The organism is Archangium lipolyticum (assembly GCF_024623785.1).
Classification (GTDB): Bacteria; Myxococcota; Myxococcia; order Myxococcales; family Myxococcaceae; genus Archangium; species Archangium lipolyticum.
Genome location: NZ_JANKBZ010000003.1, coordinates 1 through 55367, shown reverse-complemented (window position 1 = coordinate 55367; position 55367 = coordinate 1). Strand labels below are relative to the sequence as shown.

Sequence of the window (55367 nt, the reverse complement as noted above, 5' to 3'; positions counted from 1 at the left end):
GGAGAGGACGCGATTGCGGGCCTGGATGGACTCCACGTCCTGGCGCAGGCGCAGGTAGCGGCGGAAGCCCTTCGCGTCCACGACCGAAACCAGCGTCAGGACCGCGGCCACGCACGCCGCCACACCGAGGAGCTTTCGCCGCACCGTCATGAGTGGCCGGAAGGTACCAGCGGCGACACCCCCGGCAAGAAATCCGCTCCAGGCATGTAGCGGGCTCCCGGCCCTCGCTCCTACACGCGCCGCGGGGACTCGGACATCGGATGAGGAACAGCACACGGGAGGCGCGCTTCAGCGCCGCAACAGTTCTTCCACCGCGCGCGAGATGTCCCTGTGGCCGGCCACGCCCTGCCACGCACCGGCCACCTGGCCTCCCTTGTCCAGGAGGAAGGTGGAGGGCAGCGCGGGAATGAGCCCGAAGGCGCTGCGCCCCTGCTGCATGCCCTGGTCGGACACCAGCACCGGGAAGTTCAGCGCGTACTGGTTGGCGAAGGGCTCCAGCACGAGCGTGCCCTCCAGATCCATGCCCACCAGCACCACCTGGAAGCCCTGGGGGCCGTACTCCTTCTGGAGCGCCTCCAGCGTGGGCAGCTCCGCCAGGCACGGGAAGCACCAGGTGGCGAAGAAGGCCACCATCACCACGCGCCCGGGCAGCCGGTTCCACTCATACGGCGTGGGTCCCACCGAGGGCAGCATCAGCGCCCCGAGGTACGGAGAGGGCCCCGAGCCCGCCGCCGGCCCTTCGGGGACGGTGCGGCACCCCGCCAGGGCCAGCGCCAGCGCGCACCCGAGGGCCAGGGCCGCGCGCCTCATGCCTCGCTCTTGGGGGCGGAGCGCCGCTGACAGTTCTTGCACAGCCCGTACAGCTCCATCTTGTGCGATGTCACCGTGAAGCCGTGCTTGCGTGCCACCGCGTCCTGCATCTCCTCGATGCGGTCGTCCTCGAACTCGACGATGGTGCCGCAGTGCGTGCAGATGAGGTGATCGTGGTGCTCTCTCCCCGCCGCGGCCTCGTAGCGCGTCTGTCCGTCCCCGAAGTTGCGCGCGTGGGCCAGGCCGCACTCGTTGAGCAACTTCATCGTCCGGTACACCGTCGCCACCGACACCTTGGTGTCCTGTTCGCGCACCTTGTTCCACAGCTCCTCGACGGAGAGGTGGCCCCCGACGGAGAAGAAGGTGTCGATGATGAGACTGCGCTGGCGCGTGCTCTTCAGCCCGTGCTGCGCCATGTAACGCTGGAGGACTTCGTCCATGTTCTGATTCAAGGCTCGCCTGCCCTCCGAGCCACCGCGATGGCCCCTCGTTCCACGGATTGTCTACCCGCCGGACATAAGGAGTACACGCACCCCTGCCCGGGTGCGATACCAACTTGCACCTTCCGCTGGCTGTTTAGATTGGAGCCGGTCGGATTCATTGACACCCGTCTGCCAGCGAAGATAGAGGCACCCGGCCTCGTAAACGAGCATTTTTCCGCAACTTTCATGAACAGTCACTGGCAGAGACAGCGGCAACCCGATGACGTGCCCACCCCCGTGGCGGTGGCCGTCTCCGACTACTGCCGGCGAGCCAAATCGCCTGCAACCCCCACTGAGGTTCGCGAGGCACTCGCCCTGCTCGCCGAATCGGAGGACTTCCGGGTTCGTACCTTGACCGACACCGAGCCGGAAGCCACGCCGCTCGGGCCCTTCGCCGTCGTGGACGTGCTCAAGGGCACGGCGCCCGCGCTCGCCGCGGTGCGGCAAGGCTCCGGCTATTATGAGGTGGTGCAGGAGCTGGCCCGTGTCCGGGAGGAGAAGCGCCCGCCCGCGCCGCCGCCCGCCCCGGAGGTGCCCTCCTTCGCCACCCCCGCCGTCCCCGCCCCCGTGCCCGCCCGGCGGGAGGCCTCCGAGAAGTCCCGCGGAGAGACGGTCCAGGCGCGGATCGCCCCTCGCAAGCGCACCACCCCGGAGCCGCTGCCGCCCGAGCTCGACGAGGCCGGGGAGGCGCCCAGCTTCCTCAAGCGCGATCTGCCCAAGCCCCGCGGGCGCTTCACCCGCCTGGATGCTCCCAAGACGAGCTTCCAGGAGCTGACACGCGCCTCGGGCCGGGAGACGCTGGAGGCCTCGATCGAGGCGCACGAGCACCGCTTCGCGCTGCTCAAGTCCCTGGAGGGCCAGTACAACGGCGCCCGGGGAGACCTGACGCTCTCGGAGCTGGAAGGAGCGCTGAGGGCTCAGGGGTTGATGGAGGCCATGGAAACCCGCGAGCGCACGGCCATCCTCGCCGCCTTCACCGAGCACCGCGGCGCCTCCGGCCGGGTGGGCTGGGCGCTGGGGCTCAGCCCGTCCGAGCTCAAGCAGCTCGAGGCCAAGGCGGGCATCTCCCAGGAGGTCGAGGAGCTGCGCGAGCGCTTCCGCCGCGAGGCCCTCACCACGCGCCACCTGACCCAGCGGTTGGATCTGCTCGGGCGGGACAAGTACCTGGCGGATCTGGGAATCAAGAAGCGGTTCACGGATCTGCTGCGCCGCGAGCTCGAGGTGCTGGTGCGCGACGAGCTGCCGGCGGCCACGACGCTGTCGGAGCTCGCCGAAGCCGTGGCCCGCAAGCACAGGGCCCCGAGCGAGCTCGTGCTCCGCGCGCTCGAACGACTGGGAGTGGCCGAGGAGCTGCGCAAGCGGACCCCGGACGGCTCCCGCCACTCCACGCCTTAGAAGAACAAGAGGTCAAGCCATGCCCATCTACGAGTACTCCTGCAAGTCCTGTGAAAAGACGATCGATGTCCTGCAGAAGGTGAGCGATCCGACGCCCGAGACCTGCACCGCGTGCGGTGCCCAGGGCTCGCTGAGCAAGGTCGTGAGCCGCTCCAGCTTCGTCCTCAAGGGTGGCGGCTGGTATTCGGATCTCTACAGCTCCACCAAGAAGGACGGGAGCACCAGCAGCTCGTCCTCTTCGTCCAGCGCCAGCAGCTCGTCGTCCACCCCGAGCTCGTCGGACTCGGGGTCGAGCAGCTCCTCGAGCAGCAGCACCAGCGCGTCGAGCACCCCGGCGGCGGCTGCTGGCGGCAAGAGCTGAGTGGCGGAAAATTCGCGCGTGCGTTGGAGGGGAGGGAGACTGGCCGCGTGCCATTTCCTCCCTCCAAGCGCCCACCCCGCCGTTGCGTGCTCTGTGGCCATCCGGAGCTGATCGATGCTCGCGGACTGGGCCGATTCCTGCTCGTGCCGGATCCCGATGGCCGCGGACCCATCTGCCCACCGGTGAAAGGCTGTGGAGTGCAGCGGCGCGCGGGCGACAATGCGTCGCTGACGCCGAGCCCCCGCTGAGCTAAGGAAGGGCCCCTCCCGCGTCGTCTACGCCGAGGTGCGCCCGATGGTCGTTCCCCTGCTGCTCGCGTCGTTCCTGGCCGTCACCCCCACCGCCGAGTCGGCCGTCCCTGGTGCCGATCCGACGGTGTCCTTCGCCGCTTCCCTGGAAGGCCGCCACGCGCGGCTCCTGGAGGGGTTGGAGCTGGCGGCCACCTTCAAGCCCTCCGAGACTCCGCCGCTGCGCATCACGGACGCGATGCGGTTCGGCCTCGCGAACGCGCCCCTGCCCCTGGACACGGGAGGCGGAGTGGACGCGGAGACGCGGCAGATCCTCGCGCTGGTGCTGGGGCTGATCATCGGCTTCGGCACGGGCCACCTGGTGGCGAGGGATCGGGACGGCTTCATCCTGTTCCTGGTGGTGGATCTGGCGATCATCGTGGTGAGCAGCGTGTTCAGGTTCGTCCTGGGCGGCTGGTTCTGGGGGCTGGGAGGGCTCGCGCTGCTCATCTCGCACGTCATCCAGGGAGTGGACGCCCTGGGCAAGGCGGGCGGCCCGCGAATCGTCGAGGAGACACGCCAGAAGGCGGTGCTCGTCTCGGACGTCACGGGCGGACGGGACGCGCCCACCATCACCACCCGCGCCTTCGCCTTCACCTTCTGATCGAGGCCCCACCGTGAGAAGACTCCTCGCCCTGCTCGTCCTCTTCCCCCTGGCACTGCTCACCGGCTGCGCGAGCCAGACCCAGCTCAGCGCGGAGGATCGGACGAGGGTGCAGCAAGACCTGTCCACCGGCCCGGGAGCGGTGCGCTACCTGAAGGCCTCCAGCTACATCACGCCGTTCTTCGGGGATGCGTCCAAGCGGCTGCTGACGCCCTACCCGCCCGAGGAGGTGCGGCTGCTCAACGACACCAAGGGCAACCCGATCAACCCCGGCCCGGTGCAGCACCTGGCGCCCGCGGGCACGAAGGTGCGGGTGCTGAAGGTGGAGTTCCCGACGGCCTGGGTGATGGCCGAGCGGGTGCTGTACTCGCCGCGTACACAGCCCTGGGTGTACCTGGAGGTGGAGGGAGCGCCGCAGGGACCGCCGGTCATCCTGGTGCTGCCGCCGATGATCAAGACGAAGGAGGACTTCCTGGCGGAGGTGGACCGGCACCTGCTGAATCACGATCCGGCGCCGAGGCTGACGAAGTTCCAGCCGCGCTTCCAGGAGGCGATCAAGCAGAAGAAGGTCATCGAGTACATGCCGGAGGCGGCGGTGGAGATGTCCTGGGGAAGACCGGAGAGCATCCGCCGGACGCTGGACGGCCAGCAGGTGAAGCAGGAGTGGTCGTACCCGGGAGGAAAGCGCCGGGTATTCATCACGGACGGTCTGGTGACCCGAGTCGAGGAAGGCTCACCCACCGCGACCAGGTGAGCTCACCCCTCACCCCTCTCCCTCTGGGAGAGGGACGGGGTGAGGGTATAGACCCCCGGGTTACCCACCGTGGAAAGACCCTCACCCTAGCCCTCTCCCAGAGGGAGAGGGGATTCGCACGGTGAACTGGATGGCGCCCGGGGGACGGCAGGTAGCGCAGTAGACGTCGCCCTCATACGCGAAGGCGTCCCTCGGCTGTAGCCCCTTCCTGCACGCCGAGCACCTCAGGGCCGCCACTGGTGGGGTTTCGCCCGCCGGCCTCGCCTGGGGATTGGTGACTCCCTCCAACAGCTCGAACTCACCCGCGTCCAGCCAGACTCCCTCGCATCGCGGGCACACGTCGATGGCACAGGCGCTCGTCACCACCAGCGCCAGCCTCGAGCCGCAGGATGGGCAGGACACCGGCTCGCTCCGGCACGTGGTGCACGCGTCCTGCTCGCGCGGCACCAGGTGGCCCCGCTTCCGGCACCGCGAGGGCGCCCGCCGCGCCGCTTCCAGGAACGTGCGCGTCGCGGGCCTGTCCGGAAAGCGGTTCAGCTCCCCCGCGTCGAACCACAGCCCGTGACAGCGGGGACAGGTGTCCACTTCCACGTCCGAGACGCGCAGGGGCCGCAGCAGCTCGTTCTCGCAGAGGGGACAGGGGCGCGCCATTCAGGGCCGAGGTTACTCGAAACGCTCCCCTTCCCCGAAGCCCTGGAGATCCCACGCCGTCGGGCAGAAGGCATACACGCCCGTCTGGGCTCCTCCCATCAACAGTTTCAACAGTGACAAGCGCCGATCCCCTCCCCCGAAGAGCCGCAGGTCGAAGCGCTCCGCCGGCACCTTCGCCAGATCCATCGCGTACCGGCACGCCTCCTCGAAGCCCCCCGTCTTGTCCACCAGCCCCACCCCCAGCGCCCGCGTGCCGCTGTACACCCGCCCCTCCGCCAGCTGGTGGATCTCCTCCTTCGTCCGGCCTCGCGCCTTCGCCACGTGCTCGAGGAACGCCTGGTAGATCTCCTCCACCTCCGCCTCCATCGAGGCCCGCTCGTGCTCGGTGAAGCCCCGCGTGGGAGAGAAGATGCCCGCGTTCTCCCCTCGGGTGATGAGCGTGCGGCGCACCCCCAGCAGCTCCAGCAGCCCCGAGACATCGAACTTCCCCGCGAACACGCCGATGGAGCCCACCACCGCGTGCGGCGTGGCCCAGATCTCCTTCGCGCCGAGCGCCGCCATGTAGCCGCCGCTCGCCGCCACCCGGTCCACGAAGGCGATGACGGGCTTCTTCTTCGCCACCCGCTGCACCGCCTCCAGGATGATCTCCGAGGCCACCGCCGAGCCTCCCGGGCTCGCCACGTACAGCACCACGGCCTTCACCCGGCGGTTCCTCCCCGCCGCGCGCACCGCCTTCACCACCGCGTCCGAGCCCACCCGCTGAGGACCCGGTCCCGCCCCACCCTTCCCCGGGACGATCATCCCCGTCAGTGGAACCACCCCCAGCAGGGGCCTCAACCTCAACGGGCGCCAGCGCACCCGCGGCCAGACCAGCCCGGCCCGGTACACCGGCATCGGCTCCAGCCCCTCGTCCTCCTCCTCCTCGCCGTCCTTCTCGCGCTTCTTCCCCAACCGCTCGGGCAGGTCCGCCTCGCTGCACAGCCCGTCGATGAGCCCCTGCGCCGCCGCGCGCTTCGCGCTGTAGGGACCCGCGTCGATCCACGCCCGGACCTCCTCCGGCGTGCGCTTGCGCCCCTTCGCCACGGTGTCCACCAGCTCCGTGTAGCGCTCGTCCAGGAAGGCTTCCATCGTCTGCCGCTGGATGTCCGACACGCGCGGGTGCGTGAAGAGCTCCGGTGCCGTCTTGTAATCGCCCCGCCGGAAGAAGTGCGCCTTGACGCCGATCCGCTCCAGGCCCTCGCCCAGCGCGGTGGCCTCCGCGGCGTAGCCCACCAGCTCCAACCGCCCCGCCGGAGACAGGAGCGCCTCGTCCGCCGCGCACATCACCTGGTACTCCAGGCTGTTCACGCTCACCCCCCACGCCACCACCCGCTTGCCCGCCGCCCGGAAGCCCTCCAGCAGCTTCACCAGCACCTCCCGCTTCGCCGGAGGCACCTCCAACCCCTCCAGCTCCACCAGGATGCCCTTCACCTTCGGGTCCTTCGCCAGGAGCTCCAGCGCTTCCCGGAAGCCCTCCAGCGAGGTCACCGTGGCCGGCTCCGGACGGCCCTGCCCTCCGAGCCCCAGGGGCAGGCGCGGCCGGCGGGTCGGCTCGCGGTAGGGGGGGTCCCCCGCCAGCCGGAAGCGGATGTACGCGGGCCGGCTCCGGGATGCCAGGAAGCGGAAGGGCAATCCCAGGAGGGTCCGCAACAGCAACAACAGATTGATCAAGGGGATCAGGAGGAGGCGCACGGGTCCGCGCCTAATGGACCGGCGCGGGCGGCGCAAGCCCTGTTCTGCACACCTGTACGGTCGTGGTAGGCTGCGCGGCCATGCGTCTCCCCCCCTTCTCGCGTCTGCTGGCCGTCCTCGTGCTCGTGACTGGCGGTGCCGCCCTCGCCCAGCGGCGGCAGCTCCAGGATTTCCAGGGCGATGGGATGGAATCCCAGCAGGAGCGCGATGCCGCTCGCTCCCGTCCGAAGTACAACATCACCTCCTACGGCAGGGATGTGAAGATCAAGGAAGAGCCCATCCCCTGGATGGCCATCGGCTTCGTCGGCATCATCTTCGCGGGTGTGGCGCCCTTCGCCTGGCGCGCGTACAGGAACACCACCAAGGAGATGGCCGAGGCCAACGTGTTCGGCGTCTCCAGCTCCCGCGAGGGCGAGGAAGAGCAGCAGTAGTCGCTCCCCGTGGGACACGGGGGGCTCATCGGGCTTGCAGCCTACTGGCTTGACCGGAGCAGCTTGCCCCGAAGGTCCTGCGCCTCGCGCCAGTCGGGCCGGAGTTTCAATATCTGGTCGGCCAGCTCGAGCCCGCGCTTCAATACCGGGCCGTACTCCCCTCCCGCCTTCTTCTGCCAGGTGGCCCACCTGTAGCAGTGCTGGCCGAGCCGCAGGAGATATTCCAGCTCGCCTGGTGCCAGCTCGAGCGCCTGTTCATAGGACTTCGTCGCCTCCTCGAAGTCCTCGGCCCGAGCCTTTCCACTGCGCGCTTGCCACGTGGCGCTGAGCGACTGTGCCTCGCCGAGCTGAAGCCACGCTTCCGCGTTGGCGGGCTCCTTCGCCAGCGCCTGGCGGAGCTCCTCCTCGGCGCGTGCGAGGTCCGGTCCGGGAGCGCGTCCGCGGTCGACGTTGAAGCCTGCTCGGATGACGAGGACCGAGCCCAGGATCAACGAGGCGCGATGATAGTCCGGCCACCGTTCGAGGCCACGTTTCACGACTTCCTCGGCCTCGCGCACACTCGGGCCCGGATCTTCACCGCGAGCGCGCAGATAACGGGCGCGCTGAGCGAGCAGCATTCCGCGGCCGAGGGGGGCGTCATCATCCCTCGGCGAGTTGCTGATGGCTTGTTCGACGGACGCTCGGGCCTCGTCCAGCAGAGGAAAGGGATTTCCGCCCCGCGCCCAGGCATCTCTCGCCTGTTCCAGGAACACCTCCCCCATGGAGTAGTGCAGCCATGACGCTTTGGGCTCCAGGGTGAGTGCTTGCCGGAACTGATCCCGGGCGCTCACCAGGTCTGGCACGGGATCCCCACCACGATTGCTCAGCCGCCGGGCCCGGAACACGTAGGTCGTACCCGCGCTCACATATGACGAAATGCGCTTGGGGTCGATGCTCCGAGCCTTGTCACACGCGAGCAGGGCCTGCGCCAGATCGCGATCCGGCTCGGGATTGTAGCGGTCGTACGCTCGGGAGAGGTACGCCCAGCCGAGGTTTGCCCAGGCATCGTAATCGCGAGCATCGGTGGCAAGGACCGCCTGCATCTCCTGGATGGCCCGGTCCAGGTGTCCCAGCGAGTTTTCACCGATTTGATTCTCGTACCTGGCCAGGCCATCGAAGAGCCCGAAGCGCTCCTTGTGAAACCCAGGACCCCGGTCCTCCGGGCGAATGCTCTCCAGCAAGTCGGCGGCCTTGCGGAATTGCTCGCGAGGATCCGTTCCAAGGATCTGGCGGTGGCGCGCCAGCTCTTTGAAGCTGCTCGCCAGGACCATCCGGGCCTCGCTCCGCGCGGGGGCAAGAGCCAGGGCGTGCTCGGCGGCCTTCATGGCCTTCGCGATGACCTCCTCCGTCTCCTGCTTTCTTCTATGGGCCAGGCGGACGTGCAGGCGTGCCAGATCCACCCAGCACATGTAGTCATCGGGTGCGACCGCGAGACACCGCATGAGCGCGTCCTGGGCCCGGGTATAGAAGGGCATCATGTCGCCATCGAGCTCGTATTGCATGAGCATCTCGGTGAACTCGAGTTGCGCCAGGCCCTTGTGCACGGCAGGGGCGCTCTCGGCGATGGTGGCGGCGGCGACGTAGGCCTTCCTGCCAGCCTCCAGGTCGGCCTTGGCCCTGTCGAAGTTGTTCTCGCGCCAATGCCTGTAGACCCGGGCCACGAAGATGTCCCCGCGCAACTTGGGGGCCTCATAGAACCAGGGCAGTCTGCCGCTCACTGCGTCCAGTCGGGCCAGGGCGTCGTCGAGGCGGCCCTCGTAGAAGGCGATGAGTGCCGCGACGTACTCGACCGAGGGCACCTCGGCTCCCTGGCTCAGCTCGAGGTACGCGAGCGCTGGGTCGCGATAGCGGCTCTCGATGTCTCTCAACAGAGACTCCCGGGACTCCCGCCCGTCGGTGTCCCCGAAGCGCTTCTCCACCTCCAGGAGTTTCTCCTGATAGGACTGCCCCAGAGCGAGGGCAAGCGCATAGGCGACCCGTGGCTCACGAAAACCGTGCTGCCACGCGGACTCGAGGTGCTCACGGGCCTTCTCGGGGTCTCCGAGAGCGAGGGCGCCACGTCCCAGCGCGTAGTGCCCCGGTCCCAGCGCCTGCTCGCCGCCCTGGCGCATCTCCGCCTCCAACTCCTCCATCCGTGCCTGGATGTCCTGGATGGCCTGACGCTCCTCCCGCGCATCGTGGAGACGGGAGAGCGCGGAGAAGCGGACCCTGGACTCGATGCGCTCCACCAGCTCGGTGAAGTGGCGAGCGAGGCGCTCGCGCTCGGAGGCTTCGCGGCGGGCCAGGGCGCCCCAGCCCACGGCCAGGGCCAGGGCGAGGAGCGCGGCGGTGGCCGCGGAGAGCAGGAGCCTGTGCTTGTGCAACCGCTTGCGCAGCCGGTACCCGGGGCCCGTTCTCGCCAGCACGGGCTCGCCCGCGAGGAAACGGTCGAGGTCTTCGGCCAGGGCACGCGCCGAGTCGTAGCGGGCGGAGGGCTCCTTCTCCAGGCACTTGAGGGTGATGGCCTCCAACTCTGGCGGGATGTTCCGGTCCAGCGCACGCGGTGGGCGCGGCTCGACGGTCGCGAGGTTGTTGAGCACCTCCAGGCCGTTGTCGCCCTGGATGGGAGGCTGTCCGGTGAGAAGGGCGTAGAGGGTGGCACCCAGGCTATAGACATCCGCCCGGAGATCCAGCCGGGCGACTTCTCCGCGCGCCTGCTCGGGGGCCATGTAGTGGGGAGTTCCCAGCACGGTGCCGGTAACGGTCTCGCTCTCCTTCCAGTCGCTCGCCAGTCCGAAGTCCATGACGTAGGGCCTGAGGACACCGTCCTCTCCGCTCTCCACCATGATGTTGGAGGGCTTGACATCGCGGTGGATGAGGCCGGCGCGGTGGGCTTCGTGCACTCCCAGGGCCGCGTCCCGGAGCACCCGGGCCTTCTGCTCGACGGTGAGCTCGTGCACGAGAGCGCCCAGTGGCCGGCCCTTCACGTACTGCATGGCGATGAAGACCTTCCCGTCGACCTGACCGACCTCATACACCTTGCAGACGCGCTCGTGATCCACCCTGGCCTGGGCGCGAGCTTCGGCGAGGAAACGCCGGGTGAGATCGGGGTGGTCGTCGCGGACGAACTTGAGTGCCACCTGGCGGCGCAGCCCGGGGTCATAGGCGAGGAACACCCGTCCCATGCCCCCCTGCCCGAGGAACCCCATGGGCTGGTAACGGTCCCATCCTGGGACCGGGAAGGACAGGTCCTCCGCCCCGTCCCTCCGTGGTGGAGACGTGAGGGTTGTGTCGGCCATCATGGAGGCCGTCTCGTCGTCACCGTGCATGGGGACAGGTTCTCATCGGAACGCCGCGGGTGGGTAGCCCCCCCCGGGTAAACTTGCCGCCGGCACTCGGGCTACTGTCCCATCTCGTGACCGGCCCTCGATCGAAGACATGTGCCACGTGCGGGCGGATCATCGCCGCGAGCGAGGTGTATTACCGCTTCACCCTCGTCCTCCAGGGTGAGCAGGACGTGCTCGACACGCCCGGCGGAGGCTCGGCGGACGAGCTCTCCTCGCTCCTGAAGCAGCTCGAGGAGAGCCCGGAGTCCCCCCAGGAATTGGAGGAACAGGTGCACTGGGAGCGCGCGGGCGTGGTGTGCTCGGCATGCCGCTCGCTGGTGGTGCGCACGCTGTCCTCGCCGCCTCCGGGCCCGGTCGGGCCCCACTGAGCTCAAGAGCTCGTCTCGGGCCCCTCGCGCGATACGTCGAGCCGATCGAAGGCGTGACCCAACCCCATCACGCCCAGCGCCACCTCGCCCACGAGCACCGCCGCCGCGACGAACCCCGCGAAGGGCAGCGCCCACGCCCCGAAGCCCAGGAACCGGTCCAGGACGAGCGCCACCAGCCCCGCCACGATCGCCGCGGGCAGCATCCCCACCAGCAGCACCACCAGCGTGCCCGCCAGCGTCAGCAACCGCTGGCCGAGCGCCTCGATGCCGCGCACCCGCTCACCTTCCGGCGGCAGCCAGGCCGGAAACAGCACCACGGCCGCGTTCTGCACGAAGAGCCCACCGAGGCTCACCGCCGGCAGCACCCAGATGGCACCCAGCCCACCCGCCGCCCACAGCACGGCGTACGCGCCTCCCTGCCACACCGAGAGCACCATCGCCGCCAGCACGAGCACCACCTGCGTCCCCCCGAGCAGCAGCGCGGGCGCGGCGATCTCCGCCGCCACCACCTGCCGCCCGGTGAGCGGCAGCGCCCGCAGCTGCTCCATCCGGGGCAGATCCATGCGCAGATCCACGCGCAGGGCGGACGGCCCGAAGAAGCTCAACATCACCGCGATGCCCGCGCACACCGGGGCCATGAACATGCGCACGTTGGCCACCATCTCCGCCGCGCCCCGGCTCGACATCATCGCGGCCACCAGCCCTCCCACCAGCCCCGCCACGAGCAGCCGCCCCGCCCCGCCCAGCCGCCGCGCCGCGATGAGGTTCTTCCAGACGAGCGCCACCTCCGGTCGGCCCGTGGACGCCAGCCGGAAGGGCGTCGCACCCGCGCGGATGAGCGTGGGACGGCCTCCCTGCCGCGAGAGCTGCTCCCGGAGGCGCGCGCGCTCCTCGGCCCTGAGCACCGCGGACTCCTCGAAGGACACCGAGGCCCTCATCACCCACACGTAATGCACGGCGAACAGCCCGAGCCCGAGCGGCAGGGCCTTCAAGAACCCCCACGCATCCGCCGCGAGCGGCAGGGCCACCAGCAACCGTCCCGGCCAGAGGGCCGGCAGGGCCAGCACCGTGGCGATCCAGCCCTCGAATTGCCGCGAGCCCCTCAGCTGCGCCGGATCGAACGAGGGCAGCTCCCGCAGCGCGGACAGCCCCGAGACGAGCATCCCGGCGAGCACGGCCGCGATCGCACCCCAGCGCAAGGCCGTCCCCACCCCGCCGCGCCGGGCGAGCCGCGTGCGCACGAAGGAGGCCCCCATCACGTGCAGGCTCACCGTGGCGAGCGTCACGCTGGTGCCCAGGAAGAAGAGCACGGGGTGCTTCGTCACCACGCGGCCCACGAAGAGCGTGGCGAAGAAGGCCGCCATCACCGCGCCGAACAGGCCTCGCACGAGCTTGTAGTGCAGCAGCCCCCGCCGGGACACGGGCGCGGGGAAGAGCTGCTGCACCTCCGTCTCGGAGAAGGTCAGCGCCGGCCGGTCCGGCCCCAGGGTCCAGGCGGAGAGGAGCGTCCCCAGCATCGCGGCCGTGAACAGGAAGTGGCTGAGGAGCTGGGGCACCTGGGGCATGCCCTCGTCACCCGCGGCGTGCAGCCGCCGCAGGAAGACGGAGTACACGTACATCCCTCCCACCAGCGCGCCCACGAGGTACTTCGGCTGCCGCAGCCGCCGCAGCTGGTGCAGCACCCGGTTGCGCGCCGTCGCCAGCCAGAGGAACACCACCGCGCGAGCGAAGCTCACGGCCTCCCCCGCTCCGGCCCCGCCTCGGGCGCCGCGCTGGTGATGCGGATGAAGAGCTCCTCCAGCGACGCCTCCGCTCCCTCGGGCCCGCTGAGGTGCTCGCGGATCTCCGAGAGTGTCCCGAGCGCCACCACCCGCCCTCCGGCGATGATGAGCAACCGGTGGCACAGCTCTTCCACCAGCGGCAGCAGGTGCGAGGAGAGCACCAGCGCCGTCCCCGCCTCCGCGCGCTGGCGCAGCGAGCCCTTCATGCGCCGGATGGCCAGCGGATCCAACCCCGTGAGCGGCTCGTCCAGGATGATGAGCCGGGGCGAGTGCAGGAAGCCGCACGCGATGGACAGCTTCTGCTTCATCCCGCGCGACAGCTCTCCGGGCAGCGCCTTCTCCTTGCCGGAGAGCTCCATCTCGTCCAACAGCGCCCGGGCCCGCTCCTCCCAGCCCTCCACCCCATACAGCCGCGCCACGAAGTTCAGGTGCTCCCAGACGGTGAGGTACTCGAAGAGACGCGGCTCGTCCGGCAGGAACGCCAGGGCCCGCTTGGCCTCCACGGACGAGGTCCCCAGGTCATGTCCAGCCACCGACACCCGCCCGGCCGAGGGTGGCAGGATGCCCGCCAGGCAGCGCAGCGTGGACGTCTTCCCCGCCCCGTTGGGCCCCACCAGCCCGAGCACCTCTCCCGGGGCGACCTGGAACGTCAGCCCCTGAACGGCCCGCACCTCTCCGTAGGTCTTCTCCAGCCCCTCCACCTGCAACACGGGCGTCGTCATTCGCTCCTCGGGCAGAACATCTGGAGCAAAATACGCGGTCGCCGGAGTGGATTCCAATGATGGCCACCTGGAGGGTGCATGCGGTTCATCGATGACCAGAAGCCTCCCTACGATCTCACGTACAACGACATCTTCATGGTGCCGGGCCGCTCGGAGGTGGGCTCCCGTCTCGACGTGGACCTGACGCCGGTCGACCGCCTGGGCACCACCATCCCCGTCGTCGTCTCCAACATGACGGCCGTGTCCGGCAAGCGCATGGCCGAGACGGTGGCGCGCCGCGGGGCCATCGCCGTGCTGCCGCAGGACATCCCGCTCGACATCGTCGAGAGCAACATCGCCTTCGTGAAGTCGCGTCACCCCATCTACGAGACGCCCATCACCCTGCGGCCCGGCGACACCATCCAGGAGGCGCTCAACCTCATCCACAAGCGCGCCCATGGCGCCGTCATCGTCGTCAACGAGCAGCAGGAGCCCGTCGGAGTCTTCACCGAGAACGATGCCGCCGGCTTCGATCGCTTCACCCAGCTCCACCGGGTGATGTCCCCCGAGCCCGTCTCCTTCGAGGACGGCACGCCGCTCGAGGCCATCTTCGAGAGCCTGGCCAGCAAGCGGCTCAGCTGCGCTCCCGTGGTGCGCGGGCGCCGGCTCATCGGCGTGGTGACGCGCAAGGGTGCCCTGCGCTCGACCCTCTACAAGCCCGCCCTGGATGCGAAGGGCCACCTGCTCATCGGCACGGCCATCGGCATCAACGGCGACGTGAAGGGCAAGGCCGAGGCCCTGCTGCGCGCGGGGACGGATCTGCTCGTCATCGACGTGGCGCACGGCCACCAGCGCAAGATGCTCGAGGTGGTGGAGACCATCCGCGGCCTCTCCCCCACCGTCCCCCTCATGGCCGGCAACGTCGTCACCCGCGAGGGCACGCGCGATCTCATCTCGGCCGGCGCGGACCTGGTGAAGGTGGGCGTGGGCCCCGGCGCCATGTGCACCACGCGCATGATGACCGGCGTGGGCCGGCCCCAGTTCTCCGCCGTGCTGGACTGCGCCGAGGCGGCGCGCAAGCTCGGCCGGTACATCTGCGCCGATGGGGGCATCCGCCACCCGCGCGACGTGGCGCTCGCGCTCGCCGCCGGCGCCGCCAACGTGATGATCGGCTCCTGGTTCGCCGGCACCTACGAGAGCCCCGCCGACACCCAGCGCGACAGCGACGGCCGCCTCTACAAGGAGAACTTCGGCATGGCCTCCCAGCGTGCCGTCAAGGCCCGCACCCGCACCGAGTCCCTCTTCGAGCGCGCCCGCAAGGAGCTCTTCGAGGAGGGCATCAGCACCTCGCGCATGTACCTGGATCCCGACCGCCCCGGCGTCGAGGACATCCTCGACCACATCATCGCGGGCGTGCGCAGCGCCTGCACCTACGCAGGTGCACGTACACTGGAAGAGTTCCACCACAACGCAGTGGTGGGAGTCCAGAGCCAGGCGGGCTATGAGGAAGGCCGCCCGGTGCGCACGAGTTGGTGAGTGGACCCCACACTTCTTCCTCGATTTCCGATACTTTACCCCCCGGAGCGGTTGACTGGCCGTGCGGGATGGGCGTGGACCGCGGCCACTTTGCGTATTTACGGGCAGTAGGGCCTCGGCCACATTGCCCACATATGCGTGCAATGGGAGACAAGCCACGCTCTGCGCGTGAGTCGGGACAGGCCGCCGTGGAATCGGCCTTCGTCCTACCGCTGTTCGTGTTCCTCATTCTCGGCATCCTGCAACTGGGGCTGATGCACCAGGCGCGGTTGATGACGAAGTACGCCGCCTACAAGGCCGTGCGCGCGGGAGCACTGCACAACGCCAACGAGGAGAAGATGGAGCGCGCGGCGGTGGCCGTGCTGCTTCCGATGGTGAGCCAGGATCGCGGCGGTGGCGAGTACATCAAGTCCATCAACAGCGCCTCCGACTTCAAGGCCAAGTGGTCCTGGAACGGGGTGCTGACGAACAAGATGCCGGACGCGAACCTGAAGTTCGCCAAGGTGACCGTCTGCGGCCCCCTGAAGAAAGAGTTCAGCGGCTCCGCGAAGGAAGTGGACTTCGACGACCCGGAGTTCTCCACCGGCGGCTACGAGGAGTGGCAGAAGGGCCAGCGCACCAAGCTGCGCATCCAGGTGACGTTCAACTACCGGATGCCCATCCCCTTCGCCAACTGGGTCATCCACGCCACGGCCCGCAACCGGGAAGTGCCCGAGCTGCTGCGCATGGGCAAGCCGGAGGGCGCCGAGCGCTCGCTGGCGCGCAAAGCCGGACTCTCGGGCGATCCCTATGCCGATGCGGCCCGGAAGGGTCTCTACATCATGCCCATCCGCGCCACCTACACCATGCGGATGCAGTCCAACCTCTACCTCACCAAGAACGGCCTGCCCGAGGAGAACAAATGCATCTTCACGTTCGTCAAAGGGAGCGAATCATGAAGAGAAGCTCCCGGCGCAGTGCGCGTGGTCAGGCGCTCGTACTCGGAGCCCTGTCCTTCCTGGTGCTGGCGCTGATGATGACGCTCAGCTTCAACCTCAGCCACGCGCTGCGCGAGAAGATGAGCCTGCAGCAGCACAGCGACTCGCTGGCCTACTCCATGGCCGTGGTCGAGGCGCGCGCCCTCAACTACTACGCCATCAGCAACCGGTCCATCGCCGCCACCTACGTGGCGTCCAACAGCATGCACGGGTACATGGCCGCGGCCAGCGTGACCGGTGACATCATGCGGGCCGGGCGCAACAACTTCTACGTGATCATGGCCCAGGAGTTCGCGCAGTGCGGCTGCTGGAGCTGCTTCATGCACTGCGTCCACGGACTGCAGGCCCTGAAGATCGCCGGCAAGTACAGCAAGGCCGCCTCCGACTACGACAACAAGGCCAAGAACCTGGACAGCAAGTTCACCCAGACCGTGAAGGGCCTGGACCGGATGGTGGACTTCATCCACGGCTCGCAGTCCATGGTGCACAAGAACACCATGCAGGCGCTCAAGGACGGCCAGTCCTACGGGCTGAGCGGGCTCAAGGACTACAACGCGCCCGGGGCGAGCACGCTGGTGTCCGCGGTGGGCGCCCTCAACGCCAATGAGTTCAACTGCGCGGTGGACGGCATGCCCTGCCCCGGCGGCGTGGCCAGCTCGGACACGAAGACGCGCGCGAAGGTGATGACCGAGGTGGCCAACGCCACCCGCTCCACCTGGCCCGCCAACCGCGGCCTCACCGGCAATCTGCCCACCCACCTCCACCCCAGCTTCCTCAACGAGGTGCGCAACATCCCCGGCGAGGGCACCAACTTCCCCCTCCCCGTGCACAAGGGCACCGCCAAGACGGTGCAGTCCTCCGGTGGCCTGAGCGGCGGCTCGGGCGGCGGCAACGAGGGCAAGATGATCGCCGCCGAGGAGTCGGGCATCATGGCCAACCAGTGGAAGCACGGCGCCATGGTCTGGCCCTACGAGGCGAGCGTGTCGAGCGACAGCGGCAGCGGCAACCACAAGCCGGGCGGCGCCCACTCCGGCAGCCACCAGTTCGAGGGCGTCAACACCAAGGGGCTCACCACCTGCATCATGTCCGGCAACTGCTTCATGAAGTTCCGCGCCGACGAGCAGAAGGACAACGACTTCGGCCAGCCGAGCGCCTACAGCTACGTCACCGACGACCTCCGGGTGGGTGACGCGGTCAAGGCCCCCTGGGAGCTCAACAGCTCCGCCACCGTCAACTTCGAGAACGGCGACTCCTCCGCCAGCATTACCCTCGCCGCGGGCCAGGCGGCGGCCCTCTCCAGGGCGCTCGTCTACTACCACCGCCTCGGGCAGAACGGCTGGAACGAGCCTCCCAACCTCTTCAACCCGTACTGGCGCGCCAAGTTGCACCCCTTCACCCAGGCCGAGGCACGCAAGGTGCTCACCGCCGCCAACAACACGGATGCCGCACAGCTGGTCCAGTCCGCCGGAGGGTTGTCGCTATGAGACAGGTTCTTGCTTCCCGGCGCGGGCCCTCCGCCCGCGGTGCCGCCTCGGTGGAGATGGCCCTGTGCATGCTGGTCATCATCCCCGTCTTCCTCTACTCCATCTTCCTGGATGACCTGCTGCGCTACTCCCTGGACCAGCAGGAGGCCGCCCTCTCCACGGTGTGGGATCTCACCGTGCAGGACTACGTCAAGCAGGGCGACCCCACCACCGTCCAGCACCATGCCCGCCTGATGTACTGCGATCACGAGTCCGGCAGGGATCGCTACGACGCGAGGGCTTCGGGCACGGACGCGAATGGCAATGCCTTCAACTCGTACGCCGACTGCGAGGGAGAGGATCACCACGACTCGCTGGCGGCGCACCAGTGCTGGATCAACCCCAACGCCAAGCAGGTGACGTGCACGGGCCCGGAGAAGGGCGCCGGCTCCGTCAACGCGGACACGCTGTTCAACGACTACCACGGCCAGTTCACCCAGGGCGGTCTCTACAGGTGCTCGGCACGGCTGGTGGTGGAGAACTACCTGCTGCCCAAGAGCTTCCTCCCCGAGTTCTCCGATGACCACGGCAAGGTGAACCTCACCAAGGATCAGTGGCAGGGCACCAGCATCCACGACAACGCGAAGCAGGGTACGGGCGGCAAGGACGGCAACGCCTACTTCATCAAGGAGCAGCGCCTGGCCATCATCACCGACACCTGGGCGCTGACGGAGCCGGCGGACCTCGACCCGGGCGAGAAGCGCTCGGGCGACATGTACGCGCGGGTGGCGAACATCTACCAGAACAACGCGAACGTCGGCTTCACGCAGATGACCGCGTCGGCCTCCTCCTTCTTCTCCTCGGCCTCGGGCTCGCTGCTCAACCCGGGCCTCGTGGGCTCGCTGTCGTCCCCCGGCAACTCGAATCCCGAGACGATGAACGCCGACGATCCGCGCCAGCCCAACATCTCCATCCACCCGACGAATGGGGCCCCCACCCAGAAGATCGACCAGGGCAAGGGCGGCAACCAGAACTACTTCAACTCCGAGTGGCGTGACTGGGACCAGGACCGCACCCAGAAGACGCACCAGGCGCGGGGCGGGTACTACATGGGCTGCAAGAACGCGGAGGAGTGCTGAAATGGCGGGCGAGCCGCGGCCGGCGGTTCGCGCCGCGGCGCTGCTGTTCTCGATGGCGGTCGTCGGCGGGCTGATCGGCTTCAGCTGGGAGCGTCTCGTGTACGAGGCCCCGGCGGACGTGATGGATCAAGTGACGCCGGACGACATGCTCACGCAGCCCGCGCGGCGCACGCGCACGCCCGAGCAGGAGGAGATCCTCCAGCGGGCGCTGTCGCACTTCCCGCCCTACCCTCGCGGGAGCCGCCCGGAGGTGCTCGCGGCGGACTACCTGGGCCCCGACGTGCCCATCGCCGTGGCGTGGTTCTCCACCGAGGACACGCCGGACCAGGTGCTGGCGCACTACAACAGCACGCTGCTGGACGCGGGGTTGCCCACCGTGGGCGAGCGCTACAGCGAGCACGCTGGCTACGTGGGCTACTGGAGCCCGGCCTCCGAGGACGTCCACCTGGTGTCGGTGCTGGCGCAGGGCGGGGAGACGCTGGTGTTCGTGTCGTCCGGACGGATGACGCGCATGCTGGAGGGCCCGCCGAAGGTGCCGGAGTGGATTCCCCTGCCGCTGGATGCCGAGGATGCCGCGGCGCTCACCTTCAAGCTCGAGGGCGGCACGCAGTACACTGTCTCCGCGCGGGTGCCGGATGGCACGGTGCCGGAGGTCACGGAGTTCTTCAGCAAGGCCCTCATCGAGCGGGGCTGGCGGGTGCAGAAGGTGAGCCCTCCCGACGACTCCAGCGTGCAGTTGGAAGTGCGCCGCGGCGAGGTACGCGGGATGGTGATGCTGCGCCGCCAGCCGCCCTCCCCCGAGGTGATGATCTACCTGTCGCTCACCGAGCGCTTGATGGAGGCCCCCCAAGGGGAGGCCCCGGAGAAGACGAGATGAAGACGAACCTGTGGAAGCCCCTGATGCTGCTGGCCGCCCTGTTCCTCGCGCACCCCGCCGCGGCGGAGCGTCCCGCGGAGTGCCAGAAGCGGTGCCAGAAGGACACGAAGGTGTGTGAGGACATCTGCAAGAAGCACGCGGGCAGTGGCGCGGACAAGTGCACCAAGGCCTGCAAGGACGAGGAGAAGGTGTGCACCGAGGAGTGCAAGAAATGAGAAGAACCAGCCTCCTGAAGCGAGCCCCTCGCGGCCAGTCGATGGTGGAGTACGTTGTGGTCGCGGCGGCGTTCCTGGGATTTACCGTGCTGGGTTGGCCGTTCCTCACCCAGCTGATCAACGCCCTGCACCGGTACTTCCAGTCGCTCTACTACATCATCCAGTCCCCCGTGCCTTGAGTGAGGTACCCACGGGGGCAAGAGGGAAAAACCCATGCACCCGAGACGTGTGGCTTCCTCCTCCCGGCGTTCCATCCTCGCGTGGGCCACGGTGCTGTCCGTGGCGACCACGCTCCCCGCGGGAGCGGCGGAGCCGGATGCCGTGCCCGGCATCTCGCACAAGCCCCTGCTGACGGTCCAGAAGCGCGCCCCCGAGCTGGAGCGCAAGGTGATGGGCGTGCTGGAGGGACTGCTGCGCACCCCGCAGCTGGCCGACCTGAAGGGGGCCAGCGCGCATCCGAGCGTCACCATCGAGCCGAACTCCAAGCTGAAGGTGACGAAGGCCAGCGTGTCGCTGCTGCTCAAGCCCATCTACAAGAACGACCGCGAGACCATCGTGGACAAGAAGACGGGCCGCTACCAGGGCGTGGGCGAGGGCAGCCTGCTGGAGATCCGCGTGAACGCCCTGTCGCGGCTCTCGTTCGATACCTCGATTCCCGACAACCTGTACTACGAGCCCACGCGCGTGAAGGATCACCAGGGACTGCCCGTCTACCGGGTCGGTGGGGAGACGCCCTTCCTGCTCATCACCGCCAAGGACCGGCATCCGTGGCGCCGCGTCACCGTCAGCGAGTACCTGGCCCGGCTGGTGCGTGAGGGGGGCTCGGACGCCGCGGAGGCGAAGAAGCAAGCGGCGCAGCTCACGGGCGGCGCTGGCGACAAGCCCGCGTGCGTGGCGAGGAAGCGCACGGAGATCGTGGGCAACTGCGAGGGCCCCAACGCCACCTACTACATCACCTGGAACTCGAAGTACTTCGATCCCAAGAAGCCGGACGCCATCCAGCTGGTCATCGTCTACATGGGGCACGCCTCGCACAAGACCCAGGACGAGCGCTACTACCAGCAGCACCCGTTGGATCCGTTCACCCAGTTGGCGAGGGCCTACGAGCAGTACGACTGGAGCCAGGTGGCGCGCCTCGTGGAGTGAGCCGCGCCCCCGATTCGCGTGACGCTCAGTCCAGGAAGAAGTCCGGCAGCGGCTGCGTGCCGGGCTTCACCAGGTACTTCGCGAAGTCCGTCACCCCGGCCTCGCGTAGCAGGTCCTCGTCGATGAAGAAGTGGCCGGTGCAGGAGCGGCTGTCCCGGGTGAGGATGGCGTGGGCCGCGTCGGCCATGATCTCCGGGGTGCGGCTGGCCTGCATCATCTCCTCGCCGCCGATCATGTTGATGGCGGCGGTGGCGATGACGGTGCGGGGCCAGAGCGCGTTGAAGGCCACGCCCTGCTCACGGAACTCCTCGGCCATGCCGAGCACGCACATGCTCATGCCGTACTTGGCCATGGTGTAGGCCACGTGGTTCTGGAACCACCTGGGCTTCATGTTGAGCGGCGGCGAGAGCGTGAGGACGTGCGGGTTCTTCGCCTTGAGCAGCTCGGGCAGACAGGCCTGGGTGGTGGCGTAGGTGCCCCGCACGTTGACGCCGAACATCAGGTCGAACTTCTTCATCGGCGTCTCCAGCGTGCCCGTCAGGCTGATGGCGCTGGCGTTGTTCACGAGGATGTCGATGCCGCCGAAGCGCTCCACCGCCTGCTTCACGGCGTCGCGGATCTGCTCCTCGAAGCGGATGTCCACCATCAGCGCCAGCGCCTTGCCACCCTCGCGCTCGATCTCCTCGGCGGCCGTGAAGATGGTGCCGGGCAGCTTGGGGTGGGGCTCGGCCGTCTTCGCGGCGATGACGACGTTGGCTCCGTCCCGGGCCGCGCGCTTCGCGATGGCCAGACCGATACCCCGGCTCGCGCCGGTGATGAACAGGGTCTTCCCCTTCAGAGTGCTCATAGCGGGTCCTTTCTCCCTCCCCCCTTCCGTACTGCGTCCCGGTGGGGATGGCCAGCGGCTCGGGCGCGAGGCGGGCATCCAGCGGAGGGCCCGGCTCCCCCCTGGCGTCGTCTCCAGGCACCCGGCTGCCCTAAGCTCCCGGTCCGGAGAGTCCCGGGGATTCGCCCGCGGGTCTCCATCATGGAGCCGAGATGAGCACTGAATCGAAGAAGCCCTCGTTGTACGAGCGGCTGGGGGGCATCTATGCCATCGCCGCGGTCGTGGACACCTTCATCGACCGCATCATGGTCGACCCCACCCTCAACGCGAACCCGCTGGTGGACGAGGCGCACCACCGCGTGTCGAAGGCCGGCTTCAAGTACCTGGTGACGGAGATGGTGGGCCAGGTGACGGGCGGACCCCAGCGCTACACGGGGCGCACGATGATGGACTCGCACAAGCACCTGAACATCACGCCCGCCGAGTGGGACGTGTTCGCCGCCCACTTCAAGGCCGTGCTGGACCAGTACAACGTCCCGGCCGCCGAGCAGCAGGAGCTCTTCGCCATCGTCGGCAGCACCCGCCCGGACATCGTGGTGGAGGGCCCGGTGGCCAAGGCCAGCTGAGCCCCTCGTTCCCCGAGGCCGGAAGCCGCGATCGCTCGACGGTTTCCGGCCCCGGCCCTGCTCAACGGCGAGGACTCACTTCTTCGCCGGCTGCTTCGTCCCGGCGGAACCCGGGACCGGGAAGCCGCGCTTGCGCATCAGGGCGTTGATGCCGGCCTCGCGGCCACGGAAGGCGCGGTAGCCGTCCGCCGGATCCACCGTGTTGCCCACCGAGAAGACGTTCTTGCGGAGACGCTCGGCCACCGCCGCGTCGTAGGGACCCTTGCCCTCGGTGAAGGTCTCGAAGGCATCCGCCGTGAGCGTGTCCGACCACAGGTAGCTGTAGTAGCCCGCCGAGTAGCCGTCACCCGCGAACACGTGGGTGAACTGCGGCGTGCGGTGCCGCATGACGATCTCCTTCGGCATGCCGAGCGCCGTCAGCGTGTCGCGCTCGAAGGCGTCCGGATCGATCTTCTTGTCGCCCGCCAGGTGCAGCTTCATGTCCACCAGCGCGGCCGACAGGTACTCCACCGTGCCGAAGCCCTGGTTGAAGGTGTCCGCCTTCTTGATCTTCGCCACCAGCTCCTGGGGGATGGGCTTGCCCGTCTGGTAGTGCAGCGCGTACTTGTTGAGCACCTCGGGGGTGGAGAGCCAGTGCTCCAGCAGCTGCGAGGGGAACTCCACGTAGTCGCGCGCCACCGACGTGCCCGAGAGCGTCGGGTACGTCACGTTGGAGCTCAGGCCGTGCAGGGCGTGGCCGAACTCGTGGAACAGGGTCTCCGCGTCGGTCCAGCTGATGAGCAGCGCCTCGCCCGGCTTGCCCTTCACGAAGTTGGCGTTGTTGGAGACGATCGTGGTGACCTCGCCCCGGAACCGCTCCTGGTTGCGGTACGCGTTCATCCACGCGCCCGAGCGCTTGCCGGGCCGCGCGTACGGATCGAAGTACCACAGGCCCACGTGCTTGCCGCTGGTCCGGTCCTTCACCTCCCAGACGCGCACGTCGGGGTGGTACACGGGCAGGCCCTCCACCGGCGTGAACGAGAAGCCGAACAGCTCACCGGCGACCCAGAACATGCCCTCGCGCAGCTTCTCCAGCTGCAGGTACGGCTTCACCTCGTTCTCATCCAGGTCGTACTTCGCCTTGCGGACCTTCTCCGCGTAGTAGCGGTAGTCCCAGGGCTCGATCTTCAGCTTCGCGCCTTCCTTGTTGGCCACCGCCTGCATGTCGGCGACCTCCTCGTGCGCGCGGGCCACGGCCGGAGTCCAGACCGCCTCCATCAGCTGCATGGCGCGCTCGGGCGTGCGGGCCATGGTGTTCTCGAGCCGCCAGTGGGCATGGGTCGGGTAGCCCAGGAGCTTCGCGCGCTCGGCGCGCAGCTGGAGGATCTCGGAGATGATCTTGTTGTTGTCACGCGCGTCGCCGTTGTCGCCGCGGTTGACGTAGTTGCGCCAGACCTTCTCCCGCAGCTCCCTCCGGGACGAGTAGGTCAGGAACGGCTCCATGGAGGAGCGCGTGTTGGTGATGACCCACTTGCCCTTCATGCCGCGCGACTCGGCCGCGGCGGCGGCACCCGCGCGCACGGAGTCGGGCAGTCCGGCCAGGTCCGCCTCCGACTCGAGGACGACGACGTAGTTCTCCTCGTCGGCCAGCACGTTCTGGCCGAAGTCCGTGTAGAGCGAGGCGAGGCGCTGGTTGAGGTCCACCAGGCGCTTCTTGGCCGCCTCGTCGAGCTTCGCGCCCGAGCGGACGAAGTTGGTGTAGACGAGCCACGTCAGGCGCTGCTGCTCGGGCGTCAGCTTCGCCTTCTCGGGCGAGTTGTAGACGGCCTCGATGCGCTTGAAGAGCTTCTCGTTCTGGGTGATCTCGTCGGAGAAGGCGGACAGCTTGGGCGCCATCTCCCGCTCGATGGCCTGGAACTCCGGCCCGTTCATCGCCGAGCTCCAGATGCCGAAGACCGTGCCCACGTCGCCCAGGGTGCGCCCGGTGTCCTCCACCGCGGCGATGGTGTTCTCGAAGGTGGGGGCCTCCGGGTTGTTGGCGATCGCGGCGACCTCCCGGCGGTTCTCCTCCATCGAGGCCTCGAGCGCGGGCTTGAAGTGCTCGAGCCTGGCCTTGTCGAAGGCCGGCACTCCGCCGTACGGGCCGGTCCATTTGGCCAACAGCGGGTTCTGCACCGGGGCGGCCGCGGGAGTCGAGGCGGCGGCCGCGGCGGGCTGGTCATCGGATGCCACTCGGACCTCCTGGTGGGTCGTCGCGCAGGCGGCGGACACGATCGCGGCCGCGCCCGCGCCGGCGAAGAGAAGCTTACGCATGTGAGGAATGTCTCCAGTCGGGATGGACGGTGAAGCGGGGGCGGAGCCTAACGGGAACGGGCTGGGAGTCGAGCGGAGGAATCCTGTTGAATGAATGAATCTCCAGGCTTCCACGAGCATGTCTGCTCGCCCGGCGGCCCGGTCCGGGAGAAGATGTCGGCCCTCCCCTCTCCCTGGGAACAATCATGAATCCGACCGATTCCCGCATCACACTCGAAATTCGCGGAACGCTCGCGCTGATCGGCGTCAACCGCCCCGACAAGCGCAATGCTTTCGATATCGGGATGCTCCGGGCCTTCGGCACGGCGATGACCGAGGCGGACCGGCACCCCGACGTGCGCTGCATGGTGGTGCTCGCCGAGGGCGAGCACTTCTCGGCCGGGTTGGATCTGGCCAGCGTGGGACCCGCCGTGGCGCGCGGGGAGCGGATCTTCCCCGAGGGAATCATCGACCCGTGGGCCATCCAGGGCGAGGTGCGGACGAAGCCGCTCATCGTCGCGGTGCAGGGCACGTGCTACACGCTCGGCATCGAGCTCATCCTGGCGGCGGACATCGCCGTGGCCTCCGAGGACACGCGCTTCGGGCAGATCGAGATCAAGCGCGGCATCTTCCCGTTCGGTGGCGCCACCCTGCGCTTCCCGCAGGTGGCCGGCTGGGGCAACGCCATGCGCTGGCTGCTCACCGGCGACGAGTTCGACGCGAAGGAGGCCCACCGCATCGGGCTCGTCCAGGAGGTCGTCGCGCGTGGCCTCCAGCGGGAGCGGGCCCTCGCCCTCGCGGAGACGGTGGCGAAGCAGGCGCCCCTGGGCGTGAGGGCCACGCTCGCCTCGGCGCGCCAGACGCTGCTCGAGGGCCCCGAGGCCGCCCGGCGCGCCCTGCTGCCCAAGCTGCTCGAGGTCTCCGCCAGCGAGGATGCCCAGGAGGGTGTCCGCTCGTTCATCGAGCGCCGCGAGGCCCGCTTCACGGGCCGCTGAGTCCCCTCCCCGGCTCGCCTCGCGGTGCGATTGCCGTTGCCCCACGCGAGGCAGAGCTTGTCGGCGCCGTAATCGAGGGGGGCGTACATGAAAGACTGGAAGAAGCGGACGCCGTTCAGGGCGTGGTGTGGGAGTGTGTTGCTCGGGGCGTTGGTGACGGCCTGCGGCCCCGTACCCGAAGGCGACGCGCCGGAGAACGGGTCAACTGTCGAGGAGAACGCGGTGGATGAGACCTCCTCACCCGAGGGGCTCGCCGCGAAGGGAGGCTCCGGGTCACGCGGAATGCCCACCCTTCCCCGGACGCTGGCGACGAGTGGACCGGCCGTGGGGTACGGTGGTGGCAAGTACCTGGTGGTCTGGGAGGACGTACGCGAGGGCGCTGTCTACGGCTCGCGCATGAGGCCGGATGGCACCCTGCTCGATCCGGTGGGCTTCCGCATCAACATCAGTGACGAGATTCCAGGCGGAACCCCCTCCATCGCCTATGACGGCGAGAACTTCGTGGTCGTCTGGGAGGCGGATGGCGTCTCCGGCGTGCGCGTGAGCCCGGATGGCACCGTGCTCGGCCCGGTGTTCAACGTCATCACCTCTGGCGAGGTCTTCGAGCCGGTGGGCATCGCCTGCTCCAGGGAGCTGTGTCTGGTGAGCTTCACGGTCACGGGTGATGACCAGTCCCTCATCTACCTCAGAGGCGTCCTGCCCGATGGCACGGTCATCGAGGAGGACGGCGAAGAGAGATTCCACTTCCTGGGCGATCCGCGTGGGTACGCGTTCGACTCCTCGGTGGCGTGGAATGGCAGGGAGTTCCTGGTCGTCTGGTCGGACTCACGCGGAGGGTTGGAGACGCCCGACATCTATGGTGCGCGGGTCGCGGCGGACGGCTCGGTGACCGCGCCGCTGGGCTTCCCCATCTCCACCGCCCCGGGAGCGCAGATCGACCCGGACGTGACCTGGACGGGACGCCGCTTCCTCACCGTCTGGGAGGATCGTCGCGGCGGGGGCTCCGACATCTTCGGCGCTCGCGTGCGCCGGGACACACGGGTGGATGATCCGGAGGGGCTGCCCATCGCCACCTCGTCCGCCGCGGAGAGCGCTCCGGCCGTGGCCCACCACAACTCCAAGTCGCTGGTCGTCTGGAGGAGCCTGAGCGAGGGCACCTCTTCCATCCGGGGGGCGCGGATCACCGAGGATGGCGAGTCGAGGGATCCCAGCGGCTTCCAGATCTCCTCCCCCGGCCGGGATGCCGACTTCAACCCGGACGTGGCCTATGGAGGCTCGCGCTTCCTGAGCGTCTACGCGAGGGCGAGCTCTCCCGAGGAGCGCCCCTTCCTCGTCGTGGGCTCGCGGGTGGATCACGACACGGACGTGCACCGCGAGACGACCTTCACCCGCTATTTCGAGCCGTCCACGCCCAACCTCATCCAGAACGGGAGCTTCGAGTCCGGCTACGACGGCCCTCCCGAACTCTGGAAGACCCTGGAGGTGGGGGAGACCATTCCCGGGGGCTGGGTCGTCACGCTCGGAAACGTGGACTGGCATGATGGCTCGTCGCTAGGCGCCTCGGATGGCCGGCGCGACGTCGACCTGAGTGGCAGCACGAGGGGGGCTCTCGCGCAGACCTTCCCCACGACGCCCGGACGCACGTACCTGCTGACCTTCGATCTCGCCGGCAACCCGGCCATCGTCTGCGGCGCGGATCTCAAGTTCATGGCGATCACCGTGGGAAGCGTGTTCGAGTCCTACACGTACGACACGGCGCCCTACGCGGATGACTTCACGGGTCTGCGCTGGCGACCCCAGGCGGTGCTGTTCACGGCGACCGGCTCGACGACCACCGTCACCTTCGAGAGCGGGAATGACTCGTGTGGCGGCCCGGCGATCGACAACGTGGCCGTGAGACTCCTGCCTCCGGGCTACTGAAATTCCCGATGAAGCGCGGAGAGGAATGTCGGCCGTGCGTGTTAAGACTGAGTGACCTGCCCGGTAGACCCGGCGCACGAACCGACCCTCTCCGCCTTCCACCATGACCGCTGCCCAGACCGCCAAGAAGCTCCTCGCCCGCCTGCGCGAGGCCCACCCCGATGCCCGCTACGAGCTCAACTGGAGCACGCCCTTCGAACTGCTCGTCGCCACCATCCTGGCCGCGCAGTGCACCGACGAGCGCGTCAACCGGGTGACCGCCACCCTCTTCCAGAAGTACCGCGGCCCCCAGGCCTTCGCCGACGCCGACACCGCCGGGCTCGAGGAGGACCTCAAGCCCACCGGCTTCTTCAAGCAGAAGACCAAATCCGTCCAGGCCATGAGCCGCGCACTGCTCGAGAACTTCCGGGGTGAGGTGCCCAAGACGATCGAGGAGCTGATCACCCTCCCCGGCGTGGCCCGCAAGACGGCCAACGTGGTGCTCAACACCGCGTTCAACCTCCCCTCGGGCATCATCGTCGACACGCACGTGGCCCGGGTCAGCCAGCGCATGGGCCTCACCAAGAAGGAGAAGGGCGAGGAGATCGAGAAGGATCTCATGAAGCTGGTCCCCCAGGACGCGTGGACCTTCTTCGGGCCCGCCACCGTGTTGCACGGCCGTTACACCTGCACGGCCCGCAAGCCCAAGTGCGACGCCTGCCCCGTCAACGACATCTGCCCGAAGATCGGGCTCGAGTAGGCGCCGCACCCCGGCGGCTCAGCGGAGGAAGTCCTCGATCTCCTTCTGCTCGGAGGGCGAGAGCCGGAAGTCCATGGCGCCGATGAAGCCGTCCACCTGCTCGGCGCTGCGGGCTCCCACGATGGCGCCGGTGACGGCCGAATGCCGCAGCGTCCACGCGATGGCGACGTCGGTGGGCGCATGCCCGTGCCGCGCGCCGATCTCCCTCAGCTTCTCCACCAGCGCCAGGTGCTTGGACAGCTTGGGCTCCTGGAAGTCCGAGCTGCGCCGCCGCCAGTCATCCTGGGGGAACTTCGCGATGCGCTCGCGCGTCATCGCCCCCGTCAGCAGGCCCGACGCCATGGGCGAGTACACGATGACGCCGATGCGCTGCCGCTCGCAGTACGGGAGGATCTCCTTCTCGATGTCCCGGTGGATGAGCGAGTACGGTGGCTGCAGCGAGGTGATGGGCGCGATGCCGTGCGCCAGCTCCATCTGCTTCACGTTGAAGTTGGAGACGGCGATCCACCGGACCTTGCCCTGGCGCTGCAGCTCGGCCATGGCCTTCCAGCCCTCCTCGATGCCCTTGAGGGAGTCGCCCTCGAGCGGCCAGTGGATCTGGTAGAGGTCGATGGTGTCCACCTGGAGCCGGCGCAGGCTCGCCTCGCACTCGCGCCGGATGGAGTCCGCGCTGATGTCGTTGCGGACCTGCCGGTTCGAGTCCCAGACGAGGCCGCACTTGGTGAAGATGTACGGCTTGCTCGAGCGGCCCTTCAGGGCGCGCGCGACGACCTCCTCCGAGTGGCCGAGCCCGTACACGGCGGCGGTGTCGATCCAGTTGATGCCGCGCTCGAGCGAGCGGTGGATGGCGCGGATGGACTGCTCGTCATCCTGCGGCCCCCAGGCGAAGGCCCAGTCCCCGCCACCAATGGCCCAGGCGCCGAAGCCAATCGGCGTGATGTGAAGATCCGAATTACCGAGTTGCCGCTTCTCCATAGGTGCGTGCCTCTCCTTGTTTCACTTGTTGGCGCGGGCCACCCGGGCGAAGTGGTGGGCGAGCCGCTCGAGGATTTCACGGGCCTCGGGCTCGGCCGCGCGCAGCTTGGGCAGCTGGGAGCGCAGCTCGTCCAGGTCCTTCTCGTACAGCTCGACCAGCTCCTCCGCCCCCTCGGTGAACCAGCGATCCAGCTCGTCCGCGGTGAGCTCCAGGTGGAACTGGAACCCGTACGAGTCGCCGAGCCGGAAGGCCTGCTGCGAGTAACGATCCGTCGAGGCCAGGAGCGTGGCCCCCTGCACGGGCTTGAAGGTGTCCTGGTGCCAATGGGCCACGGTGGTGCGCGGACGCACACCGGCGAGGACCGGATCGGCCAGACCCTCCTTCGTCCAGCGCACGGGCGCCACCCCCACCTCCAGCCCGTTCTTGCCGACGAAGACCTCGGAGCCGGCCGCGGCCGCCAGGAGCTGCGCGCCCAGGCAGATGCCGAGCACCGGCAGCCCGAGCGCGAGCCGCTCGGTGAGCAACGCCAGCTCCTCGCCCAGGAAGGGGTGGCGCTCCGCCTCGTAGACGCCCATGGGGCCCCCGAGCACCACCACCAGCTCCGCGTCCACGTCCTCACGCTTCACGGTGCGGAAGCGCTTCACCAGCGTGAAGCCCGCCGCCTCCAGGGCGGGAGCGAGCAGTCCCGGGCCCTCGTGTTCCTCGTGCTGCATCACCACCGCGCGCATGGCGCCTCCTGGGACGGAGTCCGCGCCTAGCCTACCCCCGGGGGGCTCGGAGCCACACACCGATGTGCGGTATGACTTGGGTCCTCATGGAAACAGCTCAGTGCCCGAATCACCCCCAGACGACCGCGACCCTCACCTGCGCCCGCTGCGGCTCGTTCGCCTGTTATGTCTGTACCAGCACGGTGGATTCCACCCTGTGCGCCAACTGCGGGACGCGGCTCGCCCCAGCGGCCCTCGACGTGGGGAACACCCTGCAGCAGTCCTTCCAGCTCCTCCTGCGGCACCCCCAGGCGCTCCTGGCCTTCGGCGCGGTCTCCGTCGCCTTCGGACTGGTGACGATGCCCCTGACCCTCTCCCTGACCGCCGCGCAGAAGCTGGCCGCCACCCAGCCCTTCGAGGCCCTGGCCAACATGATGCCCGCGTGGTTCGGCATCATGATCGCCAGCTCCATCTTCTCGGCGGTGACCTACTCGGTCTTCGTCCTCTTCCTCGGGGATGCGCTGGCGGGCCGTGAGCGCCCGCTCGGCGAGCTGGTCCGTGAGGGACTCGGCCGGGCCCTGCCGATGCTCGGGCTGAACCTCGTGCTCGGCATCGTCCTGGGCATCGGCTTCATGCTGTGCTTCGTGCCGGGCATCTTCCTGGGCACGGCGCTGGCGCTCGCCATCCCCGCGGTGGTGCTGGAGCCGGCCGGCCCCATCGACTCGCTGACGCTCTCCTGGGAGCGCACCGACGGTCACCGCTGGAACGTCTTCTTCGTGATGCTGATTGGTGGAGCCATCTTCATGGCCGTGGCCTTCGTGAGCGGAATCGGGAGCCTCGTGCTCCAGCCCCTGGGCACCATGGGCACGGTGGTGGGCACCACCCTGGCCAATGCCATGAACTCCGTGGGCATCACCCTCTTCTTGTCGCTCCTCGTGGTCTGCTACCAGCGGTTGTCCGGGCGGTGGAGCCCTGGCGCTGAGCCGCGGTAACCCTGGGGAGGGCGCGCGCCATGCGCCGCACCGCCTCGGCGAGCTCGGACTCCTTGCGCGCGGCGAACCCCAGCCGCACCGCGGGGACGGGCCGCTCGTCGAAGCCGAAGGCGCTCCCCGGGGCGAAGGCCACGCCCTCCTCCAGCCCCGCCCGCGACCAGGCGGCGGCGTCCACCTCCGGCGCGCAGTGGGCCCACAGGGCCATGCCTCCCGCCGGAGGTGAGACGGTGAGCACGTCTGGCAGCTCCCGCGCCAGCGCCTCCACCAGGGCATCCCGCCGGTCGCGGTAGACGCCTCGCATCTTGCGGACGTGGCGCTGGACCTCGCCCTCCTCCAGCAGCTCGGCCACGGCCGCCTCCAGGGCGGTGTCTCCCTGACGATCCACCGCCTCACGCACCCCGAGCGCATGCTCCACGAAGGGAGGCGGCGCCGCGAGGAAGCCCAGGCGCAGGGCCGGTGCCAGCACCTTGGACAGCGTTCCCACGTACAGCACCAGCCCGTCCCGATCCGCGCTGGCCAGGGGCAGGACGGGGCGGCCCTCGTAATGGAACTCGTGGTCGTAGTCGTCCTCGATCAGGGCCACGCGGTGCTCGCGGGCCCACGCCAGCAGCGCGAGCCGCCGCGCCGGGGAGAGCGTCACGGTGGTGGGGTAATGGTGGTGGGGCGTGAGGTAGACGGCGCGCACCGGCGTGTGCTGGGAGAGGGACTCGAGCGCCTCCACGCGCAGGCCCTCGGCGTCCACGGGGACGGGCACCAGACGGGCTCCGGTGAGCTGGAGCGCATGCCAGGCGGGACGGTATCCGGGAGTCTCCACCGCCACGGTGTCCCCGGGCCGCAGCAGGGTACGCGCGACCAGATCCAACGCCCCCTGGCTCCCCCGGGTGATGACCAGCTCGTCCGCGCTGACGGCGAGCCCCCGCAGGGAGGAGAGCATTCCGGCGAGCGCGGCGCGGAGGCGGGGGTGGCCGCTCGGGTCACCGTAGCCGAGCACGCGGTTGCCATGGAGCTTCAGTGCCCGGCGGTAGGCGCGCGCGAGGAGGGCGGCGGGCAGCAACCGGATGTCCGGGACGCCTCCCGCGAGGACGATCGTGCCGCGAGGCGGATCGGGTTGATCGCGGCGTAAGGGGGCGTCGGCCGGGAGCGCGAAGCCCACCCGCGAGGGCATGGCCGCGCGAGGGGCTCCGGCGATGGGCCGTGCGGGAATGTCTGGCAGCGTGGGCGAGACGAAGGTGGCCCGCGCCGCCGAGGTGGCGATCCACCCTTGCGTCTCCAGCTCCCGGTAGGCGGCGAGCACGGTGTTGCGGTGCACGCCGAGGGACTCGGCCAGGGTACGGCTGCCCGGCAGCGGAGAGCCGGGCGGGAGCCTGCCTCGGCGGATGTCGTCCTCCAGCGCGCGGGCGATGCGCACGAAGAGGGGCGTCGGAGACGGCGCGTGGAGGTCGAGCGGGAAATCCCACGTCTTCATGGGGTAGAGCCTGCCGGGGTTCGGGGCACTGGTCCATCCGATTTGTCGGAACTGGGCCTGTTGGATGGACCAGCTCCGGAGCATGTAGAGGGACATGAACGCACCCCCTCCCAGTGAACGCAGCACGGTCCGCCGCCTCCCACAGCGCGCCTCCTACGATGAGGCCGTCATCCACGCCATCCTCGACGAGGGACTGGTGGCCCACGTGGGGGTGACGGTGGATGGACAGCCGTACGTCATTCCCATGGTGTACGGGCGCATCGGACGCAACCTGTACCTCCACGGGGCCTCGGTGAGCAGGCTCGCCCGGCAGCTCGCCCAGGGCGTGCCGGTGTGCCTCACGGTCACCTTGCTGGACGGGCTCATCCTGGCGCGCTCCGCGTTCCACCACAGCGTGAACTACCGCTCCGTGGTGGCGCTGGGCACGGCGTCGCTGGTGACGGACGACGTGGAGAAGGAGCAGGCGCTGGAGGCGATCACGGAGCACGTCCTGCGGGGCCGCTGGGCCGAGGTGCGCCCGCCCAATACGCAGGAGATGAAGGCCACCCTCGTGCTGAAGCTTCCGCTGGAAGAGGCCTCGGCGAAGGTGCGCACCGGACCGCCGCGCGACGACGCGGAGGACTTGTCGCTCGACTGTTGGGCGGGGGAAATCCCGCTGCGTCTCCAGGCACTCGCGCCCGTGGACTCCCCGGAGCTGCGCGAGGGCATCCGGCCGCCCGTATCTGTCGTGGAGTATCAACGGCCTCGAGGAGCACCGGGCACGGCGGTTCCCGGCGCTGGACGGGCGATTGGCGGGTGAAGCAGGATCACCTGCTGATGCCCACGAACAGCCAGTCTCGAACGAAGAGTGTCACCTCCGCGCTCGCTCTGCTCCTGGGGCTCGTGCTCACCGCGTGCGGTGCGGAGTCGGGCGATTGCCTGTCGCCCGCGCCGTTCCATCCCACTTCGGGCGACAAGGTGCCGGACTCCTATCTCGTCATCTTCGAGGAGGATGTGCCGGACAGCCTCGCGCTGACGCAGGAGCTCGAGTCGCGCCATGGCTTCACGGCGACCCACCGGTACAAGACGGCGGTAAAGGGCTTCGCCGCCACCCTCCCGGCCGACACGGTCAGCGCCCTGCGCTGCGAGGCCGGCGTGGCCTACGTCGAGGAGGACAGCTACGTCACCGTGGACTGAGGGGGGCCTCCACGAATTCTGCACGAACATTCCCCAGCGGGTGCACGGGGCCTTCATTCTTGATGCACGCTCCCGCCCCATCCTGGGGCCATGAACCCAGACACCCTCTCTGGGGCCATGAGCCCCGAACCTTCCACGCCCCCGCGCGTGCCCGGCCCGTCGAGGCGGGCGCTCTCGTGGCTCGTGCGCCACCACGTCTTCGGCAGCCTCCTCATCGTCGTCTTCGCCACCGCGGTCATCGCCAGCCAGGTGGTGGACCGGACCGAGTTCGCCAACTCGGAGCTGGCCCGGGACGTCGAGGAGCGCTGGGGCGCCCCGGTGACACAGCCGGCGCCCTCGCTGCGCTACGTGCAGAGCGGCACCATCTTCACCGAGCTCAAGCCCCTGCCCTTCGACAAGCAGCACGTGCAGGTGCAGGCCGGGATGAACTACCGCAAGCGCGGCCTGCGCTACTTCTCCGGCTTCGACTTCACCCTCTCGGCCGACTACGCCGTCGTCAACCGCGAGGGCCACGACATCGACGTGGCCTTCATCTTCCCCATCGAGGTGGACAAGTCCCAGGTGCTCCTCTCGGAGCTGCAGTTCCTGGTCAACGGCGCCGAGTCGGACCTGGACCTGGGCGAGTCCGGCAACCGGCTCGTCTGGACGGGCCGCATCCCCCAGGGCGCCACCAGCACCTTCTCCATCCGCTACCGCGCCCGGGGGCTCGACTCCTTCGTCTACAAGCTGGATCCCGCCCTGCCGGCCCGTGACGTGCGGCTGCACCTCGCCGTGCAGGGCGGAGAGAACTTCGACTACCCGCCCCATGTGCTCGCGGCCAGCTCGGTGGTTCCCGGGCGCGACACGGTGGCGCTGGACTGGGCCTTCCAGTCGCTCGAGTCGGGCGTGAGCCTCGGCGTCATCCTCCCCTCGGAGGAGGCCTATGACGAGGTCGTCGCCACCATGGCGCGCCGGGCCTGGGTGCCCTTCCTCGGGCTGGTGGCGCTGCTGGCCGCCTTCAGCATCCGCCACCGCAGGCCGCTGGCCTTCCACGAGGCGTACCTGGTGGCCGCCGCCTACGGCTTCTTCTTCGTGCTGCTCGCCTACCTCGCGGCCTTCATGAACTTCTACGTGGCCTATGCCCTGGCCACGTGCGGCCTCGGCGCCGCGGTGGTGCTCTACGTGAAGCGGCTCTACCCCGAGGAGCGCACCTCCCGGCTCGTGGGCGTCTGGGCCGCCACCCTCGGAGTGCCCACCCTGGCCGTCATCCTCCAGGGCTACACCGGCCTCATCTACACCCTGGAGATCCTCGCGGCGCTGCTCGGCCTGATGGCCCTCTCCTCCCGCGCGAGTGTGCGGGCCCTGCTGTCGGATCTCCCCCCGGGCGGCCAGCCGCCCCACGCCCCCGTCACCCAGGAAGCGCGGTGAACCATGTCGACCTCTTCTCTCGTCCTCGGACTGCTGTTGACCACCTCGGCCGCGACGGCCACCCCGCCGGCCATGCCCTCGGGCTCCGTGACGGTGCCCCTCCAGGAGCTGCTCCCGCTCTACACGCAGCAGCAGCGGCAGGCGCCTCCTCCCGCGCCCCCCACCGATGCCCTGGTGGTGAAGAGCCAGCTCGAGGGACGCCTCACCGCGGAGGCCCTGCTGGTGGACGCGCACTTCGAGGTGGAGGTGCTCGCCAGCGAGCGGTGGACCCAGGTGCGGCTGCTTCAGCTCGACGCGGAGACGTACGTGACGGCGCTCCCCGCGCTGGATGACGCCACGGTGGGCGTGATGGAGGGCCATCTGACCCTGGTGACCCGGGAGCCCGGCCGCTATGCCTTCGATGTGACCCTCGCCCTGCGGCCGGCGGGGACGGGTGCCGAGCGCCAGGTGCAGCTGCGCTTCGGCCCCCATGTCACGCCCGTGCCGCTCGAACTGGAGGCGGATGCCACGGCCTTCACGCTGACGGAGCCGGCCGCCTCCGATGGCGGGGAGTCCAAGGTGTACCCCCGGCAGGGCGTGCTGAGGATCGGCTGGCGCACGGCCGTCGCGCCGAAGGTGGCCCGGCAGGTGGTGCGCCCGCCGCTGGAGCCGAGCATCCCCGAGGCCCAGGCCTCCTGGGTGTCCACGCTGGAGGGCAAGGCCACCGTGCGCATGCGCTACAAGCTGCGGCTGGACCGTGAACAGGAGCTCGAGCTGGAGCTCCCCGAGGGCCACCGGCTGGAGCGCGTCCTGCTGGACTCGACACCCCTGCCCGCCAACGTGAAGGACGGCCAGCTGAAGCTGAAGGTGGCGCCGGCAAGGTTCGGTGAGACGGAGGCCACACTGGAGGTGGTGCTGGCGAGGGATCTGGGCATCTTCCACCTGTCGGGCAGGCTGAAGCTGGCACTGCCGCGGGTGTCCTGGCCGGTGGCCACGCTGCGGGCCCGGGCGCACTTCCCGGCCGTCTTCAACTACCGGCGCGAGGGCGGAAGCATGGAGCAGTACGAAGCGGGAGCAGAGGACACGCCGGAGCAGGGCCAGACGATGCCCCTGCCGGGCAAGGAGCTCTTCTTCCGCCAGTACCTGGTGGCGGCCTCCGCGCCCACGCTGGAGCTGGGCTACTCGGTGGACATCTCCAAGAGCTACTTCCGCTGACAGGTGGATGCGCGGGTCAGGAGAAGTAGATGACCCCCGCCCACGGCAGCCCGCCGATGACCAGGGAGATGAGCAGGAGCCGCGAGAAGGACACCCGCTCGAGCCGCCCAGCGAACCCGAAGCACAAGAGCGCTGGAAGTCCCATTCCACATGTGCCCAGACCCAGCAGGGCCAGGACCCCGCCCATCATCACCTGGACGGGGCCGTCCGCCCCGAGCATCTCCCGGCCGCCCTTCCACACCAGGAAGACGCCGAGCGCCAGGTCGGCCAGGCCGAGCAGCAGGAGCGGAATACGTCGAAGCCAGGAGGGTCTCATGCCTTCCGCCTACTCCGGATTCAGCCCCGGGAAGGGGTTCTCCTCCCCGGAGGAGATCGCACAGGTGAGGGACTTGCCACTCTCGCCCGGCAGACACACCAGGGACGTCCCCGCGGGGACGTTGCCGGGCCCCTCACCCCGCTCGCAGTAGAAGTCCCGATCGCCGAACTCCTTCGGATCACAGGACACATCCGTCGCGTCTCGCGCCGGTCCGATCTCCACCCTCCGTGTCGCGCCCTCGCGGCAGAGCGAGACGCGCTCGCCCGGGGCGTCGCATGTCAGCAACCAGGGCTCCTTGGGATTCTGGAGCAGGCGAGCACACGACGTCCGGGACACGCTCGCGGCGCAGGACCTGCCGCCTCCGGACCCATCACTGTCGGACCAGAGCTCCATTCGCGTCCCATCCGCCTTGCGGATGTAGCCCGCGGTGATCTCCGAATCGATGCCCGGCAACCACATGATCGCCCGGAAGGGACGGCCCTCGGCATCCGCCTTCAGCACGCACTCGGAGACCGCACGCCACTCCTCGCGCTTCCGGGCCCACCCGCAGTCCACCGCAGAGGGCTCCGCCTCCCGGCGCACGAGCTCCTCGAGCGAGCACCGCTCGCACTGGAGATCGATGTAACGCACCGTCGCCGGAGGCTGGGTTCGCCTCGCGTGGCACGCCCAGGAGAGACACAGCAGCAGCACCACTCCGCCCAGCAGGAGCCGTTTCATTCCCACCTCCTACCAACGCACGTGCAGCGAGGAGAACCCGCGGAAGGCCAGGCTGTGGTGCCTGACGGGTGTGTGCGCCTCGTCCAGGCGCAGGCCGGGCAGCCGCTGGAAGAGGAGCTCCAGGGCGATCTCCAGCTCGCGGCGGGCCAGACCGGAGCCGATGCACTGGTGCGGACCGAACCCGAAGCTCAGGTGCCGCGTCTGCGCGCTGTCGCGGGAGATGTCGAACCGGTCCGGCTGGGAGAACACCTCCGGGTCCCGGTTCGCGGCGGCCAGGAGGAACATCACGTGCGAGCCCTTGCGGATCTTCTGTCCCCGCAGCTCGAAGTCCTCCACGGCGACGCGGCCGATGCCGGGCACCGCGGGGCTGAAGCGGATGCACTCCTCGAGGGTCTGACCCAGCAGGGCGGGGTTGCCGCGCAGCGCCTGGAGCTGCTCGGGGTGCGTCAGCAGATCGTACACGGCATTGCTGAGCTGGTCCGTGGTGGTGGTGTGGCCGGCGAAGACGAGCAGGATGGCGTTGGCCACCACCTCCTCCGTCGACAGCTTGCCGTCCTCCTCGGCGCTCACCATCTGGCTGAGCACGTCCCGACCGGGAGCGCGACGGCGCTCCTCGACGACCGCCATCAGGTACTCACGGAACGCCATCGTCGCCCGATTGACCTCGTGGGCCAGCACCCGCATGTCCGCGTCTGGCGCGGGGCTGGAGAAGTCGGCCATGGGCTTGGACCACGCACGGAAGCGCTCACGGTCCTCCGCCGGAATGCCGAGCAGCTCGGCGATGACGAGCGGGGGCAGCTCGTAGGAGATCTCCTTCACCAGGTCCATCCGGCCCCGGGGCATCACCCGCTCCAGCAACTGCTCCATGGTGCGGCGGATGGCGGGCCGCCAGGTGTCGAGCGACTGGGCCGTGAAGCCCGGGTTGATGTTGCGGCGCAGCCGGATGTGCTCGGAACCATCCTTCATGAACATCTGGTCGCGGATGACCCGCATGAAGGCCGAGACGCTGTCCGGTCCGAGGCTCTGGACCTGGTGTTCGAAGAACACCGTCCGGTTGGCGCTCAGGCGCGGGTCGCGGAAGCCGGCCACCACATCCTCGTGGCGGGTGACGAGCCAGCTGTGGATGGGCTCCGACCAATACACGGGCGCACGCTCGCGAAGCTCCCGGTAGAGCGGGAGCGGGTCGGAGAGGTTCTCGGGGCTGACGGGATTGAGATCGGATGGCGCCGCGGCGGAGCTCATGCGCCCCATGCTACCCGCATGCGCCGCGCGATCCAGCGCTCCTCCCCACCGCGAACGGAGGGAGGAGCCAGGTCAGGAGGCCCGAAGGCTCAGAGGGTCACGTTGAGTGCGGTCAGCTGCCGGCCCAGCGGAGGCGACGGCACCCACTCCCGGTTCTCCAGCCGCAGGTTGGGGAAGCGGGGCAGGAAGGTGGAGAAGAAGACCTGCGCCTCGAGACGGGCCAGCGAGGCGCCCAGGCAGTAGTAGGCCCCGTAGCCGAACGTGACGTGCTTGTTGTGCTTCCGGGTGATGTCGAACCGGCCTCCCTCGGGGAACGAGTCCGAGTCACGGTTGGCGGAAGCCAGGCTGACGAACACGAGCTGCCCGGGTTGGATCTGCTTGCCACCCATTTCGATCTGCGTGCCGGCCACGCGCAAGATGACGCCGCCGATACCCGAGTAGCGCAGCATCTCCTCCACGGCGGACGGCATCAGCTCCGGGTTGGAGCGCAGCTGCGCGAGCTGGTCGGGGTGATCGAGCAGCGCCGACAGGCCGTTGCAGATGAGGTTGGCCGTCGTCTCGTGGCCAGCGAACAGGAGCAGCACGCAGTTGGCGGCGATCTCCTCGGTGTTGCGGATGTTGCCGGCGGCCTCCTCCTCCACGAAGACGCTGATGAGATCCTTGCGGGGATTGACGCGGTGCTCGGCGACGATGGGCCGCATGTAGTCGGTCATCTCCATCACGCTCTTCTGGCTCTGCAGGAGCTGCTCCATGGAGGAGCTCCGGAAGATGTTGAGCAGATCGCGCGACCAGGTCTGAAGCAGCTCGCGGTCCTTCGTGGGCACACCGAGCATCTCGGCGATGACGTTGGCGGGCAGAGGGTAGGCCAGCTCGCTGACGACCTCGGCCTTGCCCCGGGCCTGCGCGGCGTCGAGCAGCTCGTTGGTGAGCTCCTGGATGCGCGGACGCAGGGCCTCGAGCGTCGAGGGCGTGAAGTACTTCTTGAGGATGCGCTGGAAGCGGAGGTGGTCCTCGGTGCTGTCGTTGCCCATCCACAGCCGGATGGAGTCACGCAGGGGGCGGAGCTGCTGGCGGGCCTCCTCGGGCATCGCGTCCAGCCGGCCGGTGCCGGTGGCCTGGATGAAGCGGGGATCCTTGAGCGCCGCGACGACATCGGAATGGCGGGTGAGCAGCCAGCCGCCGAGCTGGGGGCTGAAGTGCACCGGGTCCTCGGAGCGGATCCGGGTCAGCAGCGGGTGGGCGTCGCGGACCACCTCCGGGGTGAAGAAGTCGTAGCGCGGAGGGGTCGGGCTGGTGGTGTTGATCATGGTGGCGGCGAGGGGTGAGGGATGGACGACCGTCCCATTTCACCCTGTGCCGATGCTCCTGGGTAGCCCCCCGTGCCGCCGGCCGCCACCACGGCGAAGGCGGCCCCCTTCCCTTGTGGTGGCAACAACTCCAGGCTCGCCCCGAAGGCGCGCAGCATCGACTGGGCGATGGTCAGGCCGAGCCCCGTTCCTCCCCGCTCCCTCGCCGTGGTGAAGAAGGCATCGAAGACGCGCGCCCGGTTGGACTCGGAGATGCCCTTCCCATCGTCCCGCACCAGAACCCGCGCCCTCCCCTCGCCCACCGCATCCGCCTCCAGCCACACACACACACCTTCTCCGCCATGCTGCGAGGCGTTGGTGATGAGCTGCCAGACGATGTCCTCCAGCACCTCGGCGGGCAGGCCCAGCCGGAGCCCCGAGGGGACGGTGCCCACCTCCACGGAGAGACCCTGGGCCCGGGCGCGCTCCGCGAGCGAGGCCAGCAACGGAGCCAACCCGGTGCTCGCGGGACGGGCCACCAGCGAGTCCGCGCGGGCCAGCTCCAGCAACCGCTGCACCAGCCGCGTGAGGCGCCGGGCGTCCGCGTCGATGTTGGAGAGGAAGCGCTCGCGCTGCGCGGGAGACATGGCATCGGCGCTGTCGCGCAGCAGCTCCACCGCGCCCTGGATGGAGGCGAGCGGCGTCTTGAACTCGTGCGACACGTTGGCCGCGAACGAACGGATGTACTGATTGCGGTCCCTCAGCGCGGTGGCCATGCCGGCCAGGGACTCGGAGAGCTCGGCGAGCTCCTCCACCACCGGGCGCGACACGGGGACGAAGCCCTCGGGGGCGCTGGTGGCGATGGCCCGCGTCTGCCGGACGAGGGCCCTCACCGGTCGTACCACCAACGTGGCCGCGGCCAGCGACATCAGCGCCACCACGGCCACCAGCACCAGCGCGGTGGCGGTGAGGTTCCAGCGGTCGGCGTAGACCGCCTTGGCGAACGTCATGGGCGTGCGGGAGAGGACCACCGCGCCCCAGACACGCTCTCCCTCGAGGATGGGCAGCACCACGGTCACCCGGACGCCGGTGTCACGGCTGAGGGACGCGAGCGGAGCGTCCTCGGGGTCCGCGAGGCGCCGGCGCAGCACGCCGCCGTGCTCTCCGCGCAGGGCGCGCTGCACCTCCTCGCGGGCCACCAGCGAGGTCCCCAGACCCGAGGAGCTGCTGGCCACCACCACGCCCTGGGTGTCCACCACGCGGATGCCGGCCAGGGTGGAGCGCGCCACCTGGATGAGCAGCGGTGAGAGCCGCTCGCCCGCGTGAAGCGCGCGGGGCTCGGCGGGGATGGCGGAGAGCGGAGGCTCCTCCACGGCGGGGAGCACCTTGGACGAGGCCCGGAGCGACGGGAGGATGGGCCGCAGGTGCGAACCACTGGGGCCCGGGAAGGGCCAGGGAGCGAGGCGGCCCACGCCGTAGGGCTCGGTCCCCACCTGTTCGCGCAGCAGCTCGCGGTACACCTCGGTCACCACGACGCCCTGGGCGATGAGCTCGGTCTCCGTCTGGCGGATGAGCTGATCGTCGTAGACGCGGACGAGCGACAGGCCGAGCAGCGCGAGCATGGGGGCGCCGAGGCCCACCGCCGCGAAGACCATCCACAGGCGCGGGCGGGCGCGCTTGCGTTCAGGGGATGGCGAGCCGGTAGCCAAGACCATGGACCGTCTGGATGACTTCGCCTCCAGCGGCGGCGAACTTCTGCCGGATGTGACGCACGTGGCTGTCGATGGTGCGATCACTCACCACGACGTCCTCGTAGACGCGCGTCATCAGCTCGTCCCGGGTGAAGGCCTTGCCGGGGGCGCGGAGGAGCGCGGCGAGCAGGTGGAACTCGGTGACCGTGAGCACCACCTCGCGCTCGTTCCAGTAGGCGCGCCACAGGTCGAGATCCAACCGCAGGGGTCCACGCCGCAACACCTGGGACGCGGATGCGGGGGCGACGGGGCTCGCGGGAGCACGGGCGCGCCGCAGCACGGCCTTGACGCGTGCGACCAGCTCGCGCGGGCTGAACGGCTTGGTGAGGTAGTCGTCGCCACCCAGTTCCAGACCCAGGATGCGGTCCACCTCATCGTCTCGCGAGGAGAGGAACACGATGGGGATCTCGTGGGAGCGGCGTACCTCGCGGCACATCTCCAGCCCGTCCATCTCGGGCATCATGATGTCCAGGACGATCAACGCGGGCACGGAGCGGCGCACCTGCTCCAGCCCCGCGCGCCCGTTGGAGGCCTGCTCCACATGGAAGCCCGCCTGCCCGAGCGCGAAGCCCACCACCTCGCGCAGGTGCGGATCATCATCGACGACCAGGATGGAGGCTCGTTCGGTCACGGCTCCCGGAGCCTACCTCCGGACGCGTCAGAGGTGCCAGCTACAGTGGAAGTCCCCATCGGAGGCGCTGATGACGGCCACGCTGCTGGTGTTGCTGCTGCTCTCCCAGTCGGACAGCGCTGAACGGGAGACGCGGCAGAGGGCCGTCTCGGCCCAGTTGGCGTTTCGCGGTGCCCTTCGCGAAGTGTCCGGCTCCACCCGCCGCATTTCCGGCGAGCTCGCCCGGCTCAAGGCCAGTAGCCGGGGCCTCGCCAGCGGCAACGGTGTCTTCCTCCGCTACGCCGACTACGGCGTCACGCAACTGCGGTGGATGGAGGCCCAGCTCGCCGCCGCCACCCGGCTGGCCAACGCTGCTTCGGAGGTGGAGGACCCGGACATGCAGCTCGCCCTGTTGCGCGTGGCCGGCCCGCGACTGGAAGCCGCCATGGTGGGCTCGCTCCTACTCGCCGTCTGGCTCGACTTCCTCAACCTCGCCGACGTCGCGCTCAGGCAACAGCTCCACCCCGTGGAGACGCTCTTCGCGGACATGTGGCGCAGGCAGGAGATGCTCGAGCCCACCATGACAGCGCTCTCCTCTCGGGAGCACGGACAGGTGGAGGCCGCGGCACAAGACGTGCCCCCGCTGGTAGGCCATCTCACGAGCGAATTCGCGGCCACCGTGGAGAGAATGCGCGTGGCGGCGGAGAACCTCCAGAAGGTGCTGCTGCTCAAGGAAGCCATCGAGACCGTCACCATGCTGTCGACGATGAGGCTCTCGCTACCCTCGATGCATCCATCCGCTCCCACCCTGGTTGGCATCGGCCTGGCGGTAGGCGGCGACGGCGTGATGATGGGCACGCGGATCGTCGTGTCCGCCGAGTGGGTGGAACTGGTGCGCCACCTGGTGCGCGCGGGCGTCCTCTCTCTGCCCGTCGTCAGCGCCGCCGTGCGGATTCAGGCAGGACAGGCGATGCTGGCGCGGGCACACGGCGAACTGCCGCGGGGTGTGCGCGAGGCGCTTGGAGATGGGCCCAAGGTGAGGGCCATGCACGAGACGGGTAAAGCAGGGGCTGGCATGTCCGAGCCACCGCGGCACCACGTCCTGCCCAAGGAGTTCCGCGAGTGGTTCGAGAAGCGAGGCTTCACCGGCGAGATGGACGTTGACCAGTTCTGCGTCAAGCTGGAGCGGGCGCACCACGAGGCCATTCACGGCGGTGGGAACTGGAAGCTGGGACGCACATGGCCGGGTGAATGGAACCGGATGATCATGAAGGCGCTCCAGGACGCTGAGCTCAGGCTAGGTCGACTGTTGACGCGGAACGAGGTGCTGGACATCGTCGCGGAGCGTATGAAGGTGTACAAGATCCCGATGAATTTCACGCCCTGGGGTGGACAATGAGCGAGGACCGTTCCTGGGAGGGCAATTGGAAAGTCCGTTTGTACGAGCGGGTTCGCGAGCGCGGCTACGATTCGCTCACCGCCTTCGCCGAGGCGCGCCCTACCGCTTCGCTGGTGACACTGGCCGAGGAGCTTGGTCCGGACGATGTCGCCGGCGTGCAGGTATTCAGTGGACTGGTGGCTGAAGCGGAGCGGAACCATCAGGTCACACGCCTGGTGCGCGGACAACTCGTGCGAGAACTGTGCGCGTGTCTCCCAAACGGCTGGCCGGCTGTCCTTGACGACGCAAACCGTTTCAAGGTCGCCAAAGCACTCGGGTTGTGGAGTTCCTTTACCCCAACAACCCATGAGGAGCGTGTGAGGAGGGTTGGCGACGCGCTCCTCGCCACGCCACCGCCCCCCGGTTGGCGCCCCCTTGGACCCGACGACGAGTTGCTGCTCACGCTTTTGCCTGATGAGGAAGCTTGAACGGCGCCCTTTACTTGATTCGTCAGCACCGCCTGATGGCTCCCAGAGGACCATGAGCGGCGGACGTGCCTGGCAGGGCAACGTGAAGGCGCGCCTGTATGAGCGGGTCCGCGAGCGCGGCTATGATTCGCTCACCGCCTTCGCCGAGGCGCGCCCTGCCGTCCCTTTGTATTTGCTGGCCGAGGAACTGGGCAATGACGACGTTGCCGCCGTGCAGGTGTTGAGCGGGTTGCTCGCTGAGGCCGAGCAGAGCAAACGGGTCACGCGCTTTGTGCGCGACGTGCTCGTGCGCGAACTGTCCGAGAGTCTCCCGAACGGCTGGCCGGCCGTTCTGGACGATGAAAATCGTGGAGAGGTTGCCTTGGCGCTCGGCACGTGGACTGCCTATACCCCAACAACCCATGAGGAGCGCGTAAGGAGGGCTGGCGACGCGCTCCTCGCCGCGCCACCGCCCCCCGGCTGGCGCCCCATGGGGCCCGACGACGAGTTGCTGCTCACGCTTCTGCCCGACGAGGAGGTCTAGCCTTGAGCCCTGGTCGAGCCGGGCCTCACGGCCCGTGAGGGCGCTGCGCGGCGCCCCCTGGTTTGTTAGGGTGCCGCCGGTTCTTCCTCCTGGTCCGGCACCGTCCCGGCGCAACGCGTCCGTGGCTGGCTCCTGGCCGAAGCAGAGACGCTCTCCCGATGACCGCAGGACCCGACCTGTTCGCCGCTTCCGTCGATGTGAACCGCTTCGCGCCGCTCGCCGAGCGTATGCGCCCGCGCACACCCGATGAGTTCATCGGGCAGTCCCACCTGCTCGGCCCTGGCGCCCCCTTGCGCCAGCTCATCGAGCGCAAGGCGCTCGTCTCCTCCCTGTTCTGGGGACCTCCGGGCGTGGGGAAGACCACGCTCGCGCGCATGCTGGCGGCGGGCGTCGACGCGGAGTTCGTCATCCTCTCGGCGGTGTCCGATGGCATCCCCCGCATCCGGGAGGTGGTGGCCGAGGCCGAGCGCCTGCGCAACCAGTACCACCGGCGGACGGTCGTCTTCGTGGATGAGATCCACCGCTGGGCGAAGAACGTCCAGGAGCAGGCCCTGCCCCACGTCGAGAGCGGTCTTCTGCTCCTCCTCGGGGCGACGACCGAGAACGTCAGCTTCGAGGTGAGGCCCGCCCTCATCAGCAGGTGCCGCGTCTTCCAGCTGCGCGAGCTCACCCCCGCGGACATCCGGACCGCGCTCTCGCGTGCGCTCACCGATGAGAAGCGGGGGCTCGGCGCCCGGCGGCTGACGGCGAGCGACGAGGCGCTCACCGTGCTGGCGGAGGGAAGCGGGGGCGACGTGCGCAAGGCGCTGGGGGCGCTGGAGCTGGCGGCCCAGCTCACCGCCGATGGCGCGGAGATCACACGGGAGATCGCCGTCCAGGGGATCGGCACACGCCTGTCGAGGCACGACAAGGATGGGGATCAGCACTTCGACCTCCTGAGCGCCCTCCAGAAGTCGTGCAGGGGGTCCAACGCCCAGGGGGCCATCTTCTGGGCGGCGAGGCTGCTCCAGGCGGGGGATGACGTGGCGCTGTGGCGCCGGCTCAAGGTGATCGCCGTGGAGGACGTGGGGCTGGCGATGCCCGAGGCCATCAACATCGTACGCTCGTGCGAGGAGAGCTACTACTCCGTGGGAATGCCGGAGGGGCGCATCTTCGTCGCCCATGCCACCCTCACCCTGGCCACGGCGAAGAAGAGCAACCGGGCCTATCAGGCCATGGATGCGGCGCTGGCCGCGGTGGAAGCCCACCCCAACGCGGCCCCACCGCTCCACCTGCGCAACGCCCCCACCGAGCTCATGAAGGAGCTGGGGTACAAGCAGGGCTACCAGCCGCCGTGGAACTACAAGGACCACTACGCGCCCGGGCAAACGTACCTGCCCGAGCCGCTGGAGCGCTCCATCTTCTACCGACCCAGCAAGGAGGGCCACGAGGCGGAGATCCACGAGCGGATGAGCCACTGGTGGCGCGAGGACAAGGCGTCCCGGGGGGAGTGAGCCCGCGGTGCGAGGCGAATCAGACCGGGTTCAGCTCGGCGGAACGCAGTTCCAGCTCGCGCACGGCGAAGTCGATGAAGGCACGGATCCGGGGTGTCTCCCGGAGATCGGCGTGGACCCCCAACCGGACCGGCATGACCGGTCCAGGCCGAGGCGTTTCGAGGCGCTGGAGCATGGGCCTGCGGTCCACCAACGCGCGAGGCAAGGACGCGAACGCTTCGCCTGCTTCGACGACCGCGAGCTGCGATCGGACGCTGTTCGTTCGCAGAATCGCCCGGGCCTCGGGCGCGAGCGCCCGCAGCCACCGGCCCGGTGCCCAGTCGGGCCCTGCCTGAAGGGTGACGACCGCATGGCCGGCGCAACCCGTCGAGAAGTCCGGAGGGCCGTGTTTCTTCAAATACCCGGCCGAGGCGTAGAGGCCATACGCCACATCGGCGACCTTGCGCTCGACGAGGTCCTCCTGTTCGAACGACCCGAAGCGGAAGGCGACATCCGCATCGCGGCGGGACAGATTGAAGCGGCGCGCTTCGTTGATGAGCTCGAGGGTCACCAGCTTGTGCTGCCCGCCAAACTTCGCCAGGAGCGGTGCCACCACATAGTCCCCGAACCAACCGATGCTGGTGACGGTGATCTCCCCCTGCAGGCCCGAATCGCGCGCGGCGATCCTACGCTCGACGGCCAGGGAGCCCTCCTCCATGCGGTCGAGCCCTTCGACGAGGGCCGCGCAGAGCGGGGTTGGAGAGAGCCCATTCGCTCCGCGCTCGAACAACTTGACGCCGATGCGGCGCTCGAAACCATCGAGCCGGCGGCTGACGGTCGGCTGGGTCGTCCCCAAGGCCCGCGCGGCCGCGCTCAGGGAGCCATGCCGGGTCACGGCGAGCACGATCCTCAAGTCATCCCAATCCATGGGTGATTCGACCTCCCCTGCCCCGGCGGGCATTCTATACGTTTTCGTATGGGGGCTCTCTGGAATCGTTGGCTGCCACGGTGGGGATTGACCCTCATATTGAGGGTGAACAAAGGGTGCGATAACCCATTTCCGTATGGGCCGCCCTACATACCAGGAGAACTCCGATGTCATTCGTCCTCGTGGACCAGGTCATCGACCGTGCACTCGCGGAGAAGCGGATCGTTGGAACCGTCGTTCTCGTCGCGCGGGACGGCCAGGTCGTCTACCGGCGCGCCGCCGGCTTCGCCGATCGTGAGGCGGACCGGCCCATGCGGGAGAACGAGCTGTTCCGGTTGGCCTCCGTCACCAAGGCGATCGTGTCCGTCGCCGCCCTGGCACTCATCGAACGGCACCAGCTCCAGCTCGAGGAGCCGGTCACGAAGTGGCTCCCGGACTTCCGTCCGAAGCTGGAGGATGGCCGCGAACCCGTCATCACCGTGCGCCAGCTCCTGACCCATACCGCGGGCCTGACCTACGCCTTCAGGGAGCCGGAGCACGGGCCGTATCACCGTGCCAGGGTGTCCAACGGACTCGACGAGCCCGGGCTCTCCATGGAGGAGAACCTCCGGCGGATCGCGTCGGCGCCACTGTCATACCCGCCCGGAACGAGCTGGGGCTATTCCGTTGCCACCGATGTCCTGGGAGCCGTCATCGCTCGTGCGGGTGGCGCTCCGTTGCCCGAAGTGGTCGAACACCTCGTCACCCGGTCTCTTGGCATGTCGGACACGGGCTTCGGCGTCAAGGATGCCACCCGGCTCGCGGAGCCCTACGCGGATGGACACCCCGAGCCGGTGCGGATGGGCGAATCGTACACCCTGCCCAGCCGCGCCAGCACGCTCACGTTCGTGCCCGGCCGGGTCTTCGACCCGCGCTCCTTTCCCTCTGGAGGAGGCGGCATGGTGGGCTCGGCGGGTGACATCCTGAAGTTCCTGGAGACGCTGCGGACGGGCGGTGCACCGGTGTTGGCGGCGGCCTCCGTCGAGCAGCTGACCACCGTTCATGTCGGCCCGGAAGCCGAGTCCTGGGGGCCCGGCTGGGGCTTCGGCCTCGGCGTGGGGATCCTCGTCGACCCGGTGAAGGCCAGGAGCCCGCAGTCGGCCGGGACCTGGCAATGGGGCGGCGGCTACGGCCATACCTGGTTCGTCGATCCGAAGCACCGCCTGACGGCCGTGGCGTTCACCAATACAGCGACGGAAGGCGCGTTCGGGACCTTCCCCATCGCCGTCCGCGATGCCATCTACTACGGTTCGAGGGCCTGATCCTCTAGGAGATGGAGGCGAGCAGCCTGTCGAGCGCGGCATAGCTCTGGTTGAGACCCTCCTCCATTCCCGAGCCCATCATTCCGTCCCGATCCTCCTGGGTGAGGAAGAGAGACGTGTTGATGAGCCGGGTGCGCCCGCCGTCGAGCGCCTCGAGCGTGATGCTGTCCACCGACACGTGCCCCGGCATGCCGTCCCACTCGAACGTGCTCTCGAGGCGCTCGGGCGGCTTCACCTCGCGATAGCGGCCCTCGAACCCATGAACACCCTCGGGGCCGTGCTCGACGAAGCGCCAGTGGCCGCCTCGCTGAACCTCCAGGCGCTCGATGACCAGCTTGTTACCTCGGCCCCACCATTGCGCGACCAGGTCCGGATCCGTCATGGCCAGCCACACGCGCTCGCGGCTCGCGTTGAAGATTCGTTCGATCCGGATTTCCCGCTCGGTCGGAGTGGTCACGCTCGTCTGCTGCGTCTCTGTCTGCATGACGGCCGTCCTTTCGTCGTGCCTTCCATACGTAAGGATGGGCACGCACGATTCTCGATCTCCGCCCGGCGTCACCGGAAGCCCCCGCCCGGCTACCTGGGGGGCCCTCCGGACCGGGGCAGCCTCGGTGAGCCGGTTTGTCTCCGCCTCGGAGCACCACCAACTTCGGCCGGGAAGGAGGTCGCCTCATGATGCGTCGAATCGCGGTGTGTCTCGTCTCGCTCGTGCTCACCTCGCCCGTCTGGGCCCAGGATCAGGAGCACAAGGACTCCCCACCCGCCACGGGTGGTTCGGGCATGCCCATGGACATGTCCAAGATGGGTCCGTGGACCCGCAAGCCCACCAACGAAGCGCAGACCCGAAAGGAGATCGAAGCCTGGGTCAAGGAAGGCGATGCCATCATGAAGCGGCGCGACTTCGAGGCGGATATCGCCCGGGCCGACTTCCCGATCTACATGGCGACCGACAACAGCAAGGGCATTCCGAGCACCGAGACGTACGACCGGCAGAAATACGTGGAGATGGTGAAGCCCATGTTCGAGCAGATGCCCGCGGACATGCAGGCGAAGCACAAGCTCGACATCACCGTGTTGTCTGACTCGCTCGTCGTCCTCGAGGATGACTTCACGCTGACCATGGGGGGGCAGAAGTACTCCGGCAAGAACGCCGGGCTCCTCGTGAAGCGGGATGGCCAGTGGAAGTGGAAGGCGTTCTTCGAGGCGGGCTGGGGTGACATGCCGCCGCCCGCCGCGGTCGGCGGCTCCGGTATGCAGGAAGATCCGGAGAAGCCTCAGTAAGGTCGAGCAGTCACGGACACCACCCGGAGCATGCCGTGGTGAACCCCAAGTAGCAGTGGCCCACGGGGGCCTACACCCCCCCGCCGCGCCTCGGAGCCGAGCGGCCTGGGCAAAGGCGCGCTCGAACGTGAATGAATCCGGGCGGGTGCACTGTTCACGGCCGAACGCGTACAATTTGACCACCGGCGCGACGACGTCATGGGGACCGGTTCGCGCCCACGGGTGTGCTCATCCATGTTGGATATTCCGGGGTATAGGGTTCTTGGGACCATCCGTGCGACGGGCTCGAACGCCCTGTTTCAGGCGGTGCGTGAGGCGGATGGCCTGCCCGTCATCATCAAGACCCCCATGGTGGCCTCGCCCGGCCGCACGGAGAACGAGCGATATCGGCGCGAGTTCTCCATCCTGCAGCGGCTGAAGGACGTGCGGGGCGTGGCCAGGCCCTATGCGTACGAACGGCTCGGCGAGCGACCCCTGCTGTTGCTGGAGCGGGTGCAGGGCCAGACCCTCTCCGAGTCCACGGGCCAGCCCCTGGAGCCCGCCCGGTTCTTGAACCTGGCCCTCTCCCTGGTCTCCACCCTGGGCGAGGTCCACGGCCGCAACGTCATCCACAAGGACATCAAGCCCTCCAACATCATCGTGGAGCCCTCGGGTGACGCACGGCTCATCGACTTCGGGGTGGCCACGCTCCAGAAGGTGGAGCACCTGGACGCGGCCCCGACACACCTGGTGGAAGGGACTCTGGCCTACATGTCGCCGGAGCAGACGGGGCGGATGAACCGGGCGGTGGACTACCGCACGGACTTCTACTCGCTGGGGGTGACCTTCTACGAGCTGCTCACGGGGCGTCGCCCCTTCCAGGGGAAGGATGCGCTCGAGTGGTTCCACGCCCATATGGCGCAGAGGCCCCGGCCGCCGCACGAGCTGAACGCGCAGGTGCCCCCGGCCTTGTCCGCCCTCGTCCTCAAGCTGCTGGCGAAGGTGGCCGAGGAGCGGTACCAGAGCGCCGAGGGCCTCCAGGCCGATCTGGAGCGCTGCCGCCAGGCGCTGAGCCAGGGAGTGCAGGAGGCGTTCACGCTGGGTACGCAGGACACGCCCAACCGCTTCCAACTGCCGCAACGGCTCTACGGACGTGAGGTGCAGGTGTCCACCCTGCTCGAGGGCTTCGAGCGGGTGGCGGGCACGGGCAAGCCGGAGCTGTTCCTCGTCAGCGGGTACTCGGGCATCGGCAAGTCCTCCGTGGTGAACGAGCTGCACAAGCCCGTGGTCCAGCGCCGCGGCTTCTTCCTGAGCGGCAAGTTCGACCAGTTCCAGCGGGACATTCCCTACGCCACCCTGGCGCAGATCCTCCGGGGTCTGGTGCAGCAGTTGCTCGCCGGGAGCGAGGAGGAGATCGCCCGGTGGCGCCAGCAGGTGAACCAGGCCTGGGAGGGCCAGGGTCAGCTGCTCGTGGACCTGGTGCCCCAGCTGGAAGTGCTGGTGGGCCCGCAGCCCGCGCTCCAGGAGGTGCCCCCTGGCGAGGTGCAGAACCGCTTCCATCGGGTGGTCCGCCAGTTCCTCTCGGTGTTCGCCACCCTGGAGCACCCCATGGTGGTGTTCCTGGACGACCTGCAGTGGGCGGACCTGGCCAGTCTGCATCTCCTCTCGCAGCTGCTGTCGCGGCCGGAAACCCTCCCGGTGCTGTGGATTGGCGCCTACCGGGACAATGAGGTGGGTCCCTCCCACTCGCTCATCTCCGTGTTGGACGAGGTGCGCAAGGCGGGAGCACGAATGACGGACATCCGCCTGGAGCCGCTGAGCGTGGCCCAGGTGGAGCACCTGGTGGCCGACACGCTGCCGGGCGCGGAGCGGGAGGTGGTCGCCCCCCTCTCGGCGCTGGTGCACGAGAAGACGGGGGGCAACCCCTTCTTCCTGCTGCAGTTGCTGGTGGCGATCCACCAGGATGGCCTGCTGATGCGCGAGCCCGGCGGAGGCTGGCGGTGGGACGCCGAAGGGGTGCGCGCCCGGGGCTATTCGGAAAACATCGTCGACTTCATGGTGGGCAAGCTGCGTCAGCTTCCCCCGGGCACGCAGCGCCTGCTGCAACTGGCGGCGTGCGTGGGCAACGTCTTCTCCCTCCAGATGTTGGGCACCCTCGCCGGCCTGTCCGCGGAAGGAGAGGTGGAGCAAGGTATCGAGCCCGCGCTCCAGGAAGGCATGCTGGTGCGCGCCGGCCCGGCGCGGTACCGCTTCCTCCATGACCGCATCCAGCAGGCGGCCCATTCCCTCCTCTCCGAGTCCGAGCGCAAGGCGGCCCACCTGCGCATCGGCCGGCTGCTGCTCGAGAGCCTCTCCCAGGAGCAACTGCGCGAGTCGCTCTTCGACGTGGTGAGCCAGCTCAACGCCGGGGTGGAGCTGATGGAGGACCCCGCGGAGCGCCACCACCTCATGCAGCTGAACACCGAGGCGGGCTTCAAGGCCAAGGCCGCGATGGCGATCCGCCCGGCCATCACCTACTTCTCGGCGGCCTTCGCGCTCATTGCGGGAGACCCCTGGGAGACGGATCCCGAGCTGGCCTTCAAGCTGCAATTCACCCAGGCGCGCTGTGAATTCATGCACGGCAACATCGCCGAGGCGCGCCGCCGGGCCGAGGAGCTCCTCCCCCGGGCCCGCGCCCGTGCGGACTCCGTGGCCATCCACCTCCTGAGGATGGACGTCCACTTCGCCATGGGCGAGAGCCAGCGGGGTCTGACCTGCATGCGGGAGTGCCTGGCCGTGCTGGGCATGCCGCTCTCGCAGAACCCCACCTGGGAGGAGGCGGTGGCCGCCCATGAGGAGGTGTGGGCCTTGTTGGGGGAGCGTCCCATCGAGAGCCTCATCGACCTGCCCCCCATGACCGACCCGGAGGTGAAGCTGGCCATCAGCACCCTCCTGGAGTTCTACCCGACCGCGTACGCCACCAACCACCACCTGTTCATCATCATCCTGAGCCGGATTGTCACCCTCTCCATCCGGCACGGCTTCGTGGATGCCGCCACGCCGGGATATGGCTGGTTCGGCTTCATCAGCAGCTCGTACTTCAAGCGGTACCGGGAAGGCCTTGCCTTCTCCAAGCTCGCCCTCGAGTTCGTCGAGCGCTACAACCTGTCCGCCCACCGGGGGCGGGTTCTCTACTGCATGCAGTTCTGCAGCTATTGGACCCAGCCCCTGCCCCGAGCGCAGGAGTTCGTCCTCCATGCCTTCCACCACGCGCTTCAGGTGGGGGACATCCTGGGCGCCGCCTACAGCAACTGGTACATCGTCTACAACCGTCTCTTCATGGGGCACCACCTGGAGGAGGTCTACCGGGAGTCGCTCGTGCGCGGCGAGTTCCTGAGCAAGACGGGGATCCAGGAGCCCCAGGACTATGTCCTGCTGGATCAACGCTACGTGCAGAACATGCGCGGGCACACCCACTCGTTCGGCACGCTGAACGGGGACGGCTTCGATGAGAAGACCTTCGAGGCGCAGCTCCCCAAACGCCAGGCGACCCTGAAGAGCAACTATTGGCTCGCCAGGCTCCAGTCGAAATTCATGTGCGGTGCCTACGCGGAGGCCCGGGAGGCCGCGGACAAGACGGCCGAGTTCCAGTGGGTCATCCAGGGCACCCTCCCCCACTGCGTCTTCCACTTCTACCGCGCCCTGGCCCTGGCGGCGTGCTTCGAGGAGGCCTCGCCCGAGGAGCAGCAGCGGCTCCTCGAGGCCATCCAGTCGCATCGGCAGCAGCTCGCGGAGTGGGCAGGCAGCTGCCCCGAGAACTTCCACGCGCTCGAGCGGCTGGTCTCCGCGGAGCTGGCCCGCCTCTCGGGACGGTCCGAGGAGGCCACGCGCGCCTATGAGGAAGCCATCCGCTCCGCCCGGGAGAATGGAGCCACCCACTTCGTGGGACTGGCCAGCGAGCTCGCCGCGAACTTCTGGCGCACCCGGCAGGCGCCCATCGTCGCGCATGCCTTCGCGCGTGAAGCCCGGGCGGCGTACCGGCAATGGGGCGCCCTGGGCAAGGTCCAGCACCTGGAGTCCCTCTGGCCACACCTCGCCTCCGCCGCCGCCTCCTCCTCGGACACCCAGGATGCCCTGACCACCAGCAGCACGAACTCGACCCACATCGACGCGCTCACGGTCGTCAAGGCCCAGCAGGCCGTCTCCAGTGAGATCGTCCTGGATCGGCTGGTCACCACGCTGCTGCGCGCGGCCATCGAGAACGCGGGTGCCCAGCGAGGCGCCCTGCTGCTGCCCGACGGCGACACACTTTCGGTGGCCGCCATCTCCGATACGTCATCGGAGGGAGCGGCCCCCGAGCTTCCGTGGACGCTCCTCGCCTATGTCCGGCGCACACGGGAGCACGTGCTCATCGGCGATGCCTCCAAGCCCCATCCCTTCTCGTCCGATGCGAACCTGGTTCACAGTGGAGCGCGCTCGGTGTTGTGCCTGCCCCTGTTGAGGCAGGAGCAGTTCTCCGGAGTGCTCTACCTGGAGAACAACCTGGCCACCGACGCCTTCAGCCCCACGCGCCTGGCGCTCCTGGGTCACATTGCCTCCCAGGCCGCCATCTCCATCGAGAACGCGCGGCTCTATGAGGACGTCCAGCGCGCCAGGGCGGAGCTACACCGGGCCAATGAAGAGCTGGAGCACCGGGTGGAGGAGCGCACGCGCGAGCTCAAGCAGGCGCAGGCCCGCCTGGTGGATACCGCTCGCGAGGTGGGCATGGCCGAGGTGGCCTCCAACGTCCTGCACAACGTGGGCAATGTGCTCACCAGCGCCGTCGTCAACCTGGAGGTCATGCGTAGAGCCGTGGGCTCCTCTCGTGTGGGCCGCCTGAAGCTGGCCGCGAACCTGCTGCAGGAGAACCGGGCGGGCCTGGCGGACTTCCTCGCCGAGGGCGCTCGCGGCGGCCACCTGCCGGACTACCTCTCCGCTCTCGCTGACGAGCTGGTGCTCGAGCAGACACGCCTCATGGATGACATGGATGCCATGGGCCGTCACGTCGAGCACATCCGCACCATCGTCCAGGTTCAGCAGACGTACGCCAGGACCACGCTCATGACGGAGGAGTGCGACCTGGCCCACCTCGTCGACGATGCCCTGCGCATCCAGATGCCCGCCCTGCGGCGCCACGGTGTGTCCGTCCACCTCGAGCGCGCTCCCGTCCCCAAGGTGAAGGTGGACAAGCACAAGGTGCTGCAGATCCTCATCAACCTGCTCAGCAATGCCAAATACGCGCTGGACTCGAAGCCCGAGGGACAGCGCAACATGTGGGTGAAGCTGAGCGCGGAAGGGCCGGTGGCTCGCATCCAGGTGGTGGATGATGGGGTGGGAATCGCTCCAGAGGTGAAGGGGAAGCTCTTCTCCCATGGCTTCACCACCCGCAAGGACGGCCACGGCTTCGGCCTGCACTCCAGCGCCCTGGCGGCTCAGCTGCTCAAGGGCAGCCTCACCATCGACAGCGAGGGACCCGGCAAGGGCGCCGTGACCACGCTGGAGCTTCCTCTCTCCTCGAGCTAGTGGAGTGTCCACGAAGTTCGTGGACATAGTCGTGTTGCGCATGCTCCCTCTCCCTCTGGGAGCTGAGCATTAGTCACATTTTCAGGCCCAGCTCCTGGAGACGCTGGAGGTCATCGGCGATGATGGCCAGGGTTTTGAGACCACGGCCGATGGTGATTGAGCCGGGCGGACCTCCTGAGGATTTGG

Annotated in this window: 51 protein-coding genes (1 of these 51 running past the window's edge); 30 read left to right on the top strand and 21 right to left on the bottom strand. The window is 68.7% G+C overall.

Annotated elements, in window-relative coordinates; genetic code table 11:
- From NR810_RS07350 to NR810_RS07340, 3 genes are all read right to left on the bottom strand, one after another.
- Positions 1 to 150, bottom strand: the 5' portion of a protein-coding gene (locus NR810_RS07350) for an FtsB family cell division protein (RefSeq protein ID WP_257449430.1). The gene continues 126 nt to the left of window position 1, outside the view; only the first 150 of its 276 coding nucleotides appear in the window; the start codon lies at positions 148 to 150; its stop codon lies off the left edge, out of view.
- Between the two features lie 138 nt (positions 151 to 288).
- Complete coding sequence (locus NR810_RS07345; protein WP_257449428.1) at positions 289 to 810, bottom strand: TlpA family protein disulfide reductase; 522 nt, start codon at positions 808 to 810, stop codon at positions 289 to 291.
- On the bottom strand, positions 807 to 1250 hold the full coding sequence (locus NR810_RS07340; protein WP_257449426.1) for a Fur family transcriptional regulator: 444 nt from the start codon (positions 1248 to 1250) through the stop codon (positions 807 to 809). Before NR810_RS07340 ends, NR810_RS07345 begins: the two co-directional genes overlap by 4 nt.
- A gap of 228 nt (positions 1251 to 1478) precedes the next feature.
- On the opposite strand from NR810_RS07340, the gene NR810_RS07335 reads away from it, so the two are divergent.
- The 4 genes from NR810_RS07335 to NR810_RS07320 all read left to right on the top strand — a co-directional run bounded on the left by NR810_RS07335 (position 1479) and on the right by NR810_RS07320 (position 4693).
- A complete protein-coding gene (locus tag NR810_RS07335; RefSeq protein WP_257449424.1) occupies positions 1479 to 2687 on the top strand; it encodes a hypothetical protein in 1209 nt (402 codons plus the stop codon).
- 19 nt (positions 2688 to 2706) lie between these two features.
- Positions 2707 to 3048: an FmdB family zinc ribbon protein gene (locus tag NR810_RS07330; RefSeq protein ID WP_257449422.1), complete on the top strand. Its 342-nt coding sequence runs from the start codon at positions 2707 to 2709 to the stop codon at positions 3046 to 3048.
- Positions 3049 to 3342: 294 nt separating this feature from the next.
- Positions 3343 to 3939, top strand: coding sequence for a hypothetical protein (locus tag NR810_RS07325; protein WP_257449420.1), 597 nt, complete (start codon positions 3343 to 3345; stop codon positions 3937 to 3939).
- A 13-nt stretch (positions 3940 to 3952) separates the two neighbouring features.
- On the top strand, positions 3953 to 4693 hold the full coding sequence (locus NR810_RS07320) for a hypothetical protein (protein ID WP_257449418.1): 741 nt from the start codon (positions 3953 to 3955) through the stop codon (positions 4691 to 4693).
- Positions 4694 to 4774: 81 nt separating this feature from the next.
- Here NR810_RS07320 and NR810_RS07315 read toward each other — a convergent pair whose 3' ends face one another.
- Both NR810_RS07315 and sppA read right to left on the bottom strand, forming a co-directional pair.
- On the bottom strand, positions 4775 to 5344 hold the full coding sequence (locus NR810_RS07315) for a TFIIB-type zinc ribbon-containing protein (protein ID WP_257449415.1): 570 nt from the start codon (positions 5342 to 5344) through the stop codon (positions 4775 to 4777).
- A gap of 12 nt (positions 5345 to 5356) precedes the next feature.
- Positions 5357 to 7075 (bottom strand): signal peptide peptidase SppA, encoded by a 1719-nt coding sequence (gene sppA / locus NR810_RS07310; protein ID WP_257449413.1) that lies wholly within the window; start codon positions 7073 to 7075, stop codon positions 5357 to 5359.
- Positions 7076 to 7155: 80 nt separating this feature from the next.
- Between sppA and NR810_RS07305 the strand changes: the two genes are divergently transcribed.
- Entirely contained in the window at positions 7156 to 7506 is a 351-nt protein-coding gene (locus tag NR810_RS07305) for a hypothetical protein (protein WP_257449411.1), read from the top strand.
- A gap of 41 nt (positions 7507 to 7547) precedes the next feature.
- Here the strand turns inward: NR810_RS07305 and NR810_RS07300 are convergent, their stop codons facing one another.
- Entirely contained in the window at positions 7548 to 10826 is a 3279-nt protein-coding gene (locus tag NR810_RS07300) for a serine/threonine-protein kinase (RefSeq protein ID WP_257449409.1), read from the bottom strand.
- Positions 10827 to 10939: 113 nt separating this feature from the next.
- Between NR810_RS07300 and NR810_RS07295 the strand changes: the two genes are divergently transcribed.
- Positions 10940 to 11239, top strand: coding sequence for a hypothetical protein (locus NR810_RS07295; RefSeq protein ID WP_257449407.1), 300 nt, complete (start codon positions 10940 to 10942; stop codon positions 11237 to 11239).
- Between the two features lie 2 nt (positions 11240 to 11241).
- Here the strand turns inward: NR810_RS07295 and NR810_RS07290 are convergent, their stop codons facing one another.
- Together NR810_RS07290 and NR810_RS07285 are read right to left on the bottom strand one after the other, a co-directional pair.
- Positions 11242 to 12975, bottom strand: a complete 1734-nt coding sequence (locus NR810_RS07290) for a putative ABC exporter domain-containing protein (RefSeq protein ID WP_257449405.1) — start codon at positions 12973 to 12975, stop codon at positions 11242 to 11244.
- Positions 12972 to 13742 (bottom strand): ABC transporter ATP-binding protein, encoded by a 771-nt coding sequence (locus NR810_RS07285; protein WP_257449403.1) that lies wholly within the window; start codon positions 13740 to 13742, stop codon positions 12972 to 12974. The genes NR810_RS07290 and NR810_RS07285 overlap by 4 nt, the downstream gene beginning before the upstream one ends.
- Positions 13743 to 13820: 78 nt before the next feature.
- Here NR810_RS07285 and NR810_RS07280 point away from each other — a divergent pair, with 78 nt between their 5' ends.
- The 8 genes from NR810_RS07280 (at position 13821) to NR810_RS07245 (ending at position 21074) form a co-directional block, all read left to right on the top strand.
- Positions 13821 to 15257, top strand: coding sequence for a GuaB1 family IMP dehydrogenase-related protein (locus NR810_RS07280; protein WP_257449401.1), 1437 nt, complete (start codon positions 13821 to 13823; stop codon positions 15255 to 15257).
- A gap of 134 nt (positions 15258 to 15391) precedes the next feature.
- Positions 15392 to 16195 carry a TadE/TadG family type IV pilus assembly protein gene (locus tag NR810_RS07275; RefSeq protein ID WP_306817976.1) on the top strand — a complete coding sequence of 268 codons (804 nt, stop codon included), beginning with the start codon at positions 15392 to 15394 and terminating at the stop codon, positions 16193 to 16195.
- Positions 16192 to 17718, top strand: coding sequence for a TadE/TadG family type IV pilus assembly protein (locus NR810_RS07270; protein WP_257449399.1), 1527 nt, complete (start codon positions 16192 to 16194; stop codon positions 17716 to 17718). The genes NR810_RS07275 and NR810_RS07270 overlap by 4 nt, the downstream gene beginning before the upstream one ends.
- Positions 17715 to 18836, top strand: a complete 1122-nt coding sequence (locus tag NR810_RS07265; RefSeq protein ID WP_257449398.1) for a hypothetical protein — start codon at positions 17715 to 17717, stop codon at positions 18834 to 18836. Before NR810_RS07270 ends, NR810_RS07265 begins: the two co-directional genes overlap by 4 nt.
- Before the next feature lies 1 nt (position 18837).
- Complete coding sequence (locus tag NR810_RS07260; RefSeq protein ID WP_257449397.1) at positions 18838 to 19713, top strand: hypothetical protein; 876 nt, start codon at positions 18838 to 18840, stop codon at positions 19711 to 19713.
- Positions 19710 to 19928: a hypothetical protein gene (locus NR810_RS07255; RefSeq protein ID WP_257449396.1), complete on the top strand. Its 219-nt coding sequence runs from the start codon at positions 19710 to 19712 to the stop codon at positions 19926 to 19928. Before NR810_RS07260 ends, NR810_RS07255 begins: the two co-directional genes overlap by 4 nt.
- Positions 19925 to 20107 carry a hypothetical protein gene (locus NR810_RS07250; protein ID WP_257449394.1) on the top strand — a complete coding sequence of 61 codons (183 nt, stop codon included), beginning with the start codon at positions 19925 to 19927 and terminating at the stop codon, positions 20105 to 20107. The genes NR810_RS07255 and NR810_RS07250 overlap by 4 nt, the downstream gene beginning before the upstream one ends.
- 34 nt (positions 20108 to 20141) lie before the next feature.
- Positions 20142 to 21074 carry a DUF4448 domain-containing protein gene (locus NR810_RS07245; protein WP_257449392.1) on the top strand — a complete coding sequence of 311 codons (933 nt, stop codon included), beginning with the start codon at positions 20142 to 20144 and terminating at the stop codon, positions 21072 to 21074.
- Between the two features lie 25 nt (positions 21075 to 21099).
- On the opposite strand, the gene NR810_RS07240 is transcribed toward NR810_RS07245, so the two are convergent.
- On the bottom strand, positions 21100 to 21921 hold the full coding sequence (locus tag NR810_RS07240; protein WP_257449390.1) for an SDR family oxidoreductase: 822 nt from the start codon (positions 21919 to 21921) through the stop codon (positions 21100 to 21102).
- 191 nt (positions 21922 to 22112) lie between these two features.
- On the opposite strand from NR810_RS07240, the gene NR810_RS07235 reads away from it, so the two are divergent.
- On the top strand, positions 22113 to 22526 hold the full coding sequence (locus tag NR810_RS07235; RefSeq protein ID WP_257449388.1) for a group I truncated hemoglobin: 414 nt from the start codon (positions 22113 to 22115) through the stop codon (positions 22524 to 22526).
- 75 nt (positions 22527 to 22601) lie between these two features.
- Here the strand turns inward: NR810_RS07235 and NR810_RS07230 are convergent, their stop codons facing one another.
- The gene (locus NR810_RS07230; RefSeq protein WP_257449385.1) at positions 22602 to 24818 is read right to left on the bottom strand and encodes a M3 family metallopeptidase; all 2217 of its coding nucleotides are present in this window, start codon (positions 24816 to 24818) and stop codon (positions 22602 to 22604) included.
- Positions 24819 to 25003: 185 nt separating this feature from the next.
- On the opposite strand from NR810_RS07230, the gene NR810_RS07225 reads away from it, so the two are divergent.
- From NR810_RS07225 to nth, 3 genes are all read left to right on the top strand, one after another.
- Positions 25004 to 25792: a crotonase/enoyl-CoA hydratase family protein gene (locus NR810_RS07225; protein WP_257449383.1), complete on the top strand. Its 789-nt coding sequence runs from the start codon at positions 25004 to 25006 to the stop codon at positions 25790 to 25792.
- An 87-nt stretch (positions 25793 to 25879) separates the two neighbouring features.
- Positions 25880 to 27712, top strand: a complete 1833-nt coding sequence (locus tag NR810_RS07220) for a choice-of-anchor C family protein (protein WP_257449381.1) — start codon at positions 25880 to 25882, stop codon at positions 27710 to 27712.
- 103 nt (positions 27713 to 27815) lie between these two features.
- Positions 27816 to 28451 carry an endonuclease III gene (gene nth / locus NR810_RS07215; RefSeq protein ID WP_257449379.1) on the top strand — a complete coding sequence of 212 codons (636 nt, stop codon included), beginning with the start codon at positions 27816 to 27818 and terminating at the stop codon, positions 28449 to 28451.
- An 18-nt stretch (positions 28452 to 28469) separates the two neighbouring features.
- Here the strand turns inward: nth and NR810_RS07210 are convergent, their stop codons facing one another.
- Entirely contained in the window at positions 28470 to 29426 is a 957-nt protein-coding gene (locus NR810_RS07210; RefSeq protein WP_257449377.1) for an aldo/keto reductase, read from the bottom strand.
- A gap of 21 nt (positions 29427 to 29447) precedes the next feature.
- Positions 29448 to 30155, bottom strand: coding sequence for a glutamine amidotransferase-related protein (locus NR810_RS07205; RefSeq protein ID WP_257449375.1), 708 nt, complete (start codon positions 30153 to 30155; stop codon positions 29448 to 29450).
- Positions 30156 to 30241: 86 nt separating this feature from the next.
- On the opposite strand from NR810_RS07205, the gene NR810_RS07200 reads away from it, so the two are divergent.
- Positions 30242 to 31126 carry a B-box zinc finger protein gene (locus tag NR810_RS07200; RefSeq protein ID WP_257449373.1) on the top strand — a complete coding sequence of 295 codons (885 nt, stop codon included), beginning with the start codon at positions 30242 to 30244 and terminating at the stop codon, positions 31124 to 31126.
- On the opposite strand, the gene pdxR is transcribed toward NR810_RS07200, so the two are convergent.
- Positions 31047 to 32687: a MocR-like pyridoxine biosynthesis transcription factor PdxR gene (gene pdxR, locus NR810_RS07195; protein ID WP_306817974.1), complete on the bottom strand. Its 1641-nt coding sequence runs from the start codon at positions 32685 to 32687 to the stop codon at positions 31047 to 31049. The genes NR810_RS07200 and pdxR overlap by 80 nt on opposite strands.
- Between pdxR and NR810_RS07190 the strand changes: the two genes are divergently transcribed.
- The 4 genes from NR810_RS07190 to NR810_RS07175 all read left to right on the top strand — a co-directional run bounded on the left by NR810_RS07190 (position 32686) and on the right by NR810_RS07175 (position 36368).
- Positions 32686 to 33390 carry a pyridoxamine 5'-phosphate oxidase family protein gene (locus NR810_RS07190; RefSeq protein WP_257449371.1) on the top strand — a complete coding sequence of 235 codons (705 nt, stop codon included), beginning with the start codon at positions 32686 to 32688 and terminating at the stop codon, positions 33388 to 33390. The two genes, pdxR and NR810_RS07190, sit on opposite strands and share 2 nt — an antisense overlap.
- 17 nt (positions 33391 to 33407) lie before the next feature.
- Positions 33408 to 33767, top strand: coding sequence for a protease inhibitor I9 family protein (locus tag NR810_RS07185; protein ID WP_257449369.1), 360 nt, complete (start codon positions 33408 to 33410; stop codon positions 33765 to 33767).
- A gap of 117 nt (positions 33768 to 33884) precedes the next feature.
- A complete protein-coding gene (locus NR810_RS07180) occupies positions 33885 to 35174 on the top strand; it encodes a hypothetical protein (RefSeq protein ID WP_257449367.1) in 1290 nt (429 codons plus the stop codon).
- A 3-nt stretch (positions 35175 to 35177) separates the two neighbouring features.
- Positions 35178 to 36368, top strand: coding sequence for a hypothetical protein (locus NR810_RS07175; protein ID WP_257449365.1), 1191 nt, complete (start codon positions 35178 to 35180; stop codon positions 36366 to 36368).
- A gap of 16 nt (positions 36369 to 36384) precedes the next feature.
- On the opposite strand, the gene NR810_RS07170 is transcribed toward NR810_RS07175, so the two are convergent.
- The 6 genes from NR810_RS07170 to NR810_RS07145 all read right to left on the bottom strand — a co-directional run bounded on the left by NR810_RS07170 (position 36385) and on the right by NR810_RS07145 (position 42311).
- Positions 36385 to 36684, bottom strand: coding sequence for a hypothetical protein (locus NR810_RS07170; RefSeq protein WP_257449363.1), 300 nt, complete (start codon positions 36682 to 36684; stop codon positions 36385 to 36387).
- 9 nt (positions 36685 to 36693) lie between these two features.
- Positions 36694 to 37401, bottom strand: a complete 708-nt coding sequence (locus NR810_RS07165; protein WP_257449361.1) for a hypothetical protein — start codon at positions 37399 to 37401, stop codon at positions 36694 to 36696.
- Between the two features lie 9 nt (positions 37402 to 37410).
- Positions 37411 to 38643 carry a cytochrome P450 gene (locus tag NR810_RS07160; protein ID WP_257449359.1) on the bottom strand — a complete coding sequence of 411 codons (1233 nt, stop codon included), beginning with the start codon at positions 38641 to 38643 and terminating at the stop codon, positions 37411 to 37413.
- An 89-nt stretch (positions 38644 to 38732) separates the two neighbouring features.
- The gene (locus tag NR810_RS07155; protein ID WP_257449357.1) at positions 38733 to 39950 is read right to left on the bottom strand and encodes a cytochrome P450; all 1218 of its coding nucleotides are present in this window, start codon (positions 39948 to 39950) and stop codon (positions 38733 to 38735) included.
- Entirely contained in the window at positions 39947 to 41644 is a 1698-nt protein-coding gene (locus tag NR810_RS07150; protein ID WP_257449355.1) for a sensor histidine kinase, read from the bottom strand. The genes NR810_RS07155 and NR810_RS07150 overlap by 4 nt, the downstream gene beginning before the upstream one ends.
- Positions 41613 to 42311 carry a response regulator transcription factor gene (locus tag NR810_RS07145; protein ID WP_257449353.1) on the bottom strand — a complete coding sequence of 233 codons (699 nt, stop codon included), beginning with the start codon at positions 42309 to 42311 and terminating at the stop codon, positions 41613 to 41615. The genes NR810_RS07150 and NR810_RS07145 overlap by 32 nt, the downstream gene beginning before the upstream one ends.
- Positions 42312 to 42381: 70 nt before the next feature.
- On the opposite strand from NR810_RS07145, the gene NR810_RS07140 reads away from it, so the two are divergent.
- The 4 genes from NR810_RS07140 to NR810_RS07125 all read left to right on the top strand — a co-directional run bounded on the left by NR810_RS07140 (position 42382) and on the right by NR810_RS07125 (position 46172).
- On the top strand, positions 42382 to 43689 hold the full coding sequence (locus tag NR810_RS07140) for a TIGR02269 family lipoprotein (RefSeq protein ID WP_257449351.1): 1308 nt from the start codon (positions 42382 to 42384) through the stop codon (positions 43687 to 43689).
- Positions 43686 to 44156 (top strand): NUDIX hydrolase, encoded by a 471-nt coding sequence (locus NR810_RS07135; protein ID WP_257449350.1) that lies wholly within the window; start codon positions 43686 to 43688, stop codon positions 44154 to 44156. Before NR810_RS07140 ends, NR810_RS07135 begins: the two co-directional genes overlap by 4 nt.
- A gap of 52 nt (positions 44157 to 44208) precedes the next feature.
- Positions 44209 to 44679, top strand: coding sequence for an NUDIX hydrolase (locus NR810_RS07130; RefSeq protein WP_257449348.1), 471 nt, complete (start codon positions 44209 to 44211; stop codon positions 44677 to 44679).
- A gap of 158 nt (positions 44680 to 44837) precedes the next feature.
- Entirely contained in the window at positions 44838 to 46172 is a 1335-nt protein-coding gene (locus tag NR810_RS07125) for a replication-associated recombination protein A (protein ID WP_257449346.1), read from the top strand.
- A 19-nt stretch (positions 46173 to 46191) separates the two neighbouring features.
- Here NR810_RS07125 and NR810_RS07120 read toward each other — a convergent pair whose 3' ends face one another.
- Positions 46192 to 47079, bottom strand: a complete 888-nt coding sequence (locus tag NR810_RS07120; RefSeq protein ID WP_257449343.1) for a LysR family transcriptional regulator — start codon at positions 47077 to 47079, stop codon at positions 46192 to 46194.
- Between the two features lie 167 nt (positions 47080 to 47246).
- Here NR810_RS07120 and NR810_RS07115 point away from each other — a divergent pair, with 167 nt between their 5' ends.
- Entirely contained in the window at positions 47247 to 48380 is a 1134-nt protein-coding gene (locus NR810_RS07115) for a serine hydrolase domain-containing protein (RefSeq protein ID WP_257449341.1), read from the top strand.
- Between the two features lie 4 nt (positions 48381 to 48384).
- Here NR810_RS07115 and NR810_RS07110 read toward each other — a convergent pair whose 3' ends face one another.
- A complete protein-coding gene (locus tag NR810_RS07110) occupies positions 48385 to 48864 on the bottom strand; it encodes an SRPBCC family protein (protein ID WP_257449340.1) in 480 nt (159 codons plus the stop codon).
- Between the two features lie 188 nt (positions 48865 to 49052).
- On the opposite strand from NR810_RS07110, the gene NR810_RS07105 reads away from it, so the two are divergent.
- The gene (locus NR810_RS07105) at positions 49053 to 49661 is read left to right on the top strand and encodes a nuclear transport factor 2 family protein (protein WP_257449338.1); all 609 of its coding nucleotides are present in this window, start codon (positions 49053 to 49055) and stop codon (positions 49659 to 49661) included.
- 234 nt (positions 49662 to 49895) lie between these two features.
- Positions 49896 to 55181, top strand: coding sequence for a trifunctional serine/threonine-protein kinase/ATP-binding protein/sensor histidine kinase (locus NR810_RS07100; protein ID WP_257449336.1), 5286 nt, complete (start codon positions 49896 to 49898; stop codon positions 55179 to 55181).
- The last annotated feature ends 186 nt before the right edge of the window (positions 55182 to 55367 follow it).

What these genes read in the sequence shown, in the direction of transcription:
- NR810_RS07155 (WP_257449357.1), bottom strand. Translation starts at nt 39,950, where the DNA reads ATGATCAACACCACCAGCCCGACCCCTCCGCGCTACGACTTCTTCACC.
- NR810_RS07190 (WP_257449371.1), top strand. Translation starts at nt 32,686, where the DNA reads ATGAACGCACCCCCTCCCAGTGAACGCAGCACGGTCCGCCGCCTCCCA.
- NR810_RS07125 (WP_257449346.1), top strand. Translation starts at nt 44,838, where the DNA reads ATGACCGCAGGACCCGACCTGTTCGCCGCTTCCGTCGATGTGAACCGC.
- NR810_RS07150 (WP_257449355.1), bottom strand. Translation starts at nt 41,644, where the DNA reads ATGGTCTTGGCTACCGGCTCGCCATCCCCTGAACGCAAGCGCGCCCGC.
- NR810_RS07130 (WP_257449348.1), top strand. Translation starts at nt 44,209, where the DNA reads ATGAGCGGCGGACGTGCCTGGCAGGGCAACGTGAAGGCGCGCCTGTAT.
- NR810_RS07300 (WP_257449409.1), bottom strand. Translation starts at nt 10,826, where the DNA reads ATGATGGCCGACACAACCCTCACGTCTCCACCACGGAGGGACGGGGCG.
- NR810_RS07205 (WP_257449375.1), bottom strand. Translation starts at nt 30,155, where the DNA reads ATGCGCGCGGTGGTGATGCAGCACGAGGAACACGAGGGCCCGGGACTG.
- NR810_RS07170 (WP_257449363.1), bottom strand. Translation starts at nt 36,684, where the DNA reads ATGAGACCCTCCTGGCTTCGACGTATTCCGCTCCTGCTGCTCGGCCTG.
- NR810_RS07330 (WP_257449422.1), top strand. Translation starts at nt 2,707, where the DNA reads ATGCCCATCTACGAGTACTCCTGCAAGTCCTGTGAAAAGACGATCGAT.
- NR810_RS07275 (WP_306817976.1), top strand. Translation starts at nt 15,392, where the DNA reads ATGCGTGCAATGGGAGACAAGCCACGCTCTGCGCGTGAGTCGGGACAG.
- NR810_RS07110 (WP_257449340.1), bottom strand. Translation starts at nt 48,864, where the DNA reads ATGCAGACAGAGACGCAGCAGACGAGCGTGACCACTCCGACCGAGCGG.
- NR810_RS07135 (WP_257449350.1), top strand. Translation starts at nt 43,686, where the DNA reads ATGAGCGAGGACCGTTCCTGGGAGGGCAATTGGAAAGTCCGTTTGTAC.
- NR810_RS07345 (WP_257449428.1), bottom strand. Translation starts at nt 810, where the DNA reads ATGAGGCGCGCGGCCCTGGCCCTCGGGTGCGCGCTGGCGCTGGCCCTG.
- NR810_RS07115 (WP_257449341.1), top strand. Translation starts at nt 47,247, where the DNA reads ATGTCATTCGTCCTCGTGGACCAGGTCATCGACCGTGCACTCGCGGAG.
- NR810_RS07340 (WP_257449426.1), bottom strand. Translation starts at nt 1,250, where the DNA reads ATGGACGAAGTCCTCCAGCGTTACATGGCGCAGCACGGGCTGAAGAGC.
- NR810_RS07140 (WP_257449351.1), top strand. Translation starts at nt 42,382, where the DNA reads ATGACGGCCACGCTGCTGGTGTTGCTGCTGCTCTCCCAGTCGGACAGC.
- NR810_RS07285 (WP_257449403.1), bottom strand. Translation starts at nt 13,742, where the DNA reads ATGACGACGCCCGTGTTGCAGGTGGAGGGGCTGGAGAAGACCTACGGA.
- NR810_RS07120 (WP_257449343.1), bottom strand. Translation starts at nt 47,079, where the DNA reads ATGGATTGGGATGACTTGAGGATCGTGCTCGCCGTGACCCGGCATGGC.
- NR810_RS07325 (WP_257449420.1), top strand. Translation starts at nt 3,343, where the DNA reads ATGGTCGTTCCCCTGCTGCTCGCGTCGTTCCTGGCCGTCACCCCCACC.
- NR810_RS07220 (WP_257449381.1), top strand. Translation starts at nt 25,880, where the DNA reads ATGAAAGACTGGAAGAAGCGGACGCCGTTCAGGGCGTGGTGTGGGAGT.
- nth (WP_257449379.1), top strand. Translation starts at nt 27,816, where the DNA reads ATGACCGCTGCCCAGACCGCCAAGAAGCTCCTCGCCCGCCTGCGCGAG.
- NR810_RS07230 (WP_257449385.1), bottom strand. Translation starts at nt 24,818, where the DNA reads ATGCGTAAGCTTCTCTTCGCCGGCGCGGGCGCGGCCGCGATCGTGTCC.
- NR810_RS07245 (WP_257449392.1), top strand. Translation starts at nt 20,142, where the DNA reads ATGCACCCGAGACGTGTGGCTTCCTCCTCCCGGCGTTCCATCCTCGCG.
- NR810_RS07235 (WP_257449388.1), top strand. Translation starts at nt 22,113, where the DNA reads ATGAGCACTGAATCGAAGAAGCCCTCGTTGTACGAGCGGCTGGGGGGC.
- NR810_RS07265 (WP_257449398.1), top strand. Translation starts at nt 17,715, where the DNA reads ATGAGACAGGTTCTTGCTTCCCGGCGCGGGCCCTCCGCCCGCGGTGCC.
- NR810_RS07165 (WP_257449361.1), bottom strand. Translation starts at nt 37,401, where the DNA reads ATGAAACGGCTCCTGCTGGGCGGAGTGGTGCTGCTGCTGTGTCTCTCC.
- NR810_RS07210 (WP_257449377.1), bottom strand. Translation starts at nt 29,426, where the DNA reads ATGGAGAAGCGGCAACTCGGTAATTCGGATCTTCACATCACGCCGATT.
- NR810_RS07335 (WP_257449424.1), top strand. Translation starts at nt 1,479, where the DNA reads ATGAACAGTCACTGGCAGAGACAGCGGCAACCCGATGACGTGCCCACC.
- NR810_RS07225 (WP_257449383.1), top strand. Translation starts at nt 25,004, where the DNA reads ATGAATCCGACCGATTCCCGCATCACACTCGAAATTCGCGGAACGCTC.
- NR810_RS07260 (WP_257449397.1), top strand. Translation starts at nt 18,838, where the DNA reads ATGGCGGGCGAGCCGCGGCCGGCGGTTCGCGCCGCGGCGCTGCTGTTC.
- NR810_RS07100 (WP_257449336.1), top strand. Translation starts at nt 49,896, where the DNA reads ATGTTGGATATTCCGGGGTATAGGGTTCTTGGGACCATCCGTGCGACG.
- NR810_RS07315 (WP_257449415.1), bottom strand. Translation starts at nt 5,344, where the DNA reads ATGGCGCGCCCCTGTCCCCTCTGCGAGAACGAGCTGCTGCGGCCCCTG.
- NR810_RS07240 (WP_257449390.1), bottom strand. Translation starts at nt 21,921, where the DNA reads ATGAGCACTCTGAAGGGGAAGACCCTGTTCATCACCGGCGCGAGCCGG.
- pdxR (WP_306817974.1), bottom strand. Translation starts at nt 32,687, where the DNA reads ATGTCCCTCTACATGCTCCGGAGCTGGTCCATCCAACAGGCCCAGTTC.
- NR810_RS07105 (WP_257449338.1), top strand. Translation starts at nt 49,053, where the DNA reads ATGATGCGTCGAATCGCGGTGTGTCTCGTCTCGCTCGTGCTCACCTCG.
- NR810_RS07280 (WP_257449401.1), top strand. Translation starts at nt 13,821, where the DNA reads ATGCGGTTCATCGATGACCAGAAGCCTCCCTACGATCTCACGTACAAC.
- NR810_RS07175 (WP_257449365.1), top strand. Translation starts at nt 35,178, where the DNA reads ATGTCGACCTCTTCTCTCGTCCTCGGACTGCTGTTGACCACCTCGGCC.
- NR810_RS07305 (WP_257449411.1), top strand. Translation starts at nt 7,156, where the DNA reads ATGCGTCTCCCCCCCTTCTCGCGTCTGCTGGCCGTCCTCGTGCTCGTG.
- NR810_RS07200 (WP_257449373.1), top strand. Translation starts at nt 30,242, where the DNA reads ATGGAAACAGCTCAGTGCCCGAATCACCCCCAGACGACCGCGACCCTC.
- NR810_RS07270 (WP_257449399.1), top strand. Translation starts at nt 16,192, where the DNA reads ATGAAGAGAAGCTCCCGGCGCAGTGCGCGTGGTCAGGCGCTCGTACTC.
- NR810_RS07180 (WP_257449367.1), top strand. Translation starts at nt 33,885, where the DNA reads ATGAGCCCCGAACCTTCCACGCCCCCGCGCGTGCCCGGCCCGTCGAGG.
- NR810_RS07185 (WP_257449369.1), top strand. Translation starts at nt 33,408, where the DNA reads ATGCCCACGAACAGCCAGTCTCGAACGAAGAGTGTCACCTCCGCGCTC.
- NR810_RS07250 (WP_257449394.1), top strand. Translation starts at nt 19,925, where the DNA reads ATGAGAAGAACCAGCCTCCTGAAGCGAGCCCCTCGCGGCCAGTCGATG.
- NR810_RS07255 (WP_257449396.1), top strand. Translation starts at nt 19,710, where the DNA reads ATGAAGACGAACCTGTGGAAGCCCCTGATGCTGCTGGCCGCCCTGTTC.
- NR810_RS07160 (WP_257449359.1), bottom strand. Translation starts at nt 38,643, where the DNA reads ATGAGCTCCGCCGCGGCGCCATCCGATCTCAATCCCGTCAGCCCCGAG.